The following is a 56,782-nucleotide window of genomic DNA, read 5'->3' as shown; positions in this document are numbered from 1 at the left end:
CTCCGATCCCTTGACCTTGCCACGTGTGCCCTCCCCGCCAGCGGCGTTGGCCATCGCATGGGCCTCGTCAAAGACGATGAGCCCGTCGAAGTCCTCCCCTGCCCATTCGAGGATCTGCTCGAGCCGGGTCGCGTCGCTGCGGCCCGAGCGCAGTGTCGGATAAGTAACGAAGAGTATGCCCTCGCGCATCCCGATCGGGACACCGAGCTTCCACTGGCCGAGCGGCTGGATGTCGATGGGAAGGCCACCGAGCGCGCTCCAGTCGCGGCGGGCGTCTTCGAGCAAAGCTTCGTTCTTGGAAATCCATATGTGGCGCCGTTCACCCCTCACCCACCGGTCGAGGATGACAGATGCGACTTGCCGGCCTTTGCCTGCACCAGTTCCGTCCCCAAGAAAGTAGCCCATGCGGTAGGCGCGCCCCTCGGCGCTCGCCTTGAGGGCGCAGCCCTTGTCGTCGGGCTCGAACCGGCCCGGCAGATCGCGGGCATGGGCGCTTGCGGCATAGATCAGGGTCTCGGCTTGCGCTGCGGATAAGATGCCTTCAGCAATGATACTCGAGGGAAGCTGAGGCACCACTTCGGGCACGGGTGCGGTTATCGAACCCATCGCGACGGATTCTACCAGCGGTGTCGGGTGGGAGACCGCATTTGCAATTGAGATCCGGCTCGGTCGGTAAGGCAAATAATGCCCAACCTGGCTTTCGATCGGCGCAGGTGCTTCGAGCGGAGTAAATTCAAGCGGCAGTATCGACGGCGCCGCAGCGGCTGGATGGACCTTAAGTGGAGCCGGTTTTGTCCTGTTCGCCACCAGTCGAAGCGGCAAGGCTGGCTTGATGCCGATGCTGGGCTCGGCGGGCAGGCTTACCCGGTCAGGCAGCATATCGATCAGCAGATGAAGCTCGGCAAAGTTTCCAGGCTGGGCGATGATCGGGCTGGTACCATCATCAGCCTTGTCGAGAACCAGGAGCCGGGTAGAGATTGATGTGCCCTGCTTGACGAAACCGCGCTCGATCGTCGCGTTGAGGCGCAACGAGAGGGGACCGGCAATCCCAGCAAGGAACTTCGGAAGCTCGAACCATTCGGGCATCACTGCCACCAGGCGGCCACCGGGCAGAAGGCGCTTCCAGGCAGAACGCAAGTGTCGATCGCCAGTGCGACTATCGTGGCCCCTCTCGATACCGTGCGAATAGGGCGGGTTCATCAGCACCACGCTAGGACCCACGTCGGGCGTGAGAAGTTCGTCGATCAGTTCCCCGTCAAATCCCGTCACTGTCGCCTCCGGAAACACGGCGCCCAAGCATTCGCGGCGAAGCGGCGAAATCTCGTTGAGAGCAAGACGCGCAGCTGCCTTCGCTGCCCATACGCCCAGCATCCCGGTCCCGGCGGACGGTTCGAGAACCAGTTCAGCGGCAGAAATCGCGCATGCCTTTGCAGCCATCCAGGCCAGGCGGGGCGGCGTTGCGAATTGTTGCCACTCGATCTGCTCATCGCTCCGGTTGGACTGGGTCGGAACCAGACGTTCGAGGTGCGTGAATGCCTCAGCGGCGAAGCTGGATGACATCGCAGGTGAAAATTCAGTTGCCTGCGCCAGGAAAAGCACCTGCGCCAATTCAAGTGCGGCATGGGCATCGCGTACGGACCAGCGTCCTTCGGCGTCGCTACCGCCGAAGTGATCGGCCATTGTTGCATTCACAGTGAGCCGTGAGATTGCTTGATCTGCAACGAGCCGCGCGGCCAGCGCCCTCGCCGCTGCCAACACTTGCGGCTCGGCTGGATCGGAGAATGCGAAAGCGGTATTTGCATGTGACATGAGAGACCTCCTGAAGAGGCCCTGGGTTTGTCCGGGTGTCCGTTCAGATGGATCCGTCCGGGGGCCTCACAAGGCCCCAAGCCCGCTTTCCTCTCACCGACATTCAGACCGCAGCTCGGACTGAGCGCATGAGCACATCATTCCAATCATCGCCGGTCTGCTGCGGACGCCTGGTGACAATCAGCCGCCCTTCGCAAGCGTAAGCATTTCGCGCGCGCTCTTCAGCAAGGCGCCCACCCGCATCATTGTCGACAAAGAGATACAGCTCGCGCACCGATTCCGGGATTGTGACCTGGCCGAAGCGTTCGTTTCCCAGCGTCGCCCAGCAGGGAACATTGAACATTTGCATCGTTGAGAGGGCCGTTTCGTTTCCTTCTGCGAGTCCAAGGCGTCCCTCATCCGGGTATGCGAAACGCACCGCGCCAGAACCGGGACTGCCTAACGCACGCCTGGGCTGATCAAATGAAGCCAAGCTGCTTTTTTCCAGATTGAGGAAGGAGCGGTGCAGCGCCAGAATCCCGGCATCACTGCGCACGGCCGCGACCATCGCGGGTAGAAACCGGACAGCACCCTTTGGCCCAAGCGGCATACGCGGGTGGAAACGCAGCTCCGGCGAAGAAATCGTGATGCCTCTGGACACGAGGTACTTCTCGGCGGGGCTGCCAGCGATGGTCGACGCCTCACGCCAGAGCCTCAGCGCATTCCGATTGGCGACTTCCTCGCGCGGTTCGGCCACGATCGGACCACTCGTGCCATCGAACAAGTCCGCAATTCGTATCCCGAGCCCGGCCATGGCTTCTATCACCGCCTCGTTCGTGCAGCCGGCAAAGCAATGAACAAGAATTGCACGCTTCCCGAGCGTGATGCTTAGCGAAGGAGTGCGGTCGTCGTGGGCCGGGCAGCAGCACATCCCGCGCGAACGCGACCAGGTGCCGCCCAGCTGCTCGACTATCTTGCGTGCGCGGGTTTCCATCTGCATGCCTTGGAATTGGGATGATCGGTGTTGGTTCATGGGGGGCATCTCCATCGTAACGTGCCTCCACCCGCGCAGCCTCCGCTCTGCGTCGCTGACGTTTCATTTTCCTACATGATATGTTCTATATATGTTCTTTCTCGATTCGACCAACAAAGGATTCGGGAATGAGACTGAAATGGGCAGTTGCCGCAGTGGCAACGGCAGGATTTGGGTTCGCCCTCCCCGCTCAAGCGCAGGAACTGGAGTCCCCTCAGATGACCGTTGCATCGGAGTCGAGGACCGATGGCTTCCGCGTCGCAGAAGGGACCGATGGCTTTCTTCTCGTCGAACACGGCATTTGGAGAATGCCTCCAGCGGGCTCGTCCGAGCCGCCGGCTACCGATGCAGGTCGAAACTATCTGCCCTACCGATATCCAAAGCCCCCGAGCAGCGCGCCATCGGGCTTTCGTCGGGCCAGCTACCTTCCTCATGTTTACGCTGCTGAGGCTCAATACTCGCTACCAAGCGGCCTTCTCGACGCTCTTGTATGGACGGAATCACGATATAATCCCTTGGCCATCAGCAAGGCCGGGGCCGCAGGCTTGGGGCAATTGATGCCAGGGACAGCGCGCGACCTTGGCGTTTCAAATCGCTTCGACCCCAAGGCGAACATCTTGGGTGCGGCCCGATACCTACGCCAGATGCTGGACAAGTTCGGGGTGGTTCATCTGGCCCTCGCTGCCTACAACGCAGGTCCAGGTGCCGTCGAGCGCGCCGGCGGTATTCCTCGCAATGGCGAGACGCCGGCCTATGTGCGCGAAGTGCTGCGCCATTGGCGTTTTTGAACGGGGGGCGTTGTGAGCGCGGGTCGAATACGCATCTCGGGGACATTAAGCCGTGGCAGGCGCGGAATGATTCTGACTACTGTTGCTGACGATGTCTGGATTATCGAAGGAGAAGATGTCGGTGAGGACTTCATCGGATCTACAGTGACCGTTGATGGCCTTGTCGCGGGCATGGATCGGATACGCGCCGACTGGCTCGGGGTGGAGAGTCATTCTTCCTGACTGTCCTGCGGCGAATATTTAGCGACGAGCAGTAGAACCTCCCTGCCCCACAGCGCGAGAGCTTCGCGTTTTTCATTCGTGTACTGATGCCGATGATAGACCCCGGCGACACCAGCCATTGCCGAGCCGGACTGATGATTGAGAACGGCCTCTGAAACGACCAGCGGTATTCCAATCCTCTGCAGTCCCGTCGCCACCGTCCGGCGAATGTCATGCATGGTGAAATGAGCGGCTTCATAGCCGAGTTTCTCGTCCACGCTTGCCCTTATCCGCTTCCAGGCCTTTGACAGACCACTGACACTGTTTGTGCTGGTGACCTTTGATGCCAGTAGAATTTGGGATTGCTTGTGAGCGTCTTCAGGCGCGATCCCGGCGGCCGCGAAGATGTCCGTGACGACCTCGAGGGACTGTGCGGATAAAGGCACCACGTTTGCCTTGCCGTTTTTCGCCCTGTCTCCTGGTACTGTCCAAACTTTCCCCTTGAAGTCGAACTCGTCGCTAGTGGCGTCGAGCACCTCTCCCCGGCGCTGGGCTGTGAGAATCAACATCTGCACAAGATGACCAAACGGATAGCCATCCTCGACGGCGGCTTGCCACAGTGCAGCGACCTCTCGATCGCTGAGCACCCGGTCGCGAGGCTCGCTCCTTTTTGGGCGCCAGGCGTCCCGGCACGGATTGGCTGGCAAATGCTCTAATCTGGTGAGTGCCCAAGTGTAGAAAGTCGAGAGATGGCGATAAACGATGCGCGCCATCGTGAGGGTCTCCTTGCCCCGCTCGAATGCAATCTTTTCGACAAAGCGGCTGACGTCGCTTCGGGTGATCGAATCGGCAAGGCGGTCGCCTAGCTCAGGTTCAATGTACTTGCGGAAAACCCGATCGAACTCTTTCGCGCTCCGCTTTTTGCCGACGATCTGTTGAGCCAGATATGTCTCGTATAGCTCAGCGACAGTGCCGACACCCTTCGATCCCTTCCTCTTCGCTCCCGGCTTTCTGGCGATGCTTTTGCCTTGCTCAACGTCGACGAGTAGATCCCGCGCCTTGCGACGGGCGTGGGCAAGAGTGAAATTCGGGCCGTGCCGCCCGATAGTCACGTTCAACCATTTACCTTGAACGCGCTTACGCAAGATGTAAGTTTTGGTGCCACTCGCTCCCATTCGGAGCCGCAGACCGGTCACGATGCCATCAGCGACCTCAATTTGCCCGCTTGCAGGCGCTTTCAAACCTGCGATCCGAGCATCTGTCAAACCAACTTTGTTCGCCATATGTTCCTGCTACCTTAGGTAGCTTTTTGTAGTGGATACTGGCGAACATATCAAGAACAATACGGACGATGATTCGCAGAGTTCTGCCGTTTTTGGACGCATGCGGAAGCATAAGGACCCTCTGATTTCAGCTCTTAATCAGCGGGTCCTTGGTTCGAGCCCAAGTGCGTCCACCATTCTCTTCCCCGCCGCGCACCAAGCGGCACCCCTGACGGGTTCGCCCCTGACTGGTACGGACGCATAGCTCAGTTGGTAGAGCAGCTGACTCTTAATCAGCGGGTCCTTGGTTCGAGCCCAAGTGCGTCCACCAAAATATCCATATAAATCAACAAGATAAATCCGATGTTCCAGCGACGATTTTAGTGTGAATCGTCGCTAGGTAGCTCTCTAGGTAGCTATCACAGCGAACGCACGAATCTATCGAATCTACCAAATTTCATCAATTGGGGTTGCGCGGGCGCTAAGGATATCGGCGATAATCCCATGAGCATAATTCGCGAGACACGCGCCCCGCATCTCATAACCTACTCCTAACGTTTCATGGGCGCTATATTTCGGTACCGGCCAGCTGGGGCGAGCCAGCCGGTACCGAGCGCTGGCTCAGCGGGGGGACAGTTTGGCCAGCGCAGCCTTGTAAGAGTCGTAATGTGTGCCCTCGTCGATTGCGATCTGGCGGAACATCGCGGCGACCCGCGTGTCGCCATCCGCTTCGGCCTGGCTGGCGAAGTTGATATACATGGTGACGTTTTCATAATGTTCGCCAGCCATCGCATCCTCTAGATTGGCGCTGTTGGCACCGCCGAGCTGCAGTGCCTGAGCTTCGCGATCGAAGTGTTCGTTTGCCTCGATATTCGCAGACTCGCGAAAAAGCCTTGCAAGTTCGGGTTTACCGGCAGCTTCTGCCTGATCAGCGTAGCGAAGATATTTGAGGTTGGCATAGGCTTCGCCGTGCATTGCCGCCTCGAGATTCGTCTGGGTCTGAGTGGAAAGTGGCTTCGCTTCGGTGGCCGCTGCCATAGCGCTGGTCGATAGAAGCGAGGCAGCACAAGCTGCCGTAGAAATTAGAATGCGTTTCATGATCTGGTCTCCGGGGGCGCCGAGAGAGGCGACAGCCGGGATGTCGACCAAAGTTCTGACGTGCTCCTGACGCGCTTGGTTAAAGTCGAAGGCCCCCTAATTTCTATTTCATTCACCCGTCAGCTTTTCGTCAGTGGCGGGGCGCAGTTCGATTTGGCCGGGCACATCGCCACGATGCTCAAAACGAAAGATCGTACCATGAAGCGCTCCATTTTGCTCAAGCTGGTCCTGACCGCCTCTGCGTTTTCAGCCAGCACTATCGCTGTTGCTGCGCCTGTCTGCACTACCCTGCCCCAAGCCCGGTGGATGACGCCAGATCAGATGAAGGCGCGGATTGCGCGGATGGGCTATCGCGACATCAAGGTCTTTGCGGTTTCGGGCAGCTGCTATGAAATCTATGCCCACACGAGGGACGGCAAGCGAGCCGAAGTGTATTTCAATCCGGTGACCGGTGCGGTCGTCCAGAACAACGTCGACTGACCATGAACTACATCGGCACCGCTCCGCTTGCAGCCCCCTCTGACCCGGCGAACCGGCGGGTCAGGGTGTGGGATCCGCTCGTCCGTATCTTTCACTGGACTGTTGCTGGCGGCGTCATCGCAAACCTGACTTTCCTTCGCCATGAGGAAGACCTGCACATCTATGTCGGCTATGTCGTCGTCGTGGCGCTGGCCATGCGGCTAGGCTGGGGCTTCATCGCGCGGGGTCACGCCCGGTTCAGCAGTTTTGTAACGGGGCCACAGGGATTTTTGGCCTATATGGGCGCGGTGTTGAAAAATCGCGATCCACGCTATGTCGGTCACAATCCCGCCGGGGCAGCGATGATCGTCCTGATCATGGTGCTGCTGGCCACGATTGGCACGACCGGCTGGATGATGGGCCTCGACGCGTTCTGGGGTATCGCCTGGGTCGAAACGCTCCATGAAGTGTCGGCGAATATCCTGACAGGAGCGATCACGCTGCATGTCATCGGCGCGATCGTTGAAAGCGTCCGACACCGGGAAAACCTCCCACTGGCGATGGTAACGGGCTACAAGCGGGCCGCAGAAGGGACGGACATCGATCATGCGCCTGTTACTCGTTGAGGATAATGCGCGACTGGCAAGCCTGATACGCGAAGGGCTCAACCGCCAAGGCTTTGCCGTTGACTGGTGCGAGACCGTCGATGGGGCCGAACATGCGCTAAAGATCAACGACTATGATCTTATGCTGCTCGACCTAGGCCTGCCTGACGGCGATGGCCTCGATCTCATTCGCAGCCTTCGCAGACGGCACGACACGATGCCAATCCTGATCCTGACGGCGCGGGGCGGGCTTGATGACCGGGTCACCGGCCTTGATGCTGGGGCAGATGACTATCTGGTCAAGCCGTTTCAGATCCCGGAACTGGCCGCGCGCTGCCGCGCATTACTGAGGCGCCCCGGTGCCTCGCTCGGCACACAGCTCACCTCCGGCAATGTAATTCTGGATTCTGCCGAACGCACCGTGACGGTTGGCGGCGTGCCGATTGATGCGACCCCTCGCGAAGTCGATCTGCTCGAGTGCCTCCTGCGCCGCGCGGGCCATGTTGTCGCCAAGCCCGCCCTTGAAGGCGCTCTGTATTCGATGGACGCTGAAGTCACGCCGAACGCGCTGGAAGCGTGCATTTCACGGCTGCGTAAACGGATCACAGCTGCGGGAGCTGATGTGCAAATCCGCACCGTCCACGGTGTCGGCTATGCGCTGTTCGCGCCTGTTTCCGCTGATGGATAGATCAGGCAACAGCAAGAAGGGTCCAGCCGGGCCGACATTGTTCCGGCAGATCGCGACACGTTTGGCGGCCTTTACGCTGCTGTTTGCGCTGCTCGATGTTTGTATCGTGGTTCTCACTTATAGCAGCCAGCCAGAATCACTGGCGCAAGAACTGCTGACTCTCGAAGCGCACAAGGCCGAAAAGGGCACGGACCTGCAACCGGATCTGCTGGCCGGTCCGCCTGGAGCCGAACACTGGTCGGCTCGGTATATTGATCCGGACACTAATGCCGGATCAACCCCGCCGCTGCGAGCCGGAGCCGCACCGGGCATGCTCATGGACTGGACGCGCAGAGAACGCGTTCGCGGTGGCTATCGCATTACCGGTGTGCGCTCCGTCTTGCAGAACGGGCAACAGCGCTGGCTGTTCATGCAGTTCGAAGGCGATGGCATTCGGCCCTATGTGCCCGTGATTGCCAACGAAATCGTACAGCATGTCGCGCTTCCGCTAATCCCGTTATCGCTGCTATTGCTGGTGTTTAATGTCTTCGCCGTGCGCCGCGTCCTCAAGCCATTGCGGCGCGCAGAAGCCGAAGTCGATGCGCTCGATCCCAACAATGTCCTGTTACGACTATCAGAGGCGCCTGCGCCGCGCGAAGTCAACACGTTGGTGCGGGCGGTGAATCGCGCGCTCACCAGGCTGGATGAGGCGATGGCGATCCTGCGCGGGTTCACTGCCAATGCTGCGCATGAACTGCGCACGCCCCTGTCGATCATGCAGCTTTCGCTCGACAGATTACCGCCCAGCCCGCTGCGTGATGACCTGCAGGCTGACACCCAGCACCTGACGCGTCTGGTCAGCCAGATGCTTGATCTGGCGCAGGCCGATGCCATGGCAGTCGAACCTGAAACACCGGTCGATCTTGCCGATATTGGCCGGGATATTGTTGCGGCCATGGCGCCCAAGGTTTTTGCAAACCAGCGTGACCTGCGGTTCGAAACGTCGGGTGATACGCGGGCTCTGGGCCATGCCGAAGCGATCTACCGGATCTATCGAAACCTGATCGACAACGCACTTGCCCATGCGCCAGGCGACACGCCGATCGTAGTCACCGCCGGGCCCGGGCCGCAACTCAGCGTGCGCGACTATGGTCCCAGCATTTCTGACGAAGACTTACCCCACATTTTCGAACGCTTCTGGCGCAAGGACCGCCGCGAGACCGATGGCGCGGGACTGGGCCTCGGTATTGTCCAGCGGCTCGCTCAGGCGCATGGCGGAGCGATCACGGTCGAAAGGCCGATCGATGGGGGGGCGCTATTTCGGGTGACGTTTGCTCCGTTAAAGCACGGCGAATAAGCGTCGCCGTCAGGCCTTTGTCAGAACTTGAGCCGATCCATTGTCACAATGGAGGTGACCGTGACCAACTCTTCGATTTCCCCGAATCCATCGACTAGCGTCACTTCTGGCGCTCATTTGAGAGTCTGGGATTTGCCAGTACGGCTATTCCACTGGCTTTTTGTCGCCACGATGCTCATCGCGTTTCTGTCTTCGGAAGAAGATAGCGCGCTGGCGCCTTGGCATATCCCGGCGGGTTGGGTCGTTGCAGTGCTTATCGCGTTCCGGCTTGTGTGGGGCTTCGTCGGCGGCGAACATGCCCGCTTCGCCAATTTCCTGAAGCCCGGGAAGATCGCCCACCACTTAGGCGACATGTTCACCGGTAAGCCGGCACGGTCGGTGGGCCATAATGCTCTGGGTGGAGTCGCAATCATTGCGCTTCTCGGCTCAGCGGGCGGGATTGTCTACACCGGCGCGACAATGCAGGGAGAAAGCGGTGAAGGCCTGCATGAAGCGCTGGCTAACATCCTGCTGGTATTGATAGCGCTGCATGTGATTGCGGTCATCGCCATGTCGCTGCTCACGCGTGAAAATCTGATCAGCGCTTTTATAACCGGCAACAAGCGCGCAGCGTTGCATCCCGGAGTGCCAGATGCCCAGCCCCCAGCCACGCTAGCGGTGCCGCTTGCACTCATAACGATTGGCGGATCTGCTTATGCGGCGACGGCGCTCGATCCTCTGGCTTTCACTCCCGGAGTGCGTGCCGAGGTTGGCGAACAGGGCCACGGCGCGAGAGCGGAGAGTGAACACGACAATGACTAGGCTTCACCTTCAGCCCGAACGGCACCTGGTCTCGCGGATCGGCTGGTTGCGCGCCGCCGTGTTAGGTGCAAACGACGGCATCGTGTCGACTGCCAGCCTGATCATCGGGGTTGCGGCAGCAGCCGCAAAGCCTGCAGACATTCTCGTGGCTGGAGCTGCCGGGCTGGTCGCCGGGGCTATGTCGATGGCAGCGGGCGAATATGTCTCAGTCAGTTCCCAATCGGATACCGAGGAGGCTGATCTGGCGCGCGAGCGCGCAGAACTAGCGGGCAACAGCGATGCGGAAGTGAACGAACTCGCCGGGATCTACGTGAAGCGCGGGGTCGATCCCGCAACCGCTGATACGGTTGCCCGCCAGTTGATGGCAAAGGACGCGCTTGGCGCACATGCCCATGACGAACTGGGCATTTCGGAAATGACCACTGCCCGGCCGATCCAGGCAGCCTTCACGTCCGCCGCGACTTTCACGGCGGGGGCTGCCTTGCCGCTGGGAATTGTGATCCTTGTGCCCGGTCATTTGTTGGTGCCGGTCGAAGCGATAGCTTCGCTGCTGTTCTTGGCCTTGCTTGGCAGCGTGGGCGCACGGGCGGGCGGCGCGCCGGTGTGGGCGGCAACCGTGCGCGTCACCTTTTGGGGCGCGCTGGCAATGGCGTTGACGGCGGGAATCGGCAAAATGGTCGGAACCGTTGTCTGATGCTAGCGCACCAAAACAACAGCCATGGAAGCGCTCATCCTGTGCGCCTGCACAAGTGAAGGGCATGTTCTCCTTGGGCGCCTTGTTGGTAGCCCTCGGGCAATCTCTAATTGGTCAGGCGAAGCAGACAGCGGCAGGAATTCCCGGTAAGGTTTTTGCGGAGCACAGCGCTTGAGCCGTTGGCCAGCCAGTCTGATCAGCCGCGAAGTCATTCCGTTTTATCTTTCACTCGCGTTGTTGGGAGGAGCAGCATTGGCGCTCGATGCGCTGCTGCATTGGTCGCAGATGGTTTGGATTGGCCGATATGTCGGCATTCCCGGCGTGTTGTTGATCCTCGCTTCGTCGGCCTATTCGATGCGCAAGCGCAAGCTGATTAAGGCAGGCAAACCGGTCAATCTGCTGCGCTGGCACGAACGTCTCGCTTGGGCCGGTTCGCTGCTAGTCTTGGTCCATGCCGGTATTCACTTTAACGCGTGGCTTGGCTGGCTGGCGGTCTGGGCAATGCTGATCAACGTTGCTAGCGGCCTCACCGGAAAATTTCTGATCGGGCGAGCTCGCAAACGGCTTGAGGCCACGCGCACCCGGCTGCTGGCGGAGGGACTATCGCCCGCAGTCGTTGAAGAAAAGACCCACTGGGACAGTCTGACCTACAGCGCGGTCAAGCAGTGGCGGATCGTTCACGTGCCCATTACGTTGGCGTTCGCAGTTCTGGCGCTAGCGCATATCATCGCCATTTTTCTCTTCTGGGGGTGGAAGTGACACGGCGGCGCGGGTTCAGCCTGATCGTCATCGGTCTGTTCGCAATTGTTGCTGCCGTCTTCGCATGGCCGCAGGCAATTGTCGCGCCTGGTCCGCTAATCCCCGCCCATGCTGAAATCTCGGGCAATTGCTTTGCCTGCCACGCGCCGTTCCAGGGTGTGTCAGCAGATCGTTGCGTCGCATGCCACAAGGTGGCGGACATCGGTATCCGGACTACCAAAGGGGCAGCGATCGCAAAGCGCCAGAGGAGCATCCCTTTTCATCAAGCTCTTTCTCGGACCGATTGCATGGCATGCCACACCGACCATAGCGGCCCGACGTTGGGAACGGCGGCACGGATAACTTTCTCGCACGAATTGTTACAGCCAGACGTGCGCAGCCAGTGCGTGTCATGCCACCGTGCGCCGCAAACCACGCTGCATGCCCAGGTGGGCAGCAACTGCGCACAGTGCCATACGCAGACCGTCTGGAAGCCCGCGCGTTTCGAGCATGCCCGTCTCTTCGCACTGACCGGACCGCACAACACCGCCTGCACCACCTGCCATGTCGGCGGCAATTTCACGCGCTACACCTGTTATGGCTGTCACGAACATCAACCCGACCAAATCCGGACCGAGCACGCCGAAGAAGGCATTCGCGACATCGAAAATTGCGCGCGATGCCATCGCAGCGCGGCAGGTGAAAGCGAAGAGGGCGGACGCGACGATGACTGAAGCGGTCCAATACGGCGGATTGACCTCAGCAGTGGCTCGTGCGCGACTGGAAGCGGAAGGCCCCAACGAGCTGCCGCGCACCAAAAATCGGTCTGCCGGGCGCATCTTGCTGGAAGTTCTGCGCGAGCCGATGCTGGTACTGCTGCTAGCGGGCGGGGTCGCGTATCTGCTGCTTGGCGATCTAACGGAAGCGCTGATTCTGCTGGGCTTCGCGACCTTCTCCGTCGCGGTCACCGTCATTCAGGAAGCCCGTACCGAACATGTGCTGGAGGCACTGCGCGACCTTTCAGACCCGCGAGCGTTGGTCATTCGCGATGGCTTGCGCGTCCGCGTTGCCGGCCGAGAGATCGTGCGCGATGACCTGCTCGTCCTTGAACAGGGTGATCGCATTGCCGCCGATGCAGTGCTCGTCGATGCAGCAGATCTCCAGACTGACGAATCCCTCCTCACGGGCGAATCGCTGCCCGTTGGCAAGGTGGTGGCTATTGACGAAAGCGCCATCGGTACACTTCGGCCTGGCGGCGAAGACCAACCTCTCGTCTATTCCGGCTCGCTCGTCACGCGCGGCTCGGGCCTTGCCCGCGTGCTGGCCACCGGGCCGCGGAGCGAGATCGGCCACATTGGCCAGTCGCTTGCGTCGCTCGATACTGAGGCACCGCGTTTGCGCCGTGAAACGACGCGGATCGTCACGTGGTGTGGGATCGGGGGCGGCGCTGTGGCGCTTCTCGTCGTGCTGCTGTTCGGGTTGTTGCGAGGCAGTTGGATCGAGGCTGTGCTGGCCGGCATCGCAATCGGCATGTCTATGCTGCCCGAGGAGTTTCCTGTCGTTCTGACGGTGTTCTTGGCAATGGGCGCGTGGCGCATCGGTAAGGTCGGTGTGCTCACCAGGCGCGCTGCGGCGATCGAAACGCTCGGCTCGGCAACGGTGCTCTGCACCGACAAGACCGGTACATTGACAGAAAACCGGATGTCAGCCGCCGAATTCTGGCTACCTTCGGGCGATACTCATTCCTTTTCGCCAAACATGATGGTCCCAGAAGCCTTTCATGCCTTAATCCGGACGGCGGCGCTAGCCAGCGCAGCCGAGCCGACCGATCCTATGGAAATTGCGTTGCATGGTGCCCACGATGCTGTGCTGGGCACGGCGCTGTCAGCCGGTGTTTTGGCACATGGCTATGCGCTGCGGCCAGACCTTCTGGCGATGTCTAATATCTGGAACGATGGTGAGGTGCTGGCCCTGACCGCCAAGGGTGCCCCAGAAGCGATTGCCAGCCTGTGCCATTTGAGCGCGCACGAATATTCCGCGATGATTGCAGCGGCAGAGGCGATGGCGATACGCGGCATCCGTGTGCTCGGTGTCGCAACCGCAACACCATGTGACCTGTACTGGGCAGTTTCGCAGCATGATTATGACTATACCTTGATTGGGCTGGTAGGGCTGACAGATCCAATCCGTGCAAGCGTTCCGGCGGCAGTGGCGGAATGTCGCAGCGCCGGCATCCGCGTGGTGATGATTACGGGTGACTATGCGGCGACTGCGCGGTCGATCGCCACGCAGGCAGGTATCGCCGAAGGCGACGTGCTGACTGGCACCGACCTTGCCGAACTTGATGATGCTGAGCTTGCCGAACAACTGAAGACTGTAACGGTCTTTGCCCGGATCATGCCGGAGCAGAAACTGCGTATCGTCCAGGCATTCAAGAGCGATGGCGAAATCGTCGCGATGACCGGAGACGGCGTCAATGACGCGCCGTCGCTCAAGGCCGCGCATATCGGCATCGCCATGGGCAAACGCGGCACCGATGTGGCGCGCGAAGCATCAGCGATGGTGCTGCTGGAAGATGATTTCGGATCAATTGTGCAATCGGTCCGGCTGGGGCGGCGGATTTACGACAACATTCGCAAGGCGATGGCGTTTATCTTCGCGGTCCATATCCCGATTGCAGGCCTTGCGCTCATGCCGCTGTTCTTTGGCATGCCGCTGTTGTTCGGCCCTATCCACATCGCCCTACTGGAAATGGTGATTGATCCGGTTTGTGCCCTGGTGTTTGAGGCAGAACGCGAAGAAGATGACATCATGCAACGCCAGCCACGCGATCCCGCTCAGGCGCTGTTCTCGCTTCCTATGATCATCTGGAGCGTCGTCCAGGGTGGGTTGGCCTTTGCGATGCTGGCTACTGTGTTTATGATTGAAAGCTGGTCGGGCATGCCGGAAACCGAGCTGCGCGCGCTCATTTTCTTTGCTTTGATCTCCGAGATCATCGCGCTAATCCTAGTAAATCGTTCATTCAGCGCGTCTCTGGGACAGGCACTCGGTCGCCACAACACTGCACTGCGATATGTAGTTGCTGCTGTATCAGCCGTGATCACATTGATCCTGATCATCCCGTCGGCTCAGGACCTACTAAAGTTTGGCTCAATCGCCTGGCGCGACATGGCGCTAGCTGTTGCTCTGGGCGTAGTCCTGCTACTGTTGCTAGAAGCGTGCAAGCCTCTGGTCCGCCGGTGCACTGAACGCAAATCGCTCACTCCCGCATCAAGTCAGGTCACTGTTTTGTGAGCGGAAATGGGCACACCGGCATGTCGCGGGTGCGCACCCCCCTCTTCTCGCAAGCAGTTTGTTACCCCCACGCTGGTGTTCTTCTGGCCGAGCTAGTGATCTCAGCAACAATGGGCGCACTATGCCTGCCGACACCCCTCCCCCAAGTGAAGGTGATATCATGGCGCGAATGAAAGCTGCGATTTATGTCGAACCGGGCCGGATTGTCCTTGACGACAAACCAATTCCGGATGTCGGCGCCACTGATGCCCTCATCCGCATTACCACCACCACTATTTGCGGTACCGACATTCACATCCTCAAGGGCGAATACCCGGTCACCAAAGGTTTGACCGTCGGACATGAACCGGTCGGAGTTATCGAGAAGCTTGGCGCTGCGGTTCGGGGTTACAGCGAGGGGCAGCGCGTCATTGCCGGCGCGATAACCCCAAGTGGCCACAGCAACGCCTCGCTATGCGGCTGCTCCTCTCAGGATGGACCGGATCAGCAAAGCGGTTTCAAGGCCGCCGGTGGCTGGCGCATCGGCAACACCATCGACGGCGCGCAGGCAGAATACCTCTTGGTCCCCGATGCCATGGCCAACCTGTGTCCGGTCCCCGGGCACCTCACCGACGAGCAGGTGCTGATGTGCCCTGACATCATGTCGACAGGTTTTGCAGGGGCCGAACGCGGAGACGTGAAGATCGGCGATGTTGTGGCGGTTTTCGCACTTGGTCCGATTGGCCTTTGCGCAGTCGCTGGGGCGCGATTGATGGGCGCGACGACAATTATCGGTGTCGACACGGTGCCGTCTCGGATCGCGGCTGCTCGGCGATTGGGTGCCGATCATGTCGTTGATTTCAGCATCAACGATCCGGTTGCTGACATCATGCGCCTGACGGGCGGTCGCGGCGTGGACGTCGCAATTGAAGCGCTGGGCACCCAAGGAACATTCTCTTCGGCGCTACGTGTTTTGAGGCCAGGTGGCACGCTTTCCAGCTTAGGCGTCTACTCTGGCGATCTCATTATTCCTGGCGATGCGTTTACATCCGGCTTGGGCGACAACAGGATCGTCACATCGCTTTGCCCCGGAGGGAAGGAGCGCATGCGACGCTTGATGGATGTGGTCGCTTCAGGCCGGGTGGATCTTGCTGGAATGGTAACCCACCGGTTTACCCTGGATCGGATCGAAGAAGCCTATGAGCTTTTTGCTCAACAGCACGACGGCGTGCTGAAAATCGCCATTACGCCCTGAATGAACATTGATGATCAGCGCGTTCTCGGCGGCATTGATCGTCCCGCACCAATCAATGGCGAAGCTCTGACGATCGAGCCCATCGCGGATCAGGCTCGCCAGACGGGAAATTTCTTCAACCAACAACAGCAGCATTTTCGATATTAGTCATTTTTCACAGCGGCGATGGTCAACGTATCACCGGCGCTGCAGCATTTTCAACGATCAGCCACGCCGTAACCACGCCATCATCATTGGCGCAAGACCCTGCCCGAGCTAACCAACTCGAAGCAGGCTGCGAGATCACGCTGGTTATCAAGATGCAATTGGCCAATTCATGACGCCACCGGTTTCTTGTGGCCGTAAGTACGATGCTACTTCCGTACGCATACGCTGGCCGGGTCAGTTGTTCCGGAGAGGTGACACTGGAATGGCGGGGGGAAGCCAAGTGCCGCCTCTCCGAAACTTCGGAGCCTCCCGGTTCTATTGCCGGTCGCGATCCATCACGGCAACCCAAGCTGCTACGAAGTCGCGCAAAAACTCATCTTGGCCGTCGTTGGAGGCATAAACTTCAGAAACAGCGCGCAGTTCCGAATTTGAACCGAAGACCAAATCAACCGGTGTCGCAGTCCATTTTAGCGCACCTGTCGCCCGGTCGTGGCCTTCGTAAAGTCCGTCAGCCTTTGCCGATTTCGTCCATTCGGTCGACATATCGAGCAGGTTTACGAAGAATTCGTTGTTCAGCGTCCCGGGGCGCGATGTCAGCACACCATTGGCAGAACCGCCGGTGTTGGCATTAAGGGCACGCATACCACCAACCAGCACCGTCATCTGCGGCACGGTGAGGTCGAGAAGATCGGCGCGTTCGACTAGCATCTCCGCTGGCGAAAGACGGCTGTCTGCACTGTAGAAATTTCGAAATCCATCGGCCTTCGGTTCCAGCGGGGCGAACGACGCAGCATCGGTTTGCGCCTGTGTCGCGTCCACCCGGCCCGGGGTAAAAGGAACCGCTAACGTTGTGCCAGCCTGGCTCGCGGCCTGTTCGATTGCGGCACTACCACCAAGCACGATCAGGTCAGCCAGCGAAACCTTTTTGCCCCCTCGCTGGCCGTGATTGAAGTCGGTTTGAATAGTCTCCAGCTTGTTCAGAACAGCGCGAAGTTCGACTGGATTGTTAGCCAGCCAGTTGATCTGTGGTTCCAGCCTGATGCGCGCTCCGTTTGCCCCGCCGCGCATATCGGTCGCTCGGAAACTCGCTGCAGACGCCCACGCGGTGCGCACGAGCTGGGGGACTGTCAATCCCGATCCCATGATCCGTGATTTGAGTGCAGCAACGTCCGTTGAATCGATCTCCGGGTAATCTGCCTTGGGCAGCGGATCCTGCCAGATGAACTGTTGCGCCGGCACGTCCTTGCCAAGGTAGTGCGATCTGGGACCCATGTCGCGATGGGTCAACTTGAACCAGGCACGAGCGAAGGCATCGGCAAACTGCTGCGGGTCCTTCTGGAAGCGCAGAGCAATGACCCGATAAGCGGGGTCCTGCTTGAGTGAAAGATCGGTGGTGAACATGATCGGTGCATGGCGAACGCCCGCGACATGCGCGTCTGGCACCAGGCCTGCCGCACTCGCATCGCTCGGGATCCACTGAATTGCGCCAGCCGGGCTTTTTGTTTTTACCCAGTCGAAACGGAAGAGGTTATCGAGATATCCCGTCGTAAAGGCGATTGGGTTGGATGACCAGGCCCCTTCCAAACCGCTGCTCACCGTATCTTCGGCATTTCCTTTGCCGCAGGCGCTTTTCCAACCCAAGCCTTGCTGTTCCACCGGTGCCGCAGACGGCTCTTTGCCGACGCAACCGGTCGGCGCGTGTGCCCCGTGCGCCTTGCCAAACGTGTGGCCGCCAGCGATCAACGCCACGGTTTCCTCGTCATCCATCGCCATCCGGCCGAACGTCTCGCGGATATCTTTCGCTGCTGCGATCGGGTCAGGATTTCCGTTTGGGCCTTCCGGGTTGACGTAGATCAGACCCATCTGAACGGCTGCCAAGGGTCGCTGTAGATTGCGGTTGCCGCTGTAGCGCTGATCGGCGAGCATCTTGTTTTCCGGTCCCCAATAGACCGTATCCGGTTCCCAATCGTCCTTCCTGCCCCCAGCGAAACCGATGGTCTTGAAGCCCATTTGCTCCAGCGCCACGGTGCCGCTCAAAGCCATGAGATCGGCCCACGAAATCTTGCGGCCGTATTTTTGTTTGATTGGCCAGACGAGCCGCCGCGCCTTGTCGAGGCTGACGTTGTCGGGCCAGCTGTTGAGCGGCTCGAACCGCTGCTGCGCGCCGCCTGCTCCGCCTCGACCGTCAGTCACCCGGTAAGTTCCGGCACTGTGCCACGCCATTCGTATGAAGAAAGGTCCGTAATTGCCGTAATCAGCTGGCCACCAGGGTTGCGAAGTAGTCAGTACCTTCGCGATGTCGGACTTGATCGCATCGAGATTGAGCGAATTGAACTCGCTGGCGTAATCAAAATCGGCACCCATTGGATTGGACTGAGGGGCCTCCTGACGCAGTGGGCTCAGATTCAGCCGCTCTGGCCACCAGTCCTTGTTGGTCAGCGCCTTGTCAGGCGACTGTTCCTGCGCCCAGGCTGGCACCGCAAAAGCCAGCGGTGTGAACGCGACCGATACGATTGCCATGATCTTGATTGCTTTATTTCGCATGGTGCGGCTCCTCAGGTTTGGATCGGGCGCTGGCATGCGTTAGTGCAGAGACCAGCAACAACAATTTGGCTGAGCCTTCGGCCATAGTTCTGACGGAAACCTGACGACCTGGAGTTATAGGTTAGTTCGACGTGACCAGAGGCGACCTTGGCCGAAGCACGCAGCCAGCACTTACGTGAACCGCGACCGACCCATGATTATTGTAAGCGCTTTTAAAACGTTGCCCAAACAGACGCGGCACGCCTTCGACCGAAAGCGGATCAATATGGACACATACGGACTTAAAGCCGCTCTTAATCAGCGGGTCCTTGGTTCGAGCCCAAGTGCGTCCACCAAATTCTCGTTAGGTTTCATATGTTTAATTGAGCGTCACTGCCCGTCGTGAGACAGCGTTTGCGCGCTAGGTAGCTTTCTAGGTAGCTCCCGCCTTCGTGCAGATTTTTTGCTTTCTGTGAAAGGTTCGCCCGCGAAAGGCGTGAGGTGGCGCCTTATGGTGGACCTCGAGGACCCAGGCGGGGCGCAAACCGAATCGAAAGCCCTAAGCCGACCTCGTCTCCGCAAGGATGCGCGAAGACAGGTCGCGAGCAGTGCGTGCCGCCCCCATCAGCGTAGCGGAACCTGGGCCGCACCAGTCACCATAGCCGGCAAGCCACAGGCCCGACTCCTTGATTGACCGTTGCCCATCGACCTGCACCCGACCGTTGGGCTCGATCACGCCGAGCGGTGCCAGATGATCGAGTGCGGCGCGAAAGCCGGTGCACCAGATGATGGCATCGACTGCCATTTCAGAGCCGTCGTCCCAGACGACGCCTTTGGCAGTCATTCGTTCGAATGGGCGCGTCGAGCCGAGGTCTCCGCGCGTGCGGGCCTCCTTGACCGGCGCGACCATGACGATGTCACCAATGCCGCCAACGGGCGTATCGCTGGGGCCTGCCTTCATCCGAGCGACGGCGCGTTCGAACAGGACGCGGCCATCGACCTCGTCAGGCAGAAACAGGGCCTCGTGGGTCGTTACCCAAGTAGTTTGCGCGACTGGCGCCAGTTCGGCGACGATCTGCGCACCGCTGTTGCCGCCGCCGACAACCAGGACAGTCTTCCCGAGGAAGGCCTCGGGGCCGACGTAGAGCGCCGAATGGACCTGTACGCCCTTGAACGTGTTACGGCCCTTGATCTCGGGAATGTTGGGGTGGGACCAAGTGCCCGTGGCGCTGACGATTGCGCGTGCTGCAAACTGGCCCTTGTCTGTTTCTATAGCGAGATGATCACCAGCTCGCTCGATACTTCTTACGCGGACCGGGCGCTGGATGGTGAACGCGTATCGGGCCTCATAGCGGGCAAGGTAATCGAGAACATCGTCGCGGGTCGGATACCCTGCATGATCGGGAGGCGGCATCAACCAGCCCGGCAGCGAACTGTAGCCCGCGGGCGAGAATAGCCTTAGCGAATCCCAGCCATGTCGCCATGCGCCGCCCGGTCCATCCTCGGCATCGAGAATCAGGAAATCGATCCCGGCGCGGCGCAGATAGTAGCCCAGCGACATCCCCATTTGCCCGCCACCGATGATGACGATGTCGTGTGTGTCCACGCCTCAGGCCTGAAGCCAGCGCTGGAGATCGTCGCTCTTGGGCAGGCCGCCTGCATGAACGACCTTACCATCGATGACGATGCCGGGCGTCGAAACGATGCCATATCCGGCAATCTTCTCGTAATCGGTGATCTTCTCGACGGCCACATCGATGCCGAGTTTGGCCGCTTCGGCCTTGACCATGTCTTCGGTGGTCTTGCAGCGAGCACAGCCGGGGCCGAGCACTTTGATGTCTTTCATATCCGATCCTTTCACGAAAACAGGGCATTGAACAGATAGCCGACAGCCAGGATGCCGCAGGCGACGACCGTCACGAAGACAGCGATCAGCTTCACACTCAGCACCTTGCGCAAGATGATCATTTCGGGGAGCGACAGCGCGATCACCGACATCATGAAGGCCAGCACAGTGCCAAGCGCCGCACCCTTTCCAAGCAAGGCCTCGACCACCGGGATGATGCCTGCGGCATTGGAATACATCGGAATACCGAGCAGCACCGCTGCGGGGACCGACCACCAGGCGTCCGCACCCATGATCCGCGAGAGCAATGCGGCCGGGACATAACCGTGGATGAAGGCACCGGCCGCGATGCCTGCAATGATCCAATACCAGACTTTGCCGACGATTTCCTTGACCGCGTCCCAGCCTGCCTCAAACCGGTCGACCCAGGTCATCTCATCAGGCTGGAGTTCAACGTCGCCCGCACGGATGTTGCGAACCCACTCTTCCAGCCAACCTTCAAGGTGCAGGCGGCCGATGATCCAGCCCGAGACGATCGCGATGGTGAGACCGAATGCGAGATAGGTCAGGGCCACCCGCCACCCGACAAGGGCGAAGAGTAGACCCAGCGCCACTTCATTGATCATGGGAGCGGCGATCAGGAAAGAGAAGGTAACTCCGAGCGGCACGCCCGCCGATACGAAGCCGACAAACAGTGGCACAGCTGAGCACGAACAGAACGGCGTGAAGATGCCGAGGCCGGCAGCAGCGACATTCCCCAGCCCCTCGCGCTTGCCCGCCAGGATCGCGCGGGTGCGCTCCGGCGAGAAGAAGCTACGCACCACGCCCATCGCGAACACCACCAGGGTGAGCAGCATCAGCACCTTTGGCGTGTCGTAGAGGAAGAACTCGACTGACGAGGCCAGAGGACTGCCAGGCTCGATCGCGATCTGTCCCACCAGCCACCGCGCGAACGGGAGCAACTGACGATAGACGATGAACCACAAGGCGACCGCTGCGGTAAGTCCAGCAAACCAGGCTCCCGGCGATTTGCGGGCTCGTCCAAGCGATGCAGCAATGGTGGTCATGTCAGGCGGCCCGCTTTTTAGGTTGCGCACGTGAAAGGGGCGGCAAGGCGCGGAGGATCGTATCGATGATCTCTGTCCAGGCTTCGGGCAGGTCGGGACTGCGGCGGTAGCGTACCCACTGCGCATCCCGGCGATCGGTCACCAGACCGGCGGCCTTTAGCCGAGCCATATGGCGCGACATGCGCGACTGGGTAGCGCCCAAACGGTCCATCAACTCGCAGACGCAGTGCTCGTCACCGTCCCACATAAGTTGCAAGGCGCGCAGCCGTTTCGGCTCGGACAGGACGCCCAGCAGGTCATCGATTCTCGTATCCATAAAGCTTGCCTATGCGCTATTCCGCATATGCGCTTTGACGCAGATCATTTCTGAGCCACGCCCCGGATTGATTCTGCTCTGACCCATATTCAGGCTATTTGCTCGACACCCCAATTCTTGCTGGCTTCACTTCTGTATTTCCGATATTCCAGAATTATCGAATCGGAGAGTTCGATGTTGGAGAAAAGGGCACACGATGAAATCTGGACTTCTGGCGCTTGCAGCATTGCTGGCGTCGACCACAGCCTCTGCTGGCACCCCTGCAGCGCCGCTCGTAACCATCAACGGGAGCGGCCAAGGCAGCTGGGAAGTTCTCTGCCACGTAGCCTCTGCAGGTGGCGATGAAACGATCCGCGCCCTTGGTCCGGACCGGCCCACCTTGGCGCTCACCAGCTTGCGGCGCGCAACTTGCAACTACAAGAACGGTGCCCGCGGGCCGCTAACTATTGCCATCGTCAGCACTGCATTCGCTTGCCCGTTCACGGTTTCAGCCGATGCGTCGTGCGAAACCCAGTTCAAGCCGGGTGCTTTCGGTTCGATCGAACTGCGGCGCAAACCGTAGAACTCTTCACGGCCAGACAAATTGCGAATATGCTGGAAATATGGAATCAAATTTAGCAGTCAACGCCCTTTCGGCTCTCGCTCACGAGGGCCGTCTCGCGGTCTTCAGGCTCCTGGTCCAGGCAGGCCTCGATGGACTGCCGGCCGGCGAGATCGCGCGTAGTCTTGGCGTTCCTGCCAACACCATGTCCACGCATCTGGCAATTCTGACCCGCGCAGGGCTGGCCACGTCCGAGCGGCATAGCCGTTCAGTGGTCTACCGCGCAAACATCGAAAGCCTGCGTGCCCTGATGGTCTTCCTGGCTAAGGATTGCTGTCAGGGCCGCGAGGATCTTTGCGGGCAACTGATCATCGATCTGGCCTGCGCCTGAGCCAGGGGATTCCCGATGACTGACAAAATCTACAATGTTCTGTTTCTGTGCACAGGTAACAGCGCCCGCTCCATTCTTGCCGAAGCGGTCATGAACAAGCTTGGCGAAGGGCGCTTTCGTGCGTTCAGCGCTGGCAGCCAGCCCAAGGGCGAAGTGCATCCGATGGCGCTCTCCGTCCTTCAGAACATGGGGTTCGATACCTCGGGCATGCGCTCGAAGAGCTGGACCGAGTTCGCCCAAGCAGACGCTCCCCGGCTCGATTTCATCTTTACCGTTTGCGACAACGCAGCCGGTGAAACCTGCCCCGTCTGGCCAGGCAAGCCAATGACCGCCCACTGGGGCATCGAAGATCCGGCCTCCGTGGAAGGCGATGAGCAGCGGGCGGCATTCCTGCAAGCCCTACGCTATCTCCAGAACCGCATCTCGCTGTTTCTGACCTTGCCGCACCCGAGCATCGACGAGATGGCAATGCGCCAGAAACTTAAGGAAATCGGCGCCGCCGAAGGCGCAACTCCCCAATCCGGAGCGACCCAATGACCACCGACATCATCATCTATCACAACCCGGAATGCGGGACCTCGCGCAATGCGCTGGCGATGATCCGCAACGCGGGGATTGAACCGCACGTTGTGGAATACCTCAAGACGCCGCCCTCACGCCCGCTGCTGGAAGGCCTGATCCGCCGCGCAGGAATGCCCGCGCGTGATCTCTTGCGTGAAAAGGGCACTCCCTATGCCGAACTGGGACTTAGCAACGCCGACCTCACCGATGCCCAGCTGATCGACGCGATGATGGAGCATCCGATCCTCATTAACCGGCCGTTGGTTGTCTCGCCGCTTGGCGTGAAGCTCTGCCGCCCGTCGGAAGAGGTCCTCGATCTCATCCCGGCCGAACAGCGCGGGGCTTTTACCAAGGAAGATGGAGAGCAAGTCGTCGATGCCGCCGGCAACCGCGTCGCCAGCTAAGTTCAGGAATTTTCATGACATCGCAGCCCAAGCGCGAACGCCTGTCGTTCCTCGATCGTTACCTCACCCTTTGGATTTTCCTCGCCATGGCGCTTGGCGTTGGGTTGGGGACGACATTCTCAGGTCTGCCCCGCGCCATTGATAGCCTGTCGATTGGCACGACGAATATTCCGATCGCCATCGGCCTGATCCTGATGATGTATCCGCCGCTTGCCCGCGTGCGGTACGAGGAACTTCCGCGTGTGTTCGAGGACACGCGCGTGCTGGCAATCTCGCTCATCCAGAACTGGATCATCGGCCCGGTGCTGATGTTCGCGCTGGCTGTAATTTTCCTCAGTGACAAACCAGAATACATGACCGGCCTGATCCTGATTGGCCTCGCGCGCTGCATCGCTATGGTCATCGTCTGGAACCAGCTCGCCAAGGGTGACAACCAGTATGTCGCGGCACTCGTCGCGTTCAACTCGATCTTCCAAATCCTGTTTTTCAGCGTCTATGCTTGGTTCTTCCTCGCTTTCCTGCCGCCGCTGTTCGGGCTCGAGGGCAGCGTGATCCACGTCAGCTTCTGGACCATTGCCCAGGCCGTGCTGATCTATCTCGGGGTTCCTTTCCTCGCCGGTTTCCTCACCCGCAAATGGCTGGCGAAAGCCAAGGGCAACGAATGGTATGAGCACACCTTCCTGCCAAGGATCGGCCCGGTCACATTGGTGGCGCTGCTGTTCACCATCGTCGCGATGTTCAGCCTCAAGGGCAATGAGATCGTCACCCTGCCGGGTGACACTATCCGCATCGCCATTCCGCTGACGATCTATTTCGTCGTCCAGTTCTCGATCAGCTTCTTCATGGGCAAGCTGATCGCGGCCGATTACCCCCGCACCACAGCCGTGGCGTTCACGGCCGCGGGCAACAATTTCGAGCTGGCGATCGCGGTTGCCATCGCGGCCTTCGGGCTGGCCTCGCCGGTGGCTTTCGCGGCGGTCATTGGCCCGCTGGTCGAGGTGCCGGTGCTGATCCTGCTGGTCAACGTTGCCTTCTGGTTCGGCCGGCGCTGGTTTGCCGACACGGTTCCTGACGAGGCGCGGGCATGACCGAGTTTAGCTTCACGCGCCTGCGGGAACTCACCGACCCCGAGCATCTGCCGGCACTGCGGCCCAAATACGCCCATCGCCGCCCGGCCTTGGGTTTAGGCGAGCTTGATCCTCCGCCGCGTATTCTGCTGCTCTATGGCTCGCTGCGCGAACGTTCCTACTCGCGTCTGGTGGTCGAGGAATCGGCTCGGCTGCTGCAATTCTTTGGCTGCGAGACGCGCATCTTCGACCCCGCTGACCTGCCGATGCCCGATCAGGTGCAGGATGACGATCACCCCGCTGTTCACGAACTGCGTGAGCATGCCTTCTGGTCCGAGGGTCAGGTGTGGTGCAGCCCGGAACGGCACGGCCAGATCACCGGGATCATGAAGTCCCAGATCGATCATCTGCCATTGGCGCTGAAAGGTCGGCGGCCCACGCAGGGCCGCACATTGGCGGTGATGCAGGTTTCTGCCGGGTCGCAGTCCTTCAACAGCGTCAACACCTTGCGCGTGCTGGGCCGATGGATGCGGATGTTCACCATTCCCAATCAATCGAGCGTCGCCAAAGCCTATGAGGAGTTTGACGAGGCGGGGCGCATGAGACCGTCAAGCTATTACGACCGGATCGTCGACGTGATGGAGGAACTGGTCCGTTTCACGGTCCTGCTTCGCCCGCACGCCGAGCAACTGGTCGACCGCTATTCAGAGCGTGTAGAGAGCAACCGGCCCCTTAGAGCTGTGTCAAACATCCTCGGGTCGCTTGGCGATCGATGAGAAGTTCAAGCGGCGCGGCAGCTTCAGCGTGCCGCCTCAAAATTACCATTGTCGCTCGCCGCGCAACAGGCCCAGCGAAGCGGACCAAGCCTCCGTTTCGGGTTGGTTCGCCCTCGGTCGCCAAGCTTTTGTTGGAGCGACCTCACTGCCGCGGGCAGGTCTTTATTCCTAGAAGAGTATAGGCAGGACAGAATCCCACGATCCCGGTGAGCAGCGGCACAATGCCGATCCAGCCCCAAGGCGTGTGCGGCCCCACGAACACGAGTGCGAGCAGAACAAGTCCGACAATGACCCGCAGCAGTCGGTCCAGGCTTCCTTCGTTACGAGGCATAGCAGGCAATCCTTCTTCGTTGATAACGTCTTCAGGATTGTCTCACATGCCTCTTAAGTATGTGACTAAGTCACGCTTTTCATCAAACAGCTGGATGGGAAAGCTGATCTAAACGGTTTGGCGCCAGCACGGCTATGTGTCCGCGGGTCAGTTCTACCAGTCCATCACGAGCGAAGGCATTCAGTTGCCGGCTGACCACCTCACGAACTGAACCAATTTCGGTTGCGAGCGCTTCCTGCGTTGCCGTGACTTGGCCCTGCTCATCCATCATCCGCAACAAAGCGCGCGCCAGGCGGGCGTCGATGGGCGACAAGGCCACATCCTCAACAAGGCGCTCAAGGTCCGCAAAACGGGTCGCGACGGCGGCGAACAATTGCTGGCGAAAATCTGCATCCTGAACGACTAGTCGCTGGAACTCTCCAACCGGAACGATGTCGATCTCAAGATCGGTCTCGGCTTGCCCTTCTGCCGAATAGCTGGTGCCATTCACGAGGCAGCCGAATGTCTGAAGGCAGACTTCGCCAGGTCTTACGCGGTACAGTATGATCTCCCGGCCATTCTCAGCGGTCAGCGTCACCTTGATGGTTCCGCTGTGCACAACGACAAAACCTGAACAGGCTTGGCCTGCGTGGAACAACATAGAGCCATGCCCAACCTTCAGTAAGGCCCGGTCCCCCGATTGCGTTGGAGGTGATCCCAATTGCATTATGAGCCGGATCTGGCCTGAACCAGCCATGCCTTGGCTGGCACTGCCAACACTCCCGCGCAATAGTAGCCCGCATAGTATGCGACGAGGTCAGACCGGATTGCCGAGCGGGCGTCCGGGCCAATCTCAAGCATGGCGTCTGAAAATGAAAAGGCGGTCATAGCAAAGTCAGCGGCGTGCTCCGGCGTGCTCCCCTGCCCGCCGACCGCCTGTTTCCCGTTCCAGGACACGATATCGACATCAGTGAACCCAGCCTGAGTCAAAAGGCCAGCCAGGCGTTCGGGATCGGACAGTGCAAATGGCCCGGGAGCCGATAGATCCGGTGGTGCGAGTTCGACATGCTTTGCCGCAATCTTGCGGGCGCCGCTCATCCAGGGGTTGTCTTCGGGCGGCGCCCATACCGCCCAGTCCAGCTGACCACCTATCCGGAGGAGGCCGCGCAAGCGGGCAAATGCCGACGTCGGATCGGCAAAGAACATGACACCAAGCCGAGAGATCATGCGATCAAAGGGAGCCCCAGGCACATCGCCTTCGCCAGCATCGGCGCAAGTGAACGCTACATTTGCTATACCTCTGGCTCGGGACGTGGCCTCGTCCACCAGCATCGGTGCGATGTCGATGCCGCGAACCGAGCCCGTTGGCAGTACATCAGCTGCGGCCTTCCGGCTCGTCCAGCCACCGCCGCAACCGATGTCGACTATGCGGTCGCCCGGCAGCGGGGCTGCTCGTTCAAGCAAAGCCAGACCGAGCGGTTCGAGCATGGATTCGAACTTGTCCATGTCGCGCAACCAATGGTCGCCGCGCTCGCCTTGCCAATCTTCTGCGCCTGTTTGATCTACTTTTGCCATAGTCTCTCGCCCGAATGCCTTTTCTTGCGCAGGACACCCCTGCGCTCAATGGGTTCATTTCAGAGACTGACTATAGTGGCCGGGCGTCACGGGCAATGCAGGCGGGTCTCTATCGTGAGAGAGTTTCGAATATCTCCGACTTACTATCCTTCGCCGTAAATTTCGCGGAGCGCCCGGTCGGCTTCATCAGCATAGCGACGCTGAACATATTTCTCGGTCAATATCCCGAGCACCGCGCCTGAGGCGGAAACTACGGCAAGATCGTCCGCTTCACTTTCCTCAAAGCGTCGCATGATTTCGCCGATGCCGTCTTCAGGACTGAGAAATGCGGTCTTGAGGATTGCCAGATCTCCCACGGAACTTTCACCTGCGAGTGTCGGGGTGAATGCAACGGCCGTCGGGACCATGCCTGCATAGCGGCCTGCCTCGTCGATCAGCAGCACCCGGCTGGTTGAACCTAGCGGGAACTGACGACGGAATTCCTCAACCGCAAGCGTTGCCGAAGCAGATGGCGGAGCGCCGCGCATCATCCTCCGTGCCGTCCACGCCCGCATCCACCCAATATCCCGAGCACTTCGGACAACCTCCCCGCGCAAATGGAGGCGCCAGGTCGAGAACGAATAGCCAAAGCGGTCTCTGACAAGAGCGCTGGCGCAGAGAGATGCAGTCAGAACGGTCGCCGTGATCTCGAAATCATGCGTGGCCTCGAGCACAAGCAGCGACATGGTCATGGGACCGCCGACAATTGCCACGGCGAGCGCGGCCATGCCAACCAGTGCAGCGTCGGTGTAACTGATCGGCATGGCGCCGGGGATCATCATCCAGAGGGCCGCCAGAATCTGACCGAGTAGCGCGCCAAGGAACAGGGAAGCGAAAAACAGACCGCCGCGGAAACCGAAACCGAGCGAAATAACGGATGCCAAGGTCTTCATGACGAAGATCAGCACAAGGGCGCGCAGTGCCAATCCCGCGTCGATGGTCAGGTGGAGCGCCCCGTGCCCCGCCGACAGCGCATGCGGGGTCACCCAGGCGACCGGCATGAGCAGCACGCCGCCAAGGGCTGGTCTGGACCATTCTGGGAGTGGGGATCGCCGGACCCAAGTTTCCACGTTTGAGACCAATCGCATGATCACGATTCCGGCAATGGCAGCGACCAAGCCGAAGCCGGCATAAAGCAGATAGTCGGCGGTGGTGATCGAACGACTGCTGCTCGCTGCGATCAAATAGGGCGTCGCCCCTAGCGCTCGTGCGGTAATTACCGCAGATATCGTCGCGGCCGCGACAGGCGCAATGCTGGCCGGGGTGTAAGCACCGATCACGATCTCGAATGCGTAAAAGGCTCCTGCCAGCGGCGCGCCGAAGGCGGCCGCAATTGCCGCGCCGGCACCTGCCCCTACCAGCACGCGAAGGTCCGCACGGCGTATCCGCAATGCCTGGCCGAGCCAGGAAGCTATGCCGCCGCCGGACTGTGCGTAAGCGGCCTCCAGCCCCACTGAAGCGCCGCAGCCGTTTGAGAGCAGCGTCTGAGCCGAAATCAGCAAGGTGTCTCGCACCGGGATGCGCCCGCCGTGAAGCGCGTTGGCTTCAACAACGTCGACGGCAGCCCGTCGCCGATGAATATAGAGAGCGCCAAGGCCCAGCAGCAGACCGCCAAGGGGCAATGCGAGCAGCCGCATTGGTGCAATCTCGGTGAGGCTGCTCAACCGTGACTGGTTGTCGAGTCCATAGATCACGATCTGCAAGGCTCGGGCAATTTTGCCGAGCAACGAGGCGACAAGGCCCGCCGCAATTCCGACGACGGTGGCAAGCAGGATGAAGCTGACTTCGCTGACCCGGAACATGCGGCGGGCCAGAGCAATGGCACCCGAATAGCGAAAACTGAGTATCGAGGGCATTTGCATCATTGTTCGTGGCATCGCTGACTGCGCTGATGGTTCAGGCTAGGTTGAGTGTTCCTTGGCAACAGTGCATCGCCACCGATCCCTTCCATAGCCCAGGGCCTATTCATGAGTCTCGTGCAAGGTGCACAACACGGTATCGCGTTTACATCGCTGGGGCTCGATCCGGTCCTGCTGCAGATGGGGCCGTTTGCCTTGCGTTGGTACAGTATGGCGTACCTTGCCGGGATCGTCCTTGGCTGGCTCTACCTTATTCGCCTGTCGCAGGACGAGGACTCGCCGCTCGGACGCTCTGACGCCGACGAACTCATCACATGGGCGACCGTCGGCATCATCGCCGGCGGACGCCTGGCCTATGTCCTGTTTTACGAGCCTGCGGCCTATCTCGCGAATCCGCTCAGTATCTTCACGTTATGGCGCGGCGGGATGTCGTTTCATGGCGGCGCATTCGGGGTTGGGCTGGCGATTTTTCTCTACTGCCGAAGCCGCAAACTTTCCTGGATTCGGGTGCTCGACTATGTTGCGATGTGCGCTCCGATTGGTCTCATGCTTGGCCGGATCGCCAATTTCATCAACGGCGAGTTGTGGGGACGACCCACCACCCTTCCCTGGGGTATCATCTTTCCGGACGCCGGGCCGCTCCCGAGGCATCCAAGCCAGCTCTATGAAGCCGCTCTGGAAGGACCGCTTCTGTTTCTCGTCTTGTGGGCGCTCTATCGCTTCAGCAGCGCGAAGCAGCGGCCGGGTGTGCTGACCGGGAGTTTCGTGCTTGGCTACGGCGTTTTACGGTTTCTCGTCGAGTTCATCCGCGAGCCCGATCAGCAGTTGATCGCGTTTGCGCAGGCGACAGGTCTTCACATGGGCCAGTGGCTCTGTGTTCCAATGATTGTCGGCGGCGGCGTACTCATAGCGCGTGGCTTCAATCGGCCGGAACTCAGGCCGAGGCAACTGGCTCCTTGACCCGCACAAGCGGGACTTGCACAGGCCCGAAAAGGCAGAATCTACTCGTCGGTAGACATGCGAAACTCGTACCGTATGCCGTTGATGATGCGGTCGTCGTCCCGGCCCATGACTGGCAAGCCCATGTCCAACCAAATTGAAAAGCCAGAATTGCTGCGACGTGTATTGTTTGCAGCCGGGGTCAGCGCGTGCGAAGTCGCGCGGATGAACGACCATGCTGAAAGCGCGCTACCGAATATCGCAGCCGACATGCCTGAGCCCGTTAAGTCCAAGGGTTTTTTCGCGTTGCTCGGCCCTGGCATTGTTACGGGGGCCGCCGATGACGATCCCAGCGGGATAGCGACCTATAGTCAGGTTGGTGCCCAATTTGGCTATGGCCTGGCCTGGACGATGGTGTTTAGTTTTCCCTTGATGACCGTCATTCAAGGGGTCGCCGCGCGGATCGGCAGTGTCACCGGCGTTGGCATCGCCCGAAACTTGCGGCGACATTATCCGCGCGGGTTGCTCTATGCCGTAATCACCCTGCTCGTTGTCGCAAACGTGATCAATCTGGCAGCCGATCTAGGAGCAATGGGGTCGGCAGTGGCGCTGCTGTTTGGCGGGCCGGAGCATCTATACACCGTCGTGTTCGGCATAGCCTGCCTCTTGCTGGAGACATTCATGAGCTATGAGCGCTACGCCGCGACGCTCAAATGGGCCACCTTGTCGCTATTCGCTTATGTCGCTGTGGTGCTGACCGCAAACGTGCCCTGGGGGCCTGCGCTGATGGGCACGTTCATCCCGCACCTCCAGTTCAACGGAGCCGAGGCGATGGCGCTGGTCGCGGTGCTTGGGACGACGATCTCGCCCTATCTGTTTTTCTGGCAGAGCAGTCAGGAAGTGGAAGAGCAGCACCGTCGGCTCGTAAAGCCGCTTTGCATCGCGCCGCGAGCGGCCGGACCAGAGCTCAACCGAATCCGCACCGATACTATTGTCGGCATGGGCTTTTCAAACCTGATTGCGCTGTTCATCATCCTGGCGACAGCCGCGACATTGCATGCCAATGGTGTCACTGACATTCAAACATCTGCCCAGGCAGCGGAAGCATTGCGCCCGATTGCCGGGCCATTCGCGTTCATCCTGTTTGCCACCGGAATCATCGCGACAGGTATGCTGGCCGTTCCCGTATTGGCAGGCTCGGCAGCCTATGGTGTCGGCGAGATGGCCGACTGGCCTGTCGGACTAGCACGTCGCCCGCGCGAGGCTAAGGCATTCTATGGCATCATTGCGATCGCAACGATCATAGGCGTCGCCCTCAATTTCACGGCCATCGATCCTGTCAAGGCGCTCTACTGGAGCGCTGTTGTAAACGGCGTGCTTGCCGCACCACTCATGGCGGTAATGATGGTAATCGCGATGAACGGGCGGATTATGGGTCGCCTCACCCTCCCGTTGCCAATGGTGATAGTCGGGTGGGCTGCGACAGTGGTCATGTTCCTGGCATCAGCTGGATTCTTCCTCTTGTAGGTAACTTGGGCTTGTTGCCGGCTTGGCCCGCTCGCTGCGCGGCACAGTTGGATTGTCCAAGGGGTTTCCAGTGACGTGCTCGTCTGATTCCGCAAAACAGCATAGTGTCTCGCACAACTTGGATGCCCAAAGCCTCAATATTCACGATTGCAAACCCAACAGAAAACGGGTGGCTGCCAATCTCCACGCCAAGGCCCAGCCCGCACCGAATGCCCAACCAGCCGCCACGTCGCTAGGCCAGTGGACACCGAGATAGAGCCGCGACAGTCCGATCAGGACCGTCAGCGACATGGCAACAGCCATTATGTAGATTCGCACCGAATGGTCTTGCTCCACATCTCCAGCGAGAGCGGCGATGGTGAGATAGACCAGCGCGGAATTTGCAGCGTGGCCGGACGGAAAGCTCATCGATTGGGCAGCGACAAGATGATCGATGAGCTCTGGTCGAGGCCGTCCGAAGACATTCTTGAGAAGGAATATTGCGCCCGCGCCGGTAAGAGTTGCGGTCGCTAGCACAAGCGCGCGAGTTCTGGCGCCCTTGATGACGAGATAGGCACAGGCTGAAAAAATCAAAAGAACCAGCACGGTCGTCCCGCCGAGGCTCGATATTTCAATCATGCTTTGCTTGAGCCAGGTCGGGCCGATTGGAACATCGGGACGCCCCACTACCCGCAACGATAGTAGAATGGACGCGTCAAGTGCACGGGCGTCTCCCTCAGCCACTTCAGACCAGATCTTCAAAAACAGGAAAAAAAGGCCGGCGACAGCAGCCAGTCCAGCAAGCAATCGCAACGGCAATCCTGGGGGTATCTGATTGCGACAGGGTTGCATTGGCAGCATCGTCATTCCTTTTTCGATCATATAGCACGCGGAGCGAAAATGCCGGGTGCGAGCTGATCATCAGCCTTCGGCAAAATAATCTCGCTGCAGGCCTGGTCATGCTATTAGCAGACTTGCTTGCAGGACTTCCGCGCGATCGACCGGTGCCAGCACCGACCCTTTTGGCCGGGATTCGCTCGCCGCGCTTGCACTCATCCTCATGCCGGCACTGAACTGCGCAAGTTGCGCTGACCTGGTTCGCCGGGGAAACGATTGAAAGGATGTTCATTATGGGCCCCCTCCCAAATGAGTCCGATACGAAGCTTCAAGTTGCAAAGCCGGCGATCGGCAGCGCTCCATTGATAGCGGACATGACGGTTTCCCAAGCGCTTGCTGCGCTCCATGTGAACACTGTCGTCGGGCTGACAGGGGCCGAGATCGAACGGCGGCGGGGTGAGCACGGCTACAACGAAGTCACGCAAGCCAAGCACCATCCCGTCCGGGATTTCCTGAAGAAGTTCTGGGGAGTCTCGGCATGGATGCTCGAACTCATCATGATCCTGTCGGCCGTGCTCGGAAACTATTCCGATCTGGCGGTTGTCGGCACCCTGCTGGTGGTCAACGCCGTCCTCGGCTTCTTCCAGGAACAACGCGCGGCCGGTGTCGTCGAGACGCTGCGCAAGCGCCTGCAGGTCAGCGCACGGACCCTTCGCGATTCCAGTTGGCAGGTCGTTCCCGCCCGTGAACTCCTGCCGGGTGACATCGTCCGCATCCGCCCCGGCGACATCATCCCTGCCGATGTGAAGCTGCTGGCGGGCGACATGAGCCTTGATCAGTCAGCCCTCACGGGAGAATCAAAGGAAGCCCACAAAGCTATAGGCGACGTCCTTTCATCGGGCTCGATCGTCCGCCACGGCGAAGGTGATGCCGTTGTCATCCTGACCGGTGCAAATACCTTTTTCGGCCGCACCACCGAATTGGTTCAAGAAGCGCGCCCCAAGCTTCACATCGAAGCCGTCGTCGCCGGGATCGTGCGCTGGCTCTTTGCGATCGTCGGGGTTCTGCTGGGCATCGTCCTCGTGCTGTCGCTGATCCGCGGCGTGTCGCTCGTCGAGATGGTCCCGCTCCTGCTGGTCCTGCTGATGGGCGCCGTGCCGGTTGCGCTGCCGGTCATGTTCACTGTCAGCATGGCGTTTGGATCGAAGGAACTGGCGCGGCGCGGCGTGCTCGTTACCCGGCTTAGCGCCACTGAGGACGCAGCGACCATGGATGTTCTCTGTGTCGACAAGACCGGCACGATCACGATGAACCAGTTAACCGTCACCGGTGTCTCCCCGCTGGATAAAGCTACGGAAGCCGAAGTCCTGCGGGTCGGCGCACTCGCTTCACAGGCAGCCAATCAGGACCCGATCGATCTCGCCTTTCTGGCAGCGGCAAAGGACAGGAAGGCGTTCGATGGCACGCCTGCCACCAAAACCATTTCATTCATCCCCTTCGACGCGAAAACCCGCCTGACTGAAGCGCTCATTGAGGAAAATGGACAACGTCTGCGGGTGATGAAGGGGGCCGTGCGCACCATTGCCGAAGCTTGCGGTCTCCAGCCGCCAGCGATCGAGGCGCTCGAGAAGCATATGAGCGATGCGGCGGCGAAAGGCTATCGCACGCTTGCGGTCGCGCGCGGCGGTGAAAGGGACACGCCCGCCCTGGTGGGGCTGGTTTCCCTCTATGATCCGCCACGACCGGATGCCCGCCAACTCATCGCCACGCTCCGCGCGATGGGCGTTCAGGTCAAGATGCTCACCGGCGATGCCCTCGCGGTGGCCCGCGAGATCGGCCAGGGGGTCGGCCTGGCCAACATCCAGCGTGTCGCCGATCTCAAGGCAGCAAAGCTTCAGGCGGGGGAAAAGGATGCCGATCTTTTTGCTGGCGCCGACGGCTTTGCCGAGGTCTATCCTGAAGACAAATACACCGTGGTTAGCCAATTGCAGGCGGCAGGCCACGTCGTCGGCATGACCGGCGACGGGGTCAACGATTCCCCTGCCTTGCGCCAGGCGGAAGTTGGTATCGCGGTCAGCACCGCCACCGACGTCGCCAAGGGGGCGGCCAGCGTTGTCCTGACCGATCCCGGGCTGACCAACATCGTGGCACTGGTCGAGCAAGGACGCACGATCTACCAGCGCATCCTGACCTGGGTCATCAACAAGATCAGCCGCACAATCCTGAAGTCGGCCTTTGTCGCCATCGCCTTTATCGTGACGGGTAAATTCGTCGTCTCGGCCTTTGCAATGCTTCTGCTCGTATTCCTGACCGACTTTGCCAAGGTATCGCTGTCCACGGACAATGTCCGGCCGTCCCAGAGCCCCGAGACGTGGAACATCGGCGGCTTTATCCAGGTGTCGGTCATTCTCGGCATCGCCATGGTGGCCGAGGCGCTCCTGCTCTTGTGGATCGGCTGGACCAAGTTTGGCCTGGCCACCAACGACGCCGCGCTGCACACGTTCAGCTTTCTCATGCTGCTGTATTTCGCGGTGTTCTCGGTCATATCCGCCAGAGAGCGCAGCTGGTTCTGGGTATCGCTACCCAGCCGGACGTTCATGCTCGCCCTGTCAGCGGATGCCCTGATCGGCACGGCTCTGACAACGGTGGGGATCAAGGGGCTTGCCAGCGAGCCCTGGTGGCAGACCCTGGCAATTTTTGTTTACGCCTTCATCTCCTGCCTGATCGTGAACGACGCTTTGAAGGTCGTGATGATCCGATGGCGCGTGCCGCACGCGACAGGGCAAAGTCCGTTGCGCAAGTGACCGCAACTACCCCTCGGTCATGTTGCCGTTTTAAGCCTGGCTGTCAGATGCATGAAGCGTTACCAACCGCGCCAGCAATGTCGCCGGGTATAACTGCCCAATCACGGACTCAAGGGCGGCAAGACTTCGAACAAAGGGATGTTGTGCCACGATGTCGCTCGCACCGGTGGTGAGAGCACTGAGGCTGAAGTAGAGCAACTCGCTGAATTGCTCGCGTTGGCCGCCGGGCAGGCCCTTGAACGAGGGATGGATGGTGACCGCCATCAGCCGATAAAGGCTTGCGAAAATCAGTGCAACATAGAGGTAAAAGATCACGGCACCAAGAATGCGATGGATCGTGACCTTGCCGGGCGCAAAAGCAGCATAGGCAACGACGACCGCGACAATCGAATCAAACACCAGGGTGGCGATGATCTTACTAAGGACAAAGGCTGCAGCTGTTTCTCCCAGCTGCCAGTGGAGCGAGACCAGAAGCGTAGCTAGATAAGATATCGCAATCGCTATCCGCACCACTAGATTGCGCGCAACGATGAATATGGTTGTCGCGGCAAGCCCAAGCCGCAGCATTTCGGTAAGCTGCACAGACGTCGACTGGGTAGCTGCCAGCGGAGCGACAATGAAAATAATTCCGATCTGGATTGCAAGGATGAAGCTCAGGCCTGCATCACCACTGCCAAGCCATGTCATCTCGCTTCGTGCTGCCATATCCAGCCACCTTTAACTCACTATATATGCTGTATGAAATTACTTGTGGATCAGGGCGGTCAGACCGGCGGGCAAGCATTATTTGAACTGACACTTACGGCAGCTGAACACCCGCTGGTCGCGCCAAAAGAACTGGCTGCCAAGCGACCATGGCCCTGTGAACAGGGCCGCAATGGGGCCCATTCGTCAACCTCCCAGATCAACCCATGATAACCCAATTCGAGGATCGGCCGAAGCGGGTCGCCAGCAATCTCCTTGCCGGTTGGTCATTTTACGATGGCAGGGCTGAAACACTCTGATTGCGGATCAGCCTCCAAAAGTCATTTCGACGCGCAGCCCTGGGCAATTATCAGACAGCAACAGCTGTCCGCCATGAAGCGAGGCGATGGCGGATACGAGGGCAAGTCCCAGACCGGCACCCTGCGTGTGACGGCTCTCATCGAGACGGTAAAACCGCTGCAAGACCTTATCGCGTTCTGTGGCTGGAATGCCGGGGCCGTTATCGGCCACGGCAACCACAACACCGCTCATCGCGCGGCTCACTGACAAGCATATGTGGCTACCTGGCGGAGTGTGGACCAGCGCATTCTCGGTCAGGTTGGTAATCGCCTGGGTTAGCAATTCTGCGTCGCCCTGCACCGTCACGTCAGACGCAATATCCGCTGACAGGGTATGATGTGTGTCCTCGGCCACCGGAAGATAGGCGCGGAACACCCGATTGAGGATTTCGCTCAGATCGACCTCGCCAAAACGTTGCTTTCCGGCCCCTGCCTCAAGCGAACTTATGCGCAAAAGTGCGCGGAAGATCGCGAGAATCGAATCCGTCTCGGCAATGGCCGCCTCGACCTGCTCCTCGGTAACGGGTTCCGCCCCGGAAAGACCCGCCTTCATATCCTCGAGCCGCTGCCGCAATCGGGTCAACGGCGTCCGCAAATCATGGGCAATGTCGGTTGAGACTTGTCGCAGTCCCGCCATGAGACTTTCGATCCGGTCAAGCATGAGGTTGAGGTTCGTGGACAGGCCGTCGAACTCGGGGCTCATTCCGATCGCTGGCAGTCTTTCAGACAGGCTTCCCTGCATGATCCGCTCGACTGCGCGATTGACACGGTCGAGGCGGCGCAAGAAAATCGTTCCAACCACCAGGCCGCCGATCAACGCCAGCAGACTGATCCCGATCCCGAATTCGATCGTCGACAGGCCGAGGGCCCGCCGCAAATCCTTGAGGTCAGATGTGTCACTGCCGACGACCAGGATTGCTCCGTCATTCAGGCGCACCCCCACGGTCATCAACGAGACCGCCGCGCCGTCACCTTCGTCGCCATGGTCAATCGCGGGCAGGACCAGATCGTAGCTGCCGACGCGCGCTGCGGCAGCGGGAATGCTGCCGGCGAGGCGATGGGCTTGGTTATCGACCAACAAGTAGCGGATCTGGTGTTCGCGCACCGCCTGCTCGCGCAGTGTAATGGATCGGATCAGATCCCCCCGCCCCGCAGTCCGGTCCTCGCCCTGCAGCACGGCGAGCTCGGCTGCGACGCTATCGCTGGCTACCTCGGTGGCATAGCGGCCCACCGATCGTTCAACCTCTACGAGCAGAACGCCGGTTCCGATCGCGAAGATCGCGGCGATCAGGATGGCAAAGCGGAATGCGCCGCTGCGCAGCAGGCTAAGTTTCCGCATCGAGGCGGTATCCTGCGTTGCGCACGGTATGAATCAAGTCACGATCGAATCCGCGATCCACTTTCGCCCGGAGCCGGCTCATGTGGCTCTCGATCAGATTGGTGCCCGGATCGAAATGGAACGACCAGACATTTTCCAGCAGCATGGTGCGGGTCACGATCTCACCGGCATGGCGGATCAGATATTCGAGCAGCTTGTATTCCTGCTGTTGTAGATCGATCCGGCGTCCGGCGCGCGTGACCGTGCGCTTGAGCAGATCGACTTCCAGATCGGCGACTGACAATCGGGTCACTGCATCCTGAATCGGCGGTCGCCGCCCAAGCGCCGCGACGCGAGCGAGCAATTCACTACCAGCGAAGGGCTTGACCAGATAGTCGTCCGCGCCTGTCTCCAGGCCCTCGACCCTATCGTCGACATTGTCCATCGCGGTCAGGAAGATCGCCGGTGTGAGAACTCCGGCCGAACGCAGCGCCTTCAGCACACTCAGGCCATCCACGCCCGGAACCATCCGGTCGAGAATGAGTACGCCATAACTATTGCTCGTTCCCAGGAAAATTGCGTCCGGTCCGTTGCTGCAGGTGTCGATGACATGACCTGCCGCCCGCAGGACTTTGGCTACATGATCTCGCGTATCTGCGTCATCTTCGAGCAACAGCAGCTTCACTTCTGTGGCCTTTCGATGCGGCAATTCTCTGGTCGCGCTCAGTCAGCGCCAGGATGCACCGCAACACAAGTTGGCAATTCCCAATCTTGACGCGAACGTGGGCGAACGTCCGGTCCTTTAACAAGCAGCGCAAGGCACTTCAGCCTTTGGAGAATGACCATGCGTAAGTTTCTCGTTCTTGGCGCCATCGCCATGCTGGCTGCTACTGGCGTGGCCGCAGCCCCGGCCAAACACGGTCTCACGGGCGCCGAGCTCGCCCCGCAAGCCCGTGTCACGCTGGCCGCTGCCCGCGCCGCTGCGCTCAAGGCGCATCCCGGCGTGATCACCGATCAGGAGCTCGAGAAGGAAGCAGGCGGGACCGGCCTGCGCTACTCCTTCGACATCAAGAGCCACGGCAAGACATTCGAAGTCGGTGTTGATGCTGTTACCGGCCGGGTTCTCGAGAACGCCGCGGAAGGCCCGAACCCTGATTGATCGACCAACTGTGCGTCCGTTCGCCTCCACGCAATTGCGTGGAGGCGAACGGTACACATCCGGCGCTAAAGCCAAAGTTGCGTCAATTTACATTGTCCCAGCGGCGAAGGCTGACCGAGAGGCTCATCACCGACCTTCAACGCCGATAGGGCTGTCGATTTTCGATTTGCTGAGATAGATCACCAGACAGACGATGATGATGAGGAAGACACCACTGGTCGGCATTGTTCCGAAACCAAGTCCGCCCGCATCCTTTGCCTGGGTCAACAAGTCTCCAATCGATGCACCAAGCGGCCGGGTCAGGATATAGGCCAGCCAGAATGCAATCACCGGACCAAGCCATCGAGCATAATAGATTGCTGCGATCAACGCTATAACGCCTCCAAAAATCACACTGGCGGTCAGATAGCCCTGCCCCAATTTTTCAGACACCAGATCGCCGCCGGCCGTCCCCAGCGCGAAGGTGAATAAGATCGCTGCCCAATAGAACGCTTCGCGGCGCACACTGTCGATATCGTGAATCGAGAGCGTATGTTCACTGCGGTGCCAAATCATGAATGTCGTGATCAAAGCGAGCGTGAAGATTACGGTCGAGGCGTAGAGGCTCACACCAAGCTCATCGGTTAGCGTGTCGGTCAGTAAAGTGCCTACAACGCTCAGGAACACAACGACCAACCAGTATTGCCACGGTACGTAGTGGTCATTCCGCATCTGAATGATCAGCACCAGAGCCAACAGGCCAGTCATGGCGACTGATGTACCGTTTAGGCCGAGACCCAACCGGATGTTTAGGAAATCAGCGCCGGTCTCACCCACGGTCGTAGCCAGAATCTTGATGATCCAGAAATATAGAGTAACCTGAGGTACCTTGTTGAGCATCTGCGCGTTCTGGCTATCGGCCATGTTTGCATCGTCCTTACGGCTGATATTTTGCAGGGATCCCGCCAGGAATCACTTGCGGCATCGGCATCTCATGCTGGTGACTGTCAATGTTTGTCGAAATAGCTCTCGAGCCCATCAACCAAGTCGAGTTCGCGCGTCGACGCAGACATTGCCAATTTGGCATCTTTGCGCGCGCTCGCCGTCCGCATGTCACTCAGCGCTTGGGACATGTCCTTGCGCAGCGTTGCGTCGCCCACCTTGGATGATATCTGCTGCCACTGCCCGTCAGCGAAATCGATCGTGCGAACGGTATCGACCCACCTTGCCGGAGAAGCCTTGAGATCGGCCTGAAAGCGGAAACCCGCATAATCGAGCAGGCTGACCTGCTTGGGAACCTTCAATTGCGTTCCGACATTGCTGACGAGTGTGCGATAGGCTTCTACCGCCGCGATCGCGAGATCGGCGCGATTGTTGCCGGCACGCGCGGCGTCAATGGCAGCGACCTGGCTTGCAAGCACTTTCGCCTGAGGCGGTGCCAGCAACCTTGCCGCACCTGCGGCGCTGATTCTGGCTTTGGCGATGAAATCGTCGAGCTTCACCGTATCGCCAACAAACGCGTTCTCGGTCAGGCCTTCGAACGGCTCTGCTGCTGCCATCAACGCTGACGACTGTGCATCCGCATCATTTGCAGCGGGAGTGGGAATTTGGCCGCTCGCTGCTGCGTTGGTCGGACTAGCGGTCTGATTGCTGGACGGGTTTGCGTGGCACCCGGCAAGCGAAACCACGAGCGCGGTTGAAATCACGGCGATACTCTTGATTTTGTGAACCATGGCGCATCGATCCCAAGTTGAGTGATGTATCTAATGTAGTCTCGGTATCGAAGTTTCGCCAGATGCGCCATCTTGGTTCGCAATGTTGGCAATTTGTATATTTCAAATGTTTAAATTCAGCGTGAATATATTCAATACATTGCACCCACCCAATGCGATTAGATGCATGACTCGTTATGTACCGCACTGATCCTGTGGAAAATCTACGTTTGATTTTTATTGTGGTTATGCAATCCGTCAATCTCCGCTTGGCGTTTACGCAGGTATAAAGTGCGGCGTGCAAGATATGGATCATCCGATTCCCTGATATCTCGAAGTTGCTGATCAAATTCGGCTCGGCTGTCCAAGGCGGAAGCGACACCTGTAGGGGCGGTATAGGCAGGCTGTCCAAAAGGCTTGCCAACCGCCGTCGGCAGCACCAACCGATCGAGCGTGCCGCCGATCAAATCGCGCACCGTGGTCGGGCCGATCAGCGGAAGGTAAAGATATGCGCCTGGCCTGATGCCGTAATACCCAAGCGTATCGCCAAATCCGTTCGGGCGATTGGGCAGATTGAATGGGCGGCGCTTGGCTACGTCGAGCAGCCCGCCAAGGCCAACTGTTGAGTTTATCGCAAAGCGAGCTGCGGTCTCACCGGACTTGCCTGGCTTCCCCTGCAGAAGAAAATTCACAAAAACGACCGGTTGATGGAGATTGCCGAGCACGTTTCTGATGCCAAGCCGCACAGGCTTCGGCACGATGTGCTTATAGCCTAGCGCGACTGGTCCCACGAAGGCCTTGTCAACCGCTTGGGTCGCTTCGAAAGACTTCTCGTTTACGTGCGCCAGGGGATCAGTGGCTGTCGGGTGATGCAGCGCGGTCACCACAATCTCTCCCCCGTCCGAACCTGCGGCGGGATCGGAAGGCGGCACTCCTGAGCCTGATTGCGACTCCACCTCCTGGGCGACGCCATTGACTGCAGGAGGAGCTGCAATCGCACTCGCCTGTGCTGCAAAAACGGCGGCAACCATCAGAGGACTAAGCATGGGTTCAACCTTCTAGTGGTGCGGTCGAGGGTGAAAGCCCGTCGTCCCGCCTGCCTGATCGGGATATGACCAGGATTAGTGTTGGCAGAACCAAAAGGACCAGCGGAACGGCAGCTGTAAGACCAAAGATAATGGCGGTCGCCAGCGGTTGTTGCAAACCCGCGCCCCGGCTGATCCCCAATGCCAGCGGGCTTAGCGTCAGGATGGCAATGAGCGCCGACATCAGGATTGGGCGCAGGCGCTTGTCTCCAGCATCTCTCAATGCGCCCGCAGCTACCGATGCTTCGGTATCGAGCTCGGAGAGGTAGAATACGATCAATTCGGTCACCATGCCCACGACCATGGTGAGCCCCATCAGTGCCGAAACATCGAGTTCGATGCCGGTAACCCAAAGTCCGAAAAACACTGCTGCAACGCTAAGCAGAACCGTCAGGATTGCCGCGAGGGTCCATGCAATTCGTTCGAAGAGCAAGGTCAGCAACAGCGCGGCCAGCAGCAGCGCCGCCACGAACACCATCGTCATATCGGAAAAGCTTTGGCGTTGCTGCGCGTAAAGACCGCCATAATCGATCCGGATCGAGGATGGCAGGTTCATTCCCGCAACGGTCTTGCGCACATCGACCATCGCTGAGCCTAGATCCCGCCCATCGAGTCTCGCTGTAACGTCAATGAACGGCGCAAGATCTTCACGCGTGCGCTGCTTTTGACCAGCAAGGATTGTGACATCGGCAATCTGGCCGACCCTTACCACGTGTCCGTCGGGCGCCGTCAGCGGCAGTTCAGAAACTTGGGACGCACGCAACCTTATGTCTGCCGGGCCGCGCACGCGGACGCCGATAAGCTGTTCACCAATTCTGAGATTCGTAGCCTGATTGCCACCGACCAGGCCTTCAATCTGGCTGGCAACCGCAGCCGGATCGAGTCCATGTTGCTCCGCGATGCCTGGCCGCACCTTCACCGAGATGGCATCGCCCGCCACCCGCAACCCGTCGACGACCTCGACGACCCCGTTGACCTTGCCGATCGTCGCGGCAACCCGCTTCGCGGTCTGCTCAAGAACCGCGGGATCATCACCGAAGATCTTGATCTCGATTGGTTGCGGTACAGCCGTAAGGTCCCCAATGAGATCCTCCATGAGTTGCAGCGCTTCAACCTGCAATCCGGGCACCTTTGCTTCGATCTGCTGCCGAATATCGGCCATGACGGCTTCGATTGGACGGCGCGATCCACCCTTGAGGCGGATAAAATAGTCTCCTTCGTCCGCTTCTGTCAGCCCACCGCCCAATTGCAGGCCGGTGCGACGTGAATAGCTGGCGACCTCGGGCGTATGCTGGATGATTGTCTCGACCTGACGCAGCAAGCGATCGGTATCGCTCAGGGCCGCACCAGGTTGCGCTTTGTAATCGAGGATGAAGCCGCCCTCGTCCATTTTGGGCATGAAGCCCGACGGCACTTTGTACCAAGCCAGCGATCCCGCCAGCGCAAAGACCAGACATGTTACGAACGCAATGCGGTCAGGGCGCTCCAGCGCGGCGCCAATTGCCTTGTGATATTGCCGAGCAAGCCATGCCAACCAGCCCGCCGCGCTTTCTGCGGCTTCGGCGTCACTGGGCCTTAGCCAATGGGCGCAGATAAGCGGGATCAGAAAGCGGGCATAAAGCAGCGAGATCGTCAGGGCGGCGACCATCGTCACCGCCAAGGCCTTGAAGAAACCGCCGCTGACCCCGGAAATGAAGGCCAGCGGCAGAAACACGACAATGGTTGCACCAGTCGAGCCGAACAGGGGTTTGGCCATCTCGGCGCCCGCATCCAGGATCGAAGGAGCGTCGCGGGCGGTGCCTTCCTGCATCCGGCGCATAACATGTTCGAGCATGACCACGGCATCGTCAACGATCAGGCCGACCGCAGCAGCCATGCCGCCCAAGGTCATCATGTCGAAGTGCATGCCCATCGCGAAGAGGATCAGGCAGGTTCCGGCAAGAACCGCCGGCAGAACCCCCGCAGTGATGGCCATCAATCGTACCGAGCGCAGGAACAGGAACAGGACCAGCCCAGCTAATACAGCGCCAAGCAGGATTGCGTCGCGCACAGCATTTGCTGCGCCTACAACAAGTTCGGACTGATCGTAGAACGGCGTGACCGTGACACTGGGCGGCAATCCCAGCCCCTTGAGCCGCGCATCGGCATCACGCACCACCTGCACGGTGTCACCGCCGAGCGCCTGCCGGACATTGACGAGCACTGCCTGGCGACCGTTGCTCGTGACCAATGTGTAGTTGGGCTGAGACGCAGGTCGGACCGTGGCGACATCGCCGACGGTTACAATGCCAGCGCTAGCTGCCGTGCCGGCCTTTACCGGCGTCGCGGAAATCTCTGCTGCAGTCGCAAGGCGATTTTCGACAAGCAGCAGGTACAAGCGATGGCGGTCCTCGATGCGTCCGGCACCGCGCACAATATTGGCCTGGCCCAGCGCCTTGACAACATCGTCCGGCGAAAGGCCCAATGCGGCCAGCTTTCCTGGTTCGATATCGACCGAGAATTCACGCGGTGAGCCGCCCAGCACATCGACCCCGGCGACACCAGGCACTGCCGTGAGGGCGGGTCGAATCTTCAACTCGGCAAGCTGCCGCAAGGCCTCCTGATCCAGCGTAGCCGAGGTCAGCGCGATGCCAACCACAGGAAAAAGCGTCGGGTCGGAGCGCCGTACATCAAATGATGTGCCCTGTGGCAGCGAAGCCGCAACAGTTGCCAGCGCGCCCTGTGTGGCCAGGGTCGCGGCTGTCATGTCATGACCCCAAGCGAAGTTCAGGGCGACTTCGGCCGAACCACGACTGGTGGTTGAGCGCAAATGCGTGACCCCCGGAACCGAACGCAGGGCGATCTCGATCGGCCGTGTGATCTCCGCTTCCATCTGCGCAGGATCCCGTTCGCCAGCGTCGATGGCCACAACCACGCGGGGATAGTCAATGTGCGGAAACAGGCTGACCGGCAGCCGCCACGCACCAACGACGCCGCCTAGGGTCAAAAGCAGCATTGCCAGCCACAGGCTGCGGGCGTGCCGGGAAAGGGCAGACTTCATTTGGTGCGAACTTTCATGCCGTCTTCGACGCCTGTCGCGCCGTCGGTCACAACCAGTTCTCCATCGGAAACACCCTTGAGGACTGCGACCTGCTTGCCATCGCTGGCCCCGATTTCGACATCACGGCGATGCGCGACACCATCCTTGACCACAAAGACGAACGGCTGCCCGCCATCGTCCAGCAGTGCGGCATAAGGAACGGTGACGGCAGCGCTCGAGGTGCGCGCAACAAGGCGGGCGGAGAGCGGCTGTCCCGCGGCGAGCGCCCGTTCTGCCGATATCTGGACCAGGATCGAGGCCAGGCGGGTTTGAGCATGGGCGACCGGACTGATCCCGGTGATCGGCACGACAAAGGGCGGCGATCCATCACCGGGATGCACTTCGATCGGACTTCCTGCGGCCAGTCCTCTAGCCCGCGCAGGATCGATGCCGAATCGCGCCTTGACCGCACCGGAGCGCGAAAGGGTAGCAATTGCCGTGCCAGGCTGCACCAGATCGCCGGCGCTGGCTCCGGTGGCGTCGACAAAGCCTGCGTGCGGTGCGCGCAAGGTTAAACCGGCGCTACGCTCGTTGAACGAAGCCGCCAGCGCCGAAGCGGCTGCGGCGCGCGACCGGGCGGCTTCGACATCGGCGTCGCTGGCAAGCCCATCGGTGCGCAAGCGTTGCGCCCTGGCCAATGCTTGCTGGGCGGCGGACGCATCGGCGAAGGCCGCACGGAACTGCGCCTGGCTTGCCGGACTGGCACGCAGATGGGCGATCACAGCGCCGGCTGCGACCGCCGAACCGGCCGGCGCATCCACAGACACCACGGTGGCCTCGACCGGTGCTGATAGCACGATCTGACTGTCACCACCCCGCTCGATTTCGCCGTACAGTGTGATCGACTGGGCAATGTCGCCCGTCGATGCCTTGCCAAGCGCGACAAGCGCGGTTGGCGTGGCGGTACTGGACTCATCGGCATTGCCGCCCGAGCAGGCAGCAAGCGCAAGTATAATCGGCAAAAAAATTGCAGTCCGGGTCATTTCCACCCCTCGATTGGCTCGCCGCTCAGCAGTTCGAGGGCGATCGTCTGTTCCTGGATGGCAAGATTGGCCTGGGCGATGACCTGTTGGCGGTCGCGCAATTGCTGTGCGGCAGTCTTCGCCGCTGCGTGCGACAGGTCACCTCTGCGGGCGGCCCTGCCGCTGACTTCCGCCTGACGGCGCAGCGCCGTCAATCCGGCCTCTGCGTCGGCCAATTGTCTGCGCGCAAGCCCGATCCCCGACCACGCCGCCGAAATCTCGGCGCGAGTCTGAAACAGTCGGGCGTCATATTCAGACTTGAGTGCTTCGCGGGTCGCGCGCTCGACTGCAATCCCGCCGCGATTGCGATTCCACAGGGGAAGCGTGAAATCCACCGTCGGCCCCAGCAGGGCATTGCCCGCGGAATCGCGGTTGCCGGTGATGGTCAAGTTGAGTGTTGGAAACTGGTCAAGCACCGCCTTGTGCACTGTTGCCTCCTGCGCGCCATAGCCGGCTCGCAGTGCTGCCAGATCGGTTCGGCTTTCCCGGGCAAGTGCAAACAAGTGTTCACCTGACGGCGGTTCTGGCGGCATTGCAATCGGCGCCAGCGCCAGCACGGTATCCGGCGGAAGGCCGAGCAGACGTGCCAATTCCTGTTTCGCGGTAAGTAGATCCCGTTCGGCGGTTCGCAAGCGATCTGCCGCATCGAACGCTGCGAGACGCGCACTTTCCGCCTCGCTGGCAGAGACGTCACCCCGCAACGAGGCCCGCGTGACGTGCTCGAGTTGAAACTGCGTTGCCACGACCGATTCGCGGTTCAAATCGACAATTCGGGCGAGACCATCGATGCGTACAGCCTGAATCCGCGCTTGCCCCGCCGTTTGCCATTCCGCCCAGGCGAGATCGAGCCGCACTTTCAGAGCCTGCGCGTTCGCCTGCTGGCGGGTTACCGCGCGCTTGCGCAGCGCATTGATATCGAGACCCAGTGCGCCGGCAATGTTGAGGAAGGTATCGGGACCACTCAATACCTTGTCTGCGCCGATGTTGAATGTTGGGTCAGGCAGCAACCCTGCCGCGAATGCTTGCGCATCGGCGACGTTGGCCCGCATGCGCAATGCTATAAGATCGGGATTATTGACCACGGCCAGCGCGGCCACGCCCTGCGGTGACAGCGGAGCGGAAAGATCGACCGTGGTGGGATGCAGCCACGGGCGCTCGACCGCGCTCGCACGCGCTTCCAGAACTGCTGGAACGGCGTCGTCAAGAAGTGTTGGATGATCGCTCAGCGGCTGCGGCGAATAATGAGCGCAACCCGTTGTCAGGGCAAGGAGCGCAAGGGCCGCACGGGTCTTCACAAGTCTATCCTTCGGGGAAAATGGATTGTAGCCGACAAACCGGGGACCGCGTCGGCTAGTTTGAGCCTGGCACCGTGGGCATCGGCTATTGCACGCACCAGACTCAGGCCCAATCCGTGACCGGGAGTCGAACGGGCCGCCTCAAGGCGCACGAAACGCTGTTGGACTCGCTCCTGTTCGGCTTCAGGGATGCCAGGTCCATTATCCTCGACTCCGACAATTGCGCCATCGCCATCGGGCCGGGCTAGCAACCGGATCGTGGTTCCGAGCGGCGTATGGCGAATGGCGTTTTCGACTAGGTTGATGATAGCCTGTGACAGCAATTCGCGGTCACCTTGCACTTGAAGTGGGGTCTCGACAGCTAGGACAAGGGCCCGGCCCGAATCTTCGGCAAGTGGGGCGAGTGTCTCACCCAATTCGCTTACAAGGTGGGACAAATCAAGAATGCCGAACGCGCGCTTGAGGCTGCCTTCCTCGACTTCCGAAATACGGAGAATGGCATCGAACAAGATAAGGACGTCGTCGGCCTGCGCAACTGCGCCCTCAAGCAGTTCCTCGACTCCGGCATCGACCTTTGTGGCGCGCAACCGCTCAAGCTGGTTGCGGAGCCTTGAGAGCGGCGTTCGCAAGTCATGCGCCAGATCACCGGTCACTTGACGCAGATTGGCGACCAATCCGGCGATCCGGTCGAGCATGGCATTCAAAGACGCTGCCACGCGATCGAACTCATCGCCAGCCGGCCCTACAATGGCACGCTGACGCAGGTCTCCAGCCACAATTGCAGCCGATGTCGTCTCAATTCCGGCAAGTCGTCCGCGAAGATAAGTCGCCAGTGAATAAGCCCCAACGATCCCGAGCAACAATAGAACGGCAAAAGCGGTACCGAACATTTCAAGTATCGTCCGGTCGATCGACTCAAGCGATTCCAGATCGGCGGCTACCACAAGGCGATATCCGCCCGGAAGCAGCGTGACCTTTGCGCGCGCGGGGTCGGGTCCTTCCTGCGGATCGGCAAAGACGATCGACTGCCAGCCCGGTGCCGGCATGGACGTTAAAAGGCTGCCGGATATGCGCTGACCATCGGGCGCAAACAAGGACGTGCCTAGCGAGATCGGTCCAGGACGCCGCGATTGGGCGATGGCTTCGATTAGCCCCTTGATGCCATCGTCGCGAAGTTCACCTTGCAAAGCATTGGTGGTCGCTTCGATGCTGACGTCCATTTGCTGCGCGAATGCAGCATGGGTTGCGATGAAAACCGCGGCCCCAAGAACAAACATTGCGGCCGCATAAGCTAGAAAAGCGACCAAAGCGATGCGGTTCGCAGCACTGCGCGGCCAAGCTCTCACGTGCTGCGGATCCGATAACCGACGCCGCGCACGGTTTCGATCGCGTCGGCGCGGCCCCCTTCGTTGAGCTTGGCCCGAAGACGGCTCATGTGGGTTTCAACAATTTTGGTTTGCGGGTCGAAGTGGAAACCCCAGACACGCTCTAGCAGCATCGTCCGGGTAACGAATTCTCCAGCATTGCGCATGAGCTCTTCGAGCAAACGGAACTCGCGAGGCTGGAGTTGCACAACCTTCCCTTCCCTTCTGACCTCCCGGCCCAACAGCTCCATCTCCAGCCCCCCAGCCGAGAGCCGGGTTGCAACAGAAGCTGGCGACGCACGCCTGCCAAGCGCCTGGATCCGCGCCGCAAGTTCACTGAAAGCAAATGGCTTAATGAGATAATCATCCGCGCCAGCTTCAAGCCCATCGACGCGATCTTCGATTCTCCCGACAGCAGTCAGCATCAAAACCGGCGTTGTCACGCCGCCACCTCTGAGGCGCTTGAGTACGGAAAGTCCGTCAAGCAATGGCATCATCCGGTCCAGAATGATGACATCGACATCTTCAGTCAGGGCGTAGTGAAGCGCATCCTCTCCATTCGCTGCCGAAATGACATCGTGACTCAATTCCCCGAGCCCTCGCTCGACAAATTGCCGCGTATCGGTGTCATCTTCGGCCAGCAGGATGCGCATCACGGTCTATTCAGTCCCTCGCGTTCAAGGCTTCGAACTTGTCCTCGACGATCTTGCCGGTGACGACATCGACGCCGATCTCGTGGATCCGGTTGCCCTGCCGGATATCGAACGAATAGCGAAATCCGCCGCCTTCGCGTTCACGCTCGGATTTCTCGACCCGGCCTGGCGCAACGTGAAGCGCAATTGCACGAGCCTGCGCCATGGTGACGCCGACTGGCTTGGCCTGGCTGACCTGAGGAAGGACGAGCACCGCAGCGGCGCACGCAAAAATCATAGGGTACCTTTTCACGGCTCTTCACTCCTATTGTCGAGCTCATTGCACTTTCATGGAGATAGCCGTGCATAGCTCACATGACGGTTGCCGTGGGGATACAATTTGCCAACCAAGCGCGCAATTGTCGACCAATTCGAAGGTTACCAATTTGTATCCAAGTTGCGCGCCACAAGTCATCCGAATGCAACATTGCAGGCCGAATTCCACGCCTGATCAGAATTCAGACTTGTGGGGAACATTTAAATGTTGCGGACTGTTTCGTTGGCTGCCTTGGCCATAGCATTGCTGCCTACGACTGCGTTCGCCGATACCGAAGCGGCGCCCAGCGAGATCATTGTCACAGCTCGGCTCGCCAAGACAGCGCGGGACGAGCAAGCGGCCGCGCCCAATGTGGTCAACGTTCAATCGGCGGAAACTATCGCCAAATATCCCGACGTGAATTCCGCCGAGGCCCTGAGCCGCATGCCAGGGGTGTCGTTGTCGATCGACACGTCCGAAGGGCGTTATGTCAATATCCGCGGTCTCGACGGCAACTTCAATGGCGCGACCTTCGGCGGCGTCGTGCTCCTCAACACGTCGCCCAGCTATACCTATTTCAACGCCGCAGGGCGTGCGGTGGAATTCGATACGGTGCCGATCGGCGCAGTCGACCGGATGACCGTGACCAAGACCGGTCTGCCCGATCGCGAGGCCGAAGGGATCGGAGGCTCGATCGAACTCAGCCCTCGCACGGCGATCGGTGCCAAGCGGCTGTTCGCCCATGTCACTCTCGGCGGCGGGCTCGAAACCGACCGCAACACCGGCCTTTATCGTGATGAAGTGGTCATTGGCGGGCCGCTCGGCGGAACCAACGCCAACGGCGAAGCGCCTTTTTCCTTCGTGCTCAGCCAGTTCCTCTACAACGACAAGCGGAGTTTCGACGATACCGAGGTCGCCTACAAGGACAACCAGCCCGCAACGCCGGATAAGGCCTTCGATGCGCTCGAATTGCGGCACTACGCCTACAACCGCAAACGCTATGGCTTTTCAGGCGAGTTTGACTTTACGCCCGACACCAACACCCGCATCTATCTGCGCGGCAATGTCACCGGGTATAACGAGCGCGTGCTGCGCAACCGGCTCAATATCAATGGATTGGGCGATTCGGTTACGGTCGATCCGGCCAAACCCAACGGATTCATCGCCACAGGGGCTTCGACCGAGAAGACCTTGCGTGACAGCGACGTCAAGGAGCAGAATGCAGTCTTTCAACTCGGCGGCGACCACCATTTCGGCGATGTGCACGTCGAATGGTTCGGCGCCTATTCGCGCGCGACCTACACGAAATACAATGATTACAATGCCACCTTCGCTGGTCCATCCAATCTGAGCGTTGGCTATGACAATACGACCAACCCGAACTATCCGACATTCAAGGTCTTGAGCGGAGCCAGCATCACCGACCCGGCCAACTACGCTCTCGACAGCATCAAGAATTCAACCGAAAAGTCCCATGATCACGAATGGTCGTATTCGCTGAGTGCGGCCATGCCCTTGCACCTTGCAGCCAACGATGAGCTGAAGGTTGGCGGTAAGCTGCGCTATCGCGAAAAGGTGTCGATGCCCTACGGCGCTGGCAAATTCAGTCCGTCTGGAGCACCAATTTTGTGGAGTTACGCAACATCGGGTAGCCCGGTGACCAACTACTACAACACCGGCACGTCCATTGGACCCAATATCGACCCCGCACAGATGAGCAAGCTTTTCGGTGCGAGCGGAACCGCAATTGCCCTCAATACCGGCAGCTATTTCGATGATACCGAAAACATCGCTGCAGCTTACCTTCAGTATCAGGCAACCTTCGGCCAGCTCGGCGTGCTTGCTGGCGTGCGTTACGAACACACCAAAGCGATCTATCGGGGCATAGGCGATTCGATCATCGGCGGCGCAGTGGTTAACGGGCCGCTTTCGACCCCGCACAGCTACGACAATGTGTTTCCGACCCTGCAACTGCGCTACCAGGCAGCCCCGAATCTCGTCGCCCGGGCAACATACTCGACAGGGATTGCCAGACCCGGCTTCTATCAGACTCTGCAGGCAACCAGCATCGACGTGGGTGGCGGTGTAGTCTCGACCGGTAACCCCAACCTCAAGCCGATGTATGGCAACAATTTCGACCTCAGCCTGGAATACTACCTGCCGGGCAGCGGCGTGATTTCGTTGGGTGCCTTCGACAAGGAAGTGCGCAACTATATCGTCACCCGAACCGTGCGCGGCGCCTATCCCGGAATCACCGGCACCGCCTTGATCCAGACCTATGACAATGTTTCAGGCGCCCATGCCCGGGGCATCGAGGCCAACTTTGTCGATAAATTCCGGGGGCTGCCGGGCTTGCTGAACGGGTTCGGGGTAGATGCCAACCTGACTTACGTCGCCTCTGCGGTTGTGGTGCGCGATGGTGAAGGCAGCGTGAGCATGCCGGGTACTATCCCCTGGACCTGGAATGCATCGCTGTTCTACGAGCGCGGCCCGGTGCAGCTGCGGGTAGCGTCTCAATTTGAGAGTTCGGTCCTCTTTGGCGTAGGCCGTAGCCGCGCAAATGACATTTTCCAAGACAGCCGTTTCACAGTGGATTTCAACGGCAGCTACAAGCTGAGCGGCAATGTCGAGTTCTACGTCAACGCGAAAAACCTGACCAATGCTCCGCTGCGCGTATATGAAGGGGCGCCAAACCGGCCGATCCAGCGGGAGTTCTACGATCTTACGCTGGAAGGCGGGGTCAAATTGAGCTTCTGAGAAAAGGTTACCATGAACATGCGTCGTTCGCTTTTGGCCTTGTGTGCCGCCGCCTTATTCTCGAGTGCGTCCTTCGCAGCCAATCCTTCTGCCCCGCTCTTGTCGCGCTTGCCGGACATTCCAGGTCCTGACGGACGATGGGATTTTGCCAGCTGGGACGCGGCGCATGACCGGGTCCTCGTTGCCCATGGCAAGGACGTGCTTCTCGTCGATCCCGTCTCTCACAATGTTCGTTCGATCGGCGAGATTGAAGGCGCGCATGCTGCGCTCGCGATCCCCGGCGGTGACCGTGTGCTGGTCAGCAGCGGCCATGACAACACCGTACGGCTCATTGATAGCGTTTCGGGAACCCAGATCGCGAGCATTCCGGTCGCAGGCGACCCCGATGCGACGGTGCTCAGCCCCGATGGCCATACCGCTTACGTGATGGGCGCAGATAGCGGCGCGATTTCCGTCGTCGATCTCGACCGGCTGACGGAAACGGCACGTATCGCAGCAAAGCCGGGGCTCGAAGTGCCGGTGCTGTTTGGCAATAACATGCTCGCGGTCAACGACGAAGGTCTGGGCGAGATCGAAATCGTCGATCTTTCAGCCGGCAAGATGACCGGCACGATTGCAATGCCGGGCTGCAAGGAGCCGACCGGACTGGCCTACGCTCCCCAGTTTGGTCTGGCCCTCAGTGCCTGCGGCAATGGCAAGGCTGCGCTGGTCGATCTGCGCAGCCGCAAGGTAGTGCGGTTGCTGCCCATCGGGCTCGGTCCGGATACGGCCATCTGGGATGACGCAAGGCGCCGGTTCCTGGTGCCCTGCGGCAAGAGCGGCTCCCTCGCGGTGATCACGCTTGGCCATCGCGGCGCAAGTGTGGTCAGCACCGTGCAGACGCAAGCGAGTGCGCGGACAGCGGCTTTCGATCCGGCCAGCGGACGCTTGTACCTGCCGGCTGCGCGGTTTCAGCCGGCTCAGAGCGGCAAACGCCCCGAGATGATCGCGGGGTCATTTCACCTTGTGGTGCTTTCGCCGCGATCGAATTGAAGAACGATGATCGACCGGAAGACTAGCGGAGCAAATCCCGGGAGTCCCAGATTCGGCCTGATACTCTGGGCCGCAACTGCAACTTTGCTCTTCGCTCCCATGGCGAAGGCTGCTCCACTACCGGCGGATGCCCCCGGTCCCGATGCGACTTTTGTCGTGCTCGGCGAGGGGGGGGCCCCGATCGCGCGCACGATCACAAGTGCCCGAGAATGCCCGCAACTGATAGCGGATGCTTCGGTCCTGGCCATGCGGCTGCGGGCAAGGCCGGCGCTCTTGCCGTTGCGAGCGACCGCCTCCGCTCCCGACCTGTCGAAGCCATCGGACTTCCCGGTCCGTGTCTGCGAACTGGCCATTCCACGCGGCACGCGGCACGCGACCATCGGTGGCCGGGCGCTGCCGCTGCCGCGCCGCGAAATCCGGCGGATCGTGGTGATTGGCGACACCGGTTGCCGGCTCAAGGCAAAGGATAATGCCTGGCAGGCCTGCAATGATCCTGTCGCCTATCCCTTCGCCCGCATCGCCGCGCGGGCGGCGACCTGGAAACCTGATGTCGTAATCCATGTAGGCGACTATCTCTATCGGGAGAACCCGTGTCCCGAAGGCCGCACGGGCTGCTCCGGCTCGCCGTGGGGATATGGCTGGGACGCATGGAATGCGGACTTCTTCGCGCCAGGCAGAAGTCTCCTCGCAGCTGCGCCCTTGATTGTGGCGCGCGGCAACCACGAGAATTGCGTTCGTGCTGGTCAAGGCTGGTGGCGACTGCTCGATCCGCGCCCGCTTCAGCACGGTCGCGATTGCAACGATGCGGCCAACGACGTGCGGGGCGACTTCAGCCCGGCCTATGCCATTCCACTAGGGCGCGCGGCGCAAGTCGTGGTGATGGATCTCTCACACGCTGGCACGAGCATCATCGCGCCTGGCGATCCCCGGATCAAAGAATATCACAGTACATGGCGTGCGCTTGCCGGGTTCGCCAGGCGCGCCAAATTTACGTTCGCGTTAGATCATTATCCCGTATTTGGTGTTGCGGCGAAGGAAGGCGCTAGCGCCACGGGATTCGACGCAGGCAATCCAGCCTTGCAAACGGTTTTCGCCGATATGGACCCGGCGATTTTGCCGCGAGGAGTCGATGCTCTGCTGGCTGGGCATATTCACCTGTGGGAGCAGGTCGACTTTGGTGGCTGGCAGCCCAGTCAATTCGTGGCTGGATTCTCCGGAACACAAGAGGATATCGTGCCAATTCCGAAGGCGCTTCCCGCCAAGGTTAGTCCGGCACCCAGCGCACCGATCCGGCGGTTTGATGCGATCACTGACGTGTTCGGGTACATGACGCTCGAACGAAGTGGCAGAACAAGGTGGACCGCTGATGTTTATGCAGTCGACGGCAGCCAGCTCCGACATTGCACACTTGCGAAGCGGCGATCATATTGCCGACCACTAACGGGCCCGCGCTGAATCGGAAAGTCTGTGAGATGGGTGTACCATTAGCCGATGAGGATCTCAGAGTATGCAGAACCGGCGAATAGTCCTGATTGGCTGCGCAGCCTTGTTCCTCGCGGGTTGTGCTTCGAAAATGGCATTTCGCGGACCTATCGCGCTTGCGTCCGATCAACAGATTATGATTGTACGAGCGACGGCAAAGTTCAAACAGAACGGCATCCTCGTTAGTGGAGATATCAGAAGGACCAACGGGTATGCCGGTTCAGTCGCTGGTCACCTCCATATCGAAGGCTTGGGCGCTCAAGGCGAAGTTTTAGTGAAAGCCGACGCGCCTTGGGGTGAGTTCATGTCCCGCCGGTTTAGGCTTGCCTATTTCAAGGCATTTCTTGAGACTCCAAGTGTGTCCTCCATTACGTCAATAAGAGTGACCAGTGTAACTGGCTCGCCATAGGCTATTTTCAAAGGCCCATTATCCAAGCGCGAAAGCCATCGCAATGAAGTGCCCATGAAAAATTTAGCTTCGACTATACTGTGGTCCGGCTGCCATTCATCGGCGAATGCGCAATGTTTGAGATAGAGCGAACATCCACAAATGACGCCGTTCGGATTCCCAGAACGGTTTGGATGCTCGGCTTTGTCAGCATGTTCATGGACATCTCGTCTGAGATTGTTCACGCATTGCTGCCATTGTTTCTCACCGGCACCCTCGGCGCATCGGTTGCAATGGTCGGGCTGATCGACGGCGTTGCCGAGGCAGCCGCGTCCATAACGAAGGTTTTTTCGGGGTACATCTCGGACCGAATTGGCAAGCGGAAACCACTCATTCTCTTGGGGTATGGCCTTGGTGCCTTGTCGAAGCCGCTCTTCGCCGTGGCGGGGAGCAGTGGGCTCGTCCTGGCAGCTCGGTTTGCCGACCGCATCGGCAAGGGACTGCGCGGCGCGCCGCGAGACGCGCTGGTCGCCGATGTGACGCCGACTGCCATCCGCGGACGCGCTTTTGGCCTGCGACAGTCGCTTGACACGATCGGTGCCTTTGTCGGACCTTTGGTTGCGATCGGCCTTATGGCACTCTTCCTGGATGACATCCGCAAGGTGTTTTGGTTCGCGATAATCCCTGGTATCGTTGCCGTGCTGCTGGTCCTAGGCGGCATCGAGGACCGCAGGCTACCCGAAGGCGCGGTGGAGGCACCCCCGCCGGTTCGATTCGGCGATCTGGCGCAGTTTTCGTCTCGATTCTGGGGCGTCGTGGCGATGGGCGCGCTGTTCACGATGGCGCGCTTCAGCGAAGCCTTTCTTATATTAAAAACCAATTCGGAAGGCCTTCCGATCATGCTGGCGCCGATGGTGCTAGTGGTTATGAACCTCGTCTATTCGCTGGGTGCCTATCCTGCCGGCGTCCTTTCGGACCGATTTTCGTCTCGCCATCTCCTGATCATTGGACTCTTGCCGCTCATGGCTGCCGATCTCCTGCTTGCGATGACGTCGGATTTAGCCATTGCATTTGCAGGGATCGCTCTGTGGGGTGCTCACATGGCTATGACCCAGGGCCTGATGGCCAAGCTGGTTACCGACAAGTCGCCTCCGCACTTGCGTGGATCCGCCTTCGGAATATTCAATCTTGTGTCGGGGATCGCCATGTTGCTGGCCAACGTGGTCGCCGGAACATTGTGGACCTCCTTCGGTCCGAGTATCACCTTCATCACTAGTGCCGCGTTTGCAGGGGCGACCATAGTGATGCTGGGGCTGGCTAATGCGAATCGCGCGCTACGAGCATAGCGCAGGCGAGACCGCGGCACAGCCGAACCTCGATGCGCCTGCACGAACTCATGGCAAGTGAACAAACCGCTCTACCCAGCTTGACCCTCAGTTAGAGGTGGAAATATCCCCACCAGGGGGATAGGTTACCCTGATGACATCTTTCACAGAGCTGCTCCAGCAAGGAGCGACACACGCCTGGTTATTCGTTCCGACCGCGATCCTGCTTGGCGCCCTGCATGGGCTGGAACCCGGCCACTCGAAAAC

Annotated in this window: 54 protein-coding genes and 3 tRNA genes (2 of these 57 only partly in view); 31 read left to right on the top strand and 26 right to left on the bottom strand. The window is 59.8% G+C overall.

Annotated elements, in window-relative coordinates; genetic code table 11:
• Together GGQ88_RS16755 and GGQ88_RS16750 are read right to left on the bottom strand one after the other, a co-directional pair.
• Window positions 1-1,809 carry the 5' portion of a strawberry notch family protein gene (locus tag GGQ88_RS16755; protein WP_183614587.1) on the bottom strand. 405 nt of this gene lie to the left of the window's left edge, so only the first 1,809 of its 2,214 coding nucleotides appear in the window; the start codon lies at window positions 1,807-1,809; the stop codon falls past the left edge of the window.
• Between the two features lie 103 nt (window positions 1,810-1,912).
• Window positions 1,913-2,821, bottom strand: a complete 909-nt coding sequence (locus tag GGQ88_RS16750; RefSeq protein ID WP_183614586.1) for a DUF7146 domain-containing protein — start codon at window positions 2,819-2,821, stop codon at window positions 1,913-1,915.
• Between the two features lie 128 nt (window positions 2,822-2,949).
• Here GGQ88_RS16750 and GGQ88_RS16745 point away from each other — a divergent pair, with 128 nt between their 5' ends.
• Window positions 2,950-3,609: a lytic transglycosylase domain-containing protein gene (locus tag GGQ88_RS16745; protein ID WP_183614585.1), complete on the top strand. Its 660-nt coding sequence runs from the start codon at window positions 2,950-2,952 to the stop codon at window positions 3,607-3,609.
• Between the two features lie 12 nt (window positions 3,610-3,621).
• Window positions 3,622-3,831, top strand: a complete 210-nt coding sequence (locus GGQ88_RS16740) for a DUF5818 domain-containing protein (protein ID WP_276516453.1) — start codon at window positions 3,622-3,624, stop codon at window positions 3,829-3,831.
• On the opposite strand, the gene GGQ88_RS16735 is transcribed toward GGQ88_RS16740, so the two are convergent.
• On the bottom strand, window positions 3,819-5,093 hold the full coding sequence (locus GGQ88_RS16735) for a tyrosine-type recombinase/integrase (protein WP_183614583.1): 1,275 nt from the start codon (window positions 5,091-5,093) through the stop codon (window positions 3,819-3,821). The two genes, GGQ88_RS16740 and GGQ88_RS16735, sit on opposite strands and share 13 nt — an antisense overlap.
• Window positions 5,094-5,187: 94 nt before the next feature.
• Here GGQ88_RS16735 and GGQ88_RS16730 point away from each other — a divergent pair.
• Window positions 5,188-5,269 (top strand) — tRNA-OTHER (locus GGQ88_RS16730).
• A 58-nt stretch (window positions 5,270-5,327) separates the two neighbouring features.
• Window positions 5,328-5,403, top strand: a tRNA-Lys gene (locus GGQ88_RS16725).
• A gap of 290 nt (window positions 5,404-5,693) precedes the next feature.
• Here GGQ88_RS16725 and GGQ88_RS16720 read toward each other — a convergent pair.
• On the bottom strand, window positions 5,694-6,170 hold the full coding sequence (locus tag GGQ88_RS16720) for a rubrerythrin family protein (RefSeq protein ID WP_183614582.1): 477 nt from the start codon (window positions 6,168-6,170) through the stop codon (window positions 5,694-5,696).
• Between the two features lie 198 nt (window positions 6,171-6,368).
• Between GGQ88_RS16720 and GGQ88_RS16715 the strand changes: the two genes are divergently transcribed.
• The 11 genes from GGQ88_RS16715 (at window position 6,369) to GGQ88_RS16665 (ending at window position 16,166) form a co-directional block, all read left to right on the top strand.
• Window positions 6,369-6,650, top strand: coding sequence for a PepSY domain-containing protein (locus GGQ88_RS16715; RefSeq protein ID WP_183614581.1), 282 nt, complete (start codon window positions 6,369-6,371; stop codon window positions 6,648-6,650).
• Window positions 6,651-6,652: 2 nt separating this feature from the next.
• A complete protein-coding gene (locus tag GGQ88_RS16710) occupies window positions 6,653-7,255 on the top strand; it encodes a cytochrome b/b6 domain-containing protein (RefSeq protein ID WP_183614580.1) in 603 nt (200 codons plus the stop codon).
• A complete protein-coding gene (locus tag GGQ88_RS16705; RefSeq protein ID WP_183614579.1) occupies window positions 7,236-7,922 on the top strand; it encodes a response regulator in 687 nt (228 codons plus the stop codon). Before GGQ88_RS16710 ends, GGQ88_RS16705 begins: the two co-directional genes overlap by 20 nt.
• Window positions 7,915-9,258 carry a sensor histidine kinase gene (locus GGQ88_RS16700; RefSeq protein WP_183614578.1) on the top strand — a complete coding sequence of 448 codons (1,344 nt, stop codon included), beginning with the start codon at window positions 7,915-7,917 and terminating at the stop codon, window positions 9,256-9,258. Before GGQ88_RS16705 ends, GGQ88_RS16700 begins: the two co-directional genes overlap by 8 nt.
• A 54-nt stretch (window positions 9,259-9,312) precedes the next feature.
• Complete coding sequence (locus GGQ88_RS16695; RefSeq protein WP_343057251.1) at window positions 9,313-10,059, top strand: cytochrome b/b6 domain-containing protein; 747 nt, start codon at window positions 9,313-9,315, stop codon at window positions 10,057-10,059.
• Window positions 10,052-10,753, top strand: coding sequence for a VIT1/CCC1 transporter family protein (locus GGQ88_RS16690; protein WP_183614576.1), 702 nt, complete (start codon window positions 10,052-10,054; stop codon window positions 10,751-10,753). Before GGQ88_RS16695 ends, GGQ88_RS16690 begins: the two co-directional genes overlap by 8 nt.
• A 171-nt stretch (window positions 10,754-10,924) precedes the next feature.
• Window positions 10,925-11,512: a hypothetical protein gene (locus tag GGQ88_RS16685; protein WP_183614575.1), complete on the top strand. Its 588-nt coding sequence runs from the start codon at window positions 10,925-10,927 to the stop codon at window positions 11,510-11,512.
• Window positions 11,513-11,799: 287 nt separating this feature from the next.
• Window positions 11,800-12,225: a hypothetical protein gene (locus GGQ88_RS21695; RefSeq protein WP_246386166.1), complete on the top strand. Its 426-nt coding sequence runs from the start codon at window positions 11,800-11,802 to the stop codon at window positions 12,223-12,225.
• A complete protein-coding gene (locus tag GGQ88_RS16675) occupies window positions 12,218-14,785 on the top strand; it encodes a cation-translocating P-type ATPase (RefSeq protein ID WP_183614574.1) in 2,568 nt (855 codons plus the stop codon). The genes GGQ88_RS21695 and GGQ88_RS16675 overlap by 8 nt, the downstream gene beginning before the upstream one ends.
• A 121-nt stretch (window positions 14,786-14,906) precedes the next feature.
• Window positions 14,907-16,019 (top strand): zinc-binding dehydrogenase, encoded by a 1,113-nt coding sequence (locus GGQ88_RS16670; RefSeq protein ID WP_246386164.1) that lies wholly within the window; start codon window positions 14,907-14,909, stop codon window positions 16,017-16,019.
• Complete coding sequence (locus GGQ88_RS16665; RefSeq protein WP_183614573.1) at window positions 16,020-16,166, top strand: hypothetical protein; 147 nt, start codon at window positions 16,020-16,022, stop codon at window positions 16,164-16,166.
• Between the two features lie 315 nt (window positions 16,167-16,481).
• On the opposite strand, the gene katG is transcribed toward GGQ88_RS16665, so the two are convergent.
• On the bottom strand, window positions 16,482-18,746 hold the full coding sequence (gene katG / locus GGQ88_RS16660; protein WP_246386161.1) for a catalase/peroxidase HPI: 2,265 nt from the start codon (window positions 18,744-18,746) through the stop codon (window positions 16,482-16,484).
• A 231-nt stretch (window positions 18,747-18,977) separates the two neighbouring features.
• Between katG and GGQ88_RS16655 the strand changes: the two genes are divergently transcribed.
• Window positions 18,978-19,045 (top strand) — tRNA-Ser (locus GGQ88_RS16655).
• Window positions 19,046-19,248: 203 nt separating this feature from the next.
• On the opposite strand, the gene GGQ88_RS16650 is transcribed toward GGQ88_RS16655, so the two are convergent.
• From GGQ88_RS16650 to GGQ88_RS16635, 4 genes are read right to left on the bottom strand one after another with little or no spacing between them, the layout of a single operon-like run.
• Complete coding sequence (locus GGQ88_RS16650) at window positions 19,249-20,295, bottom strand: ArsO family NAD(P)H-dependent flavin-containing monooxygenase (protein WP_183614572.1); 1,047 nt, start codon at window positions 20,293-20,295, stop codon at window positions 19,249-19,251.
• A 3-nt stretch (window positions 20,296-20,298) separates the two neighbouring features.
• Complete coding sequence (locus GGQ88_RS16645; RefSeq protein ID WP_183614571.1) at window positions 20,299-20,535, bottom strand: thioredoxin family protein; 237 nt, start codon at window positions 20,533-20,535, stop codon at window positions 20,299-20,301.
• Between the two features lie 11 nt (window positions 20,536-20,546).
• Window positions 20,547-21,602, bottom strand: coding sequence for a permease (locus tag GGQ88_RS16640; protein WP_183614570.1), 1,056 nt, complete (start codon window positions 21,600-21,602; stop codon window positions 20,547-20,549).
• 1 nt (window position 21,603) lies between these two features.
• Window positions 21,604-21,918 carry an ArsR/SmtB family transcription factor gene (locus tag GGQ88_RS16635; RefSeq protein ID WP_183614569.1) on the bottom strand — a complete coding sequence of 105 codons (315 nt, stop codon included), beginning with the start codon at window positions 21,916-21,918 and terminating at the stop codon, window positions 21,604-21,606.
• Window positions 21,919-22,114: 196 nt separating this feature from the next.
• Between GGQ88_RS16635 and GGQ88_RS16630 the strand changes: the two genes are divergently transcribed.
• The 6 genes from GGQ88_RS16630 to arsH are packed head-to-tail and all read left to right on the top strand — an operon-like array spanning window position 22,115 to window position 25,658.
• On the top strand, window positions 22,115-22,480 hold the full coding sequence (locus GGQ88_RS16630) for a hypothetical protein (protein WP_183614568.1): 366 nt from the start codon (window positions 22,115-22,117) through the stop codon (window positions 22,478-22,480).
• Between the two features lie 40 nt (window positions 22,481-22,520).
• A complete protein-coding gene (locus GGQ88_RS16625; protein WP_183614567.1) occupies window positions 22,521-22,850 on the top strand; it encodes an ArsR/SmtB family transcription factor in 330 nt (109 codons plus the stop codon).
• A gap of 15 nt (window positions 22,851-22,865) precedes the next feature.
• Complete coding sequence (locus GGQ88_RS16620; RefSeq protein ID WP_183614566.1) at window positions 22,866-23,387, top strand: arsenate reductase ArsC; 522 nt, start codon at window positions 22,866-22,868, stop codon at window positions 23,385-23,387.
• Window positions 23,384-23,815 carry an arsenate reductase (glutaredoxin) gene (arsC, locus tag GGQ88_RS16615; RefSeq protein WP_183614565.1) on the top strand — a complete coding sequence of 144 codons (432 nt, stop codon included), beginning with the start codon at window positions 23,384-23,386 and terminating at the stop codon, window positions 23,813-23,815. Before GGQ88_RS16620 ends, arsC begins: the two co-directional genes overlap by 4 nt.
• 14 nt (window positions 23,816-23,829) lie before the next feature.
• Complete coding sequence (gene arsB, locus GGQ88_RS16610) at window positions 23,830-24,903, top strand: ACR3 family arsenite efflux transporter (RefSeq protein WP_183614564.1); 1,074 nt, start codon at window positions 23,830-23,832, stop codon at window positions 24,901-24,903.
• Window positions 24,900-25,658 carry an arsenical resistance protein ArsH gene (gene arsH / locus GGQ88_RS16605; RefSeq protein WP_183614563.1) on the top strand — a complete coding sequence of 253 codons (759 nt, stop codon included), beginning with the start codon at window positions 24,900-24,902 and terminating at the stop codon, window positions 25,656-25,658. Before arsB ends, arsH begins: the two co-directional genes overlap by 4 nt.
• Window positions 25,659-25,800: 142 nt before the next feature.
• Here arsH and GGQ88_RS16600 read toward each other — a convergent pair whose 3' ends face one another.
• The 4 genes from GGQ88_RS16600 to GGQ88_RS16585 form a co-directional block, all read right to left on the bottom strand.
• The gene (locus tag GGQ88_RS16600; protein WP_183614562.1) at window positions 25,801-25,989 is read right to left on the bottom strand and encodes a YgaP family membrane protein; all 189 of its coding nucleotides are present in this window, start codon (window positions 25,987-25,989) and stop codon (window positions 25,801-25,803) included.
• An 82-nt stretch (window positions 25,990-26,071) separates the two neighbouring features.
• A complete protein-coding gene (locus GGQ88_RS16595; protein WP_221214729.1) occupies window positions 26,072-26,629 on the bottom strand; it encodes a Crp/Fnr family transcriptional regulator in 558 nt (185 codons plus the stop codon).
• Between the two features lie 65 nt (window positions 26,630-26,694).
• Window positions 26,695-27,474: a class I SAM-dependent methyltransferase gene (locus GGQ88_RS16590; protein WP_246386158.1), complete on the bottom strand. Its 780-nt coding sequence runs from the start codon at window positions 27,472-27,474 to the stop codon at window positions 26,695-26,697.
• A 212-nt stretch (window positions 27,475-27,686) separates the two neighbouring features.
• The gene (locus GGQ88_RS16585; protein WP_183614598.1) at window positions 27,687-29,438 is read right to left on the bottom strand and encodes a chloride channel protein; all 1,752 of its coding nucleotides are present in this window, start codon (window positions 29,436-29,438) and stop codon (window positions 27,687-27,689) included.
• Window positions 29,439-29,549: 111 nt separating this feature from the next.
• On the opposite strand from GGQ88_RS16585, the gene lgt reads away from it, so the two are divergent.
• Both lgt and GGQ88_RS16575 read left to right on the top strand, forming a co-directional pair.
• A complete protein-coding gene (gene lgt, locus GGQ88_RS16580) occupies window positions 29,550-30,401 on the top strand; it encodes a prolipoprotein diacylglyceryl transferase (RefSeq protein WP_183614560.1) in 852 nt (283 codons plus the stop codon).
• A 204-nt stretch (window positions 30,402-30,605) separates the two neighbouring features.
• Window positions 30,606-31,907: an NRAMP family divalent metal transporter gene (locus tag GGQ88_RS16575; protein WP_343057250.1), complete on the top strand. Its 1,302-nt coding sequence runs from the start codon at window positions 30,606-30,608 to the stop codon at window positions 31,905-31,907.
• 141 nt (window positions 31,908-32,048) lie between these two features.
• Here GGQ88_RS16575 and GGQ88_RS16570 read toward each other — a convergent pair whose 3' ends face one another.
• Complete coding sequence (locus GGQ88_RS16570; protein ID WP_183614559.1) at window positions 32,049-32,768, bottom strand: phosphatase PAP2 family protein; 720 nt, start codon at window positions 32,766-32,768, stop codon at window positions 32,049-32,051.
• 329 nt (window positions 32,769-33,097) lie between these two features.
• Here GGQ88_RS16570 and GGQ88_RS16565 point away from each other — a divergent pair, with 329 nt between their 5' ends.
• A complete protein-coding gene (locus GGQ88_RS16565; RefSeq protein ID WP_221214728.1) occupies window positions 33,098-35,527 on the top strand; it encodes a plasma-membrane proton-efflux P-type ATPase in 2,430 nt (809 codons plus the stop codon).
• A gap of 30 nt (window positions 35,528-35,557) precedes the next feature.
• On the opposite strand, the gene GGQ88_RS16560 is transcribed toward GGQ88_RS16565, so the two are convergent.
• From GGQ88_RS16560 to GGQ88_RS16550, 3 genes are all read right to left on the bottom strand, one after another.
• Complete coding sequence (locus GGQ88_RS16560; protein WP_183614557.1) at window positions 35,558-36,232, bottom strand: hypothetical protein; 675 nt, start codon at window positions 36,230-36,232, stop codon at window positions 35,558-35,560.
• Window positions 36,233-36,538: 306 nt separating this feature from the next.
• Window positions 36,539-37,909 carry a HAMP domain-containing sensor histidine kinase gene (locus GGQ88_RS16555; RefSeq protein WP_183614556.1) on the bottom strand — a complete coding sequence of 457 codons (1,371 nt, stop codon included), beginning with the start codon at window positions 37,907-37,909 and terminating at the stop codon, window positions 36,539-36,541.
• Window positions 37,896-38,573, bottom strand: a complete 678-nt coding sequence (locus tag GGQ88_RS16550) for a winged helix-turn-helix domain-containing protein (protein WP_183614555.1) — start codon at window positions 38,571-38,573, stop codon at window positions 37,896-37,898. Before GGQ88_RS16550 ends, GGQ88_RS16555 begins: the two co-directional genes overlap by 14 nt.
• Before the next feature lie 159 nt (window positions 38,574-38,732).
• Between GGQ88_RS16550 and GGQ88_RS16545 the strand changes: the two genes are divergently transcribed.
• The gene (locus tag GGQ88_RS16545) at window positions 38,733-39,047 is read left to right on the top strand and encodes a PepSY domain-containing protein (RefSeq protein WP_183614554.1); all 315 of its coding nucleotides are present in this window, start codon (window positions 38,733-38,735) and stop codon (window positions 39,045-39,047) included.
• A gap of 126 nt (window positions 39,048-39,173) precedes the next feature.
• Here GGQ88_RS16545 and GGQ88_RS16540 read toward each other — a convergent pair whose 3' ends face one another.
• The 9 genes from GGQ88_RS16540 to GGQ88_RS16500 form a co-directional block, all read right to left on the bottom strand.
• Complete coding sequence (locus GGQ88_RS16540) at window positions 39,174-39,950, bottom strand: COG4705 family protein (RefSeq protein WP_183614553.1); 777 nt, start codon at window positions 39,948-39,950, stop codon at window positions 39,174-39,176.
• 83 nt (window positions 39,951-40,033) lie between these two features.
• On the bottom strand, window positions 40,034-40,759 hold the full coding sequence (locus tag GGQ88_RS16535; RefSeq protein ID WP_183614552.1) for a hypothetical protein: 726 nt from the start codon (window positions 40,757-40,759) through the stop codon (window positions 40,034-40,036).
• A 203-nt stretch (window positions 40,760-40,962) separates the two neighbouring features.
• On the bottom strand, window positions 40,963-41,784 hold the full coding sequence (locus GGQ88_RS16530) for an MlaA family lipoprotein (protein WP_183614551.1): 822 nt from the start codon (window positions 41,782-41,784) through the stop codon (window positions 40,963-40,965).
• A 4-nt stretch (window positions 41,785-41,788) separates the two neighbouring features.
• A complete protein-coding gene (locus GGQ88_RS16525) occupies window positions 41,789-44,818 on the bottom strand; it encodes an efflux RND transporter permease subunit (RefSeq protein WP_246386156.1) in 3,030 nt (1,009 codons plus the stop codon).
• Window positions 44,819-44,859: 41 nt separating this feature from the next.
• Window positions 44,860-45,885, bottom strand: coding sequence for an efflux RND transporter periplasmic adaptor subunit (locus GGQ88_RS16520; protein ID WP_183614549.1), 1,026 nt, complete (start codon window positions 45,883-45,885; stop codon window positions 44,860-44,862).
• Window positions 45,882-47,219: a TolC family protein gene (locus GGQ88_RS16515; protein WP_183614548.1), complete on the bottom strand. Its 1,338-nt coding sequence runs from the start codon at window positions 47,217-47,219 to the stop codon at window positions 45,882-45,884. The genes GGQ88_RS16520 and GGQ88_RS16515 overlap by 4 nt, the downstream gene beginning before the upstream one ends.
• Window positions 47,216-48,439, bottom strand: a complete 1,224-nt coding sequence (locus GGQ88_RS16510) for a sensor histidine kinase (protein WP_246386153.1) — start codon at window positions 48,437-48,439, stop codon at window positions 47,216-47,218. Before GGQ88_RS16510 ends, GGQ88_RS16515 begins: the two co-directional genes overlap by 4 nt.
• Window positions 48,440-48,561: 122 nt before the next feature.
• Window positions 48,562-49,236: a response regulator transcription factor gene (locus GGQ88_RS16505; protein ID WP_183614546.1), complete on the bottom strand. Its 675-nt coding sequence runs from the start codon at window positions 49,234-49,236 to the stop codon at window positions 48,562-48,564.
• A gap of 10 nt (window positions 49,237-49,246) precedes the next feature.
• Complete coding sequence (locus GGQ88_RS16500) at window positions 49,247-49,513, bottom strand: PepSY domain-containing protein (RefSeq protein ID WP_183614596.1); 267 nt, start codon at window positions 49,511-49,513, stop codon at window positions 49,247-49,249.
• Window positions 49,514-49,756: 243 nt separating this feature from the next.
• Here GGQ88_RS16500 and GGQ88_RS16495 point away from each other — a divergent pair, with 243 nt between their 5' ends.
• The 5 genes from GGQ88_RS16495 to GGQ88_RS16475 form a co-directional block, all read left to right on the top strand.
• The gene (locus GGQ88_RS16495) at window positions 49,757-52,288 is read left to right on the top strand and encodes a TonB-dependent receptor (RefSeq protein ID WP_183614545.1); all 2,532 of its coding nucleotides are present in this window, start codon (window positions 49,757-49,759) and stop codon (window positions 52,286-52,288) included.
• A 108-nt stretch (window positions 52,289-52,396) separates the two neighbouring features.
• Window positions 52,397-53,320 (top strand): YncE family protein, encoded by a 924-nt coding sequence (locus tag GGQ88_RS16490; RefSeq protein WP_183614544.1) that lies wholly within the window; start codon window positions 52,397-52,399, stop codon window positions 53,318-53,320.
• A gap of 429 nt (window positions 53,321-53,749) precedes the next feature.
• Window positions 53,750-54,775, top strand: a complete 1,026-nt coding sequence (locus GGQ88_RS16485) for a metallophosphoesterase family protein (protein WP_343057249.1) — start codon at window positions 53,750-53,752, stop codon at window positions 54,773-54,775.
• A 516-nt stretch (window positions 54,776-55,291) separates the two neighbouring features.
• Complete coding sequence (locus GGQ88_RS16480; protein ID WP_221214726.1) at window positions 55,292-56,536, top strand: MFS transporter; 1,245 nt, start codon at window positions 55,292-55,294, stop codon at window positions 56,534-56,536.
• Between the two features lie 133 nt (window positions 56,537-56,669).
• A protein-coding gene (locus GGQ88_RS16475) for a nickel/cobalt efflux transporter (RefSeq protein WP_183614542.1) crosses the window boundary here: on the top strand, window positions 56,670-56,782 show its 5' portion. The gene runs 1,015 nt beyond the window's last position; only the first 113 of its 1,128 coding nucleotides appear in the window; the start codon lies at window positions 56,670-56,672; the stop codon falls past the right edge of the window.

Source organism: Novosphingobium hassiacum (assembly GCF_014196055.1).
Lineage (GTDB): Bacteria > Pseudomonadota > Alphaproteobacteria > Sphingomonadales > Sphingomonadaceae > Novosphingobium > Novosphingobium hassiacum.
The sequence above is the reverse complement of the archived record's forward strand: the minus strand, read 5'-3'. Positions and strand labels throughout refer to the sequence as shown.

Excerpts from the sequence above, each read along its gene's own strand:
- GGQ88_RS16750 (WP_183614586.1), bottom strand. The coding sequence starts at position 2,821 with ATGAACCAACACCGATCATCCCAATTCCAAGGCATGCAGATGGAAACC.
- GGQ88_RS16745 (WP_183614585.1), top strand. The coding sequence starts at position 2,950 with ATGAGACTGAAATGGGCAGTTGCCGCAGTGGCAACGGCAGGATTTGGG.
- GGQ88_RS16735 (WP_183614583.1), bottom strand. The coding sequence starts at position 5,093 with ATGGCGAACAAAGTTGGTTTGACAGATGCTCGGATCGCAGGTTTGAAA.
- GGQ88_RS16720 (WP_183614582.1), bottom strand. The coding sequence starts at position 6,170 with ATGAAACGCATTCTAATTTCTACGGCAGCTTGTGCTGCCTCGCTTCTA.
- GGQ88_RS16715 (WP_183614581.1), top strand. The coding sequence starts at position 6,369 with ATGAAGCGCTCCATTTTGCTCAAGCTGGTCCTGACCGCCTCTGCGTTT.
- GGQ88_RS16710 (WP_183614580.1), top strand. The coding sequence starts at position 6,653 with ATGAACTACATCGGCACCGCTCCGCTTGCAGCCCCCTCTGACCCGGCG.
- GGQ88_RS16705 (WP_183614579.1), top strand. The coding sequence starts at position 7,236 with ATGCGCCTGTTACTCGTTGAGGATAATGCGCGACTGGCAAGCCTGATA.
- GGQ88_RS16700 (WP_183614578.1), top strand. The coding sequence starts at position 7,915 with ATGGATAGATCAGGCAACAGCAAGAAGGGTCCAGCCGGGCCGACATTG.
- GGQ88_RS16690 (WP_183614576.1), top strand. The coding sequence starts at position 10,052 with ATGACTAGGCTTCACCTTCAGCCCGAACGGCACCTGGTCTCGCGGATC.
- GGQ88_RS21695 (WP_246386166.1), top strand. The coding sequence starts at position 11,800 with ATGGCATGCCACACCGACCATAGCGGCCCGACGTTGGGAACGGCGGCA.
- GGQ88_RS16675 (WP_183614574.1), top strand. The coding sequence starts at position 12,218 with ATGACTGAAGCGGTCCAATACGGCGGATTGACCTCAGCAGTGGCTCGT.
- GGQ88_RS16670 (WP_246386164.1), top strand. The coding sequence starts at position 14,907 with ATGCCTGCCGACACCCCTCCCCCAAGTGAAGGTGATATCATGGCGCGA.
- GGQ88_RS16665 (WP_183614573.1), top strand. The coding sequence starts at position 16,020 with ATGAACATTGATGATCAGCGCGTTCTCGGCGGCATTGATCGTCCCGCA.
- katG (WP_246386161.1), bottom strand. The coding sequence starts at position 18,746 with ATGCCAGCGCCCGATCCAAACCTGAGGAGCCGCACCATGCGAAATAAA.
- GGQ88_RS16645 (WP_183614571.1), bottom strand. The coding sequence starts at position 20,535 with ATGAAAGACATCAAAGTGCTCGGCCCCGGCTGTGCTCGCTGCAAGACC.
- GGQ88_RS16640 (WP_183614570.1), bottom strand. The coding sequence starts at position 21,602 with ATGACCACCATTGCTGCATCGCTTGGACGAGCCCGCAAATCGCCGGGA.
- GGQ88_RS16635 (WP_183614569.1), bottom strand. The coding sequence starts at position 21,918 with ATGGATACGAGAATCGATGACCTGCTGGGCGTCCTGTCCGAGCCGAAA.
- GGQ88_RS16630 (WP_183614568.1), top strand. The coding sequence starts at position 22,115 with ATGAAATCTGGACTTCTGGCGCTTGCAGCATTGCTGGCGTCGACCACA.
- GGQ88_RS16625 (WP_183614567.1), top strand. The coding sequence starts at position 22,521 with ATGGAATCAAATTTAGCAGTCAACGCCCTTTCGGCTCTCGCTCACGAG.
- GGQ88_RS16620 (WP_183614566.1), top strand. The coding sequence starts at position 22,866 with ATGACTGACAAAATCTACAATGTTCTGTTTCTGTGCACAGGTAACAGC.
- arsC (WP_183614565.1), top strand. The coding sequence starts at position 23,384 with ATGACCACCGACATCATCATCTATCACAACCCGGAATGCGGGACCTCG.
- arsB (WP_183614564.1), top strand. The coding sequence starts at position 23,830 with ATGACATCGCAGCCCAAGCGCGAACGCCTGTCGTTCCTCGATCGTTAC.
- arsH (WP_183614563.1), top strand. The coding sequence starts at position 24,900 with ATGACCGAGTTTAGCTTCACGCGCCTGCGGGAACTCACCGACCCCGAG.
- GGQ88_RS16600 (WP_183614562.1), bottom strand. The coding sequence starts at position 25,989 with ATGCCTCGTAACGAAGGAAGCCTGGACCGACTGCTGCGGGTCATTGTC.
- GGQ88_RS16595 (WP_221214729.1), bottom strand. The coding sequence starts at position 26,629 with ATGTTGTTCCACGCAGGCCAAGCCTGTTCAGGTTTTGTCGTTGTGCAC.
- GGQ88_RS16590 (WP_246386158.1), bottom strand. The coding sequence starts at position 27,474 with ATGGACAAGTTCGAATCCATGCTCGAACCGCTCGGTCTGGCTTTGCTT.
- GGQ88_RS16585 (WP_183614598.1), bottom strand. The coding sequence starts at position 29,438 with ATGCCCTCGATACTCAGTTTTCGCTATTCGGGTGCCATTGCTCTGGCC.
- lgt (WP_183614560.1), top strand. The coding sequence starts at position 29,550 with ATGAGTCTCGTGCAAGGTGCACAACACGGTATCGCGTTTACATCGCTG.
- GGQ88_RS16575 (WP_343057250.1), top strand. The coding sequence starts at position 30,606 with ATGAACGACCATGCTGAAAGCGCGCTACCGAATATCGCAGCCGACATG.
- GGQ88_RS16570 (WP_183614559.1), bottom strand. The coding sequence starts at position 32,768 with ATGATCGAAAAAGGAATGACGATGCTGCCAATGCAACCCTGTCGCAAT.
- GGQ88_RS16565 (WP_221214728.1), top strand. The coding sequence starts at position 33,098 with ATGACGGTTTCCCAAGCGCTTGCTGCGCTCCATGTGAACACTGTCGTC.
- GGQ88_RS16560 (WP_183614557.1), bottom strand. The coding sequence starts at position 36,232 with ATGGCAGCACGAAGCGAGATGACATGGCTTGGCAGTGGTGATGCAGGC.
- GGQ88_RS16555 (WP_183614556.1), bottom strand. The coding sequence starts at position 37,909 with ATGCGGAAACTTAGCCTGCTGCGCAGCGGCGCATTCCGCTTTGCCATC.
- GGQ88_RS16545 (WP_183614554.1), top strand. The coding sequence starts at position 38,733 with ATGCGTAAGTTTCTCGTTCTTGGCGCCATCGCCATGCTGGCTGCTACT.
- GGQ88_RS16540 (WP_183614553.1), bottom strand. The coding sequence starts at position 39,950 with ATGGCCGATAGCCAGAACGCGCAGATGCTCAACAAGGTACCTCAGGTT.
- GGQ88_RS16535 (WP_183614552.1), bottom strand. The coding sequence starts at position 40,759 with ATGGTTCACAAAATCAAGAGTATCGCCGTGATTTCAACCGCGCTCGTG.
- GGQ88_RS16530 (WP_183614551.1), bottom strand. The coding sequence starts at position 41,784 with ATGCTTAGTCCTCTGATGGTTGCCGCCGTTTTTGCAGCACAGGCGAGT.
- GGQ88_RS16525 (WP_246386156.1), bottom strand. The coding sequence starts at position 44,818 with ATGCTGCTTTTGACCCTAGGCGGCGTCGTTGGTGCGTGGCGGCTGCCG.
- GGQ88_RS16520 (WP_183614549.1), bottom strand. The coding sequence starts at position 45,885 with ATGACCCGGACTGCAATTTTTTTGCCGATTATACTTGCGCTTGCTGCC.
- GGQ88_RS16510 (WP_246386153.1), bottom strand. The coding sequence starts at position 48,439 with ATGGACGTCAGCATCGAAGCGACCACCAATGCTTTGCAAGGTGAACTT.
- GGQ88_RS16505 (WP_183614546.1), bottom strand. The coding sequence starts at position 49,236 with ATGCGCATCCTGCTGGCCGAAGATGACACCGATACGCGGCAATTTGTC.
- GGQ88_RS16500 (WP_183614596.1), bottom strand. The coding sequence starts at position 49,513 with ATGATTTTTGCGTGCGCCGCTGCGGTGCTCGTCCTTCCTCAGGTCAGC.
- GGQ88_RS16495 (WP_183614545.1), top strand. The coding sequence starts at position 49,757 with ATGTTGCGGACTGTTTCGTTGGCTGCCTTGGCCATAGCATTGCTGCCT.